The 56045-nt window shown below is 66.8% G+C and carries 62 protein-coding genes (1 of these 62 running past the window's edge); 14 read left to right on the top strand and 48 right to left on the bottom strand.

The window, feature by feature from the left end; all coding sequences use genetic code 11:
- The 4 genes from VGL40_15695 to VGL40_15680 form a co-directional block, all read left to right on the top strand.
- Positions 1-99, top strand: partial view of a BtpA/SgcQ family protein gene (locus tag VGL40_15695; GenBank protein HEY3316707.1) — the 3' portion only. Its footprint begins 708 nt before the window's first position; 99 of the gene's 807 nt are visible here — the last part of the coding sequence; its start codon lies beyond the left edge, outside the window; the stop codon is at positions 97-99.
- 3 nt (positions 100-102) lie between these two features.
- Positions 103-798 carry a ribulose-phosphate 3-epimerase gene (locus VGL40_15690; GenBank protein ID HEY3316706.1) on the top strand — a complete coding sequence of 232 codons (696 nt, stop codon included), beginning with the start codon at positions 103-105 and terminating at the stop codon, positions 796-798.
- A 2-nt stretch (positions 799-800) separates the two neighbouring features.
- The gene (locus VGL40_15685) at positions 801-1067 is read left to right on the top strand and encodes an HPr family phosphocarrier protein (protein HEY3316705.1); all 267 of its coding nucleotides are present in this window, start codon (positions 801-803) and stop codon (positions 1065-1067) included.
- A 71-nt stretch (positions 1068-1138) separates the two neighbouring features.
- The gene (locus VGL40_15680) at positions 1139-3157 is read left to right on the top strand and encodes a PTS sugar transporter subunit IIA (protein ID HEY3316704.1); all 2019 of its coding nucleotides are present in this window, start codon (positions 1139-1141) and stop codon (positions 3155-3157) included.
- A 681-nt stretch (positions 3158-3838) separates the two neighbouring features.
- On the opposite strand, the gene VGL40_15675 is transcribed toward VGL40_15680, so the two are convergent.
- Positions 3839-5413, bottom strand: coding sequence for a hypothetical protein (locus VGL40_15675; protein ID HEY3316703.1), 1575 nt, complete (start codon positions 5411-5413; stop codon positions 3839-3841).
- 956 nt (positions 5414-6369) lie between these two features.
- On the opposite strand from VGL40_15675, the gene VGL40_15670 reads away from it, so the two are divergent.
- The 5 genes from VGL40_15670 to VGL40_15650 all read left to right on the top strand — a co-directional run bounded on the left by VGL40_15670 (position 6370) and on the right by VGL40_15650 (position 10399).
- Positions 6370-7359, top strand: a complete 990-nt coding sequence (locus tag VGL40_15670; protein ID HEY3316702.1) for an ABC transporter substrate-binding protein — start codon at positions 6370-6372, stop codon at positions 7357-7359.
- A gap of 90 nt (positions 7360-7449) precedes the next feature.
- Positions 7450-8247 carry an ABC transporter ATP-binding protein gene (locus VGL40_15665; protein HEY3316701.1) on the top strand — a complete coding sequence of 266 codons (798 nt, stop codon included), beginning with the start codon at positions 7450-7452 and terminating at the stop codon, positions 8245-8247.
- Positions 8244-9044, top strand: coding sequence for an ABC transporter permease subunit (locus VGL40_15660; GenBank protein ID HEY3316700.1), 801 nt, complete (start codon positions 8244-8246; stop codon positions 9042-9044). The genes VGL40_15665 and VGL40_15660 overlap by 4 nt, the downstream gene beginning before the upstream one ends.
- Positions 9045-9379: 335 nt before the next feature.
- A complete protein-coding gene (locus VGL40_15655; protein HEY3316699.1) occupies positions 9380-9532 on the top strand; it encodes a hypothetical protein in 153 nt (50 codons plus the stop codon).
- 84 nt (positions 9533-9616) lie between these two features.
- The gene (locus tag VGL40_15650; protein HEY3316698.1) at positions 9617-10399 is read left to right on the top strand and encodes an enoyl-ACP reductase; all 783 of its coding nucleotides are present in this window, start codon (positions 9617-9619) and stop codon (positions 10397-10399) included.
- 2 nt (positions 10400-10401) lie between these two features.
- Here VGL40_15650 and VGL40_15645 read toward each other — a convergent pair whose 3' ends face one another.
- Entirely contained in the window at positions 10402-11397 is a 996-nt protein-coding gene (locus VGL40_15645) for a 4Fe-4S double cluster binding domain-containing protein (protein HEY3316697.1), read from the bottom strand.
- 146 nt (positions 11398-11543) lie between these two features.
- Here VGL40_15645 and VGL40_15640 point away from each other — a divergent pair, with 146 nt between their 5' ends.
- On the top strand, positions 11544-12173 hold the full coding sequence (locus VGL40_15640; GenBank protein ID HEY3316696.1) for an ABATE domain-containing protein: 630 nt from the start codon (positions 11544-11546) through the stop codon (positions 12171-12173).
- Positions 12174-12207: 34 nt separating this feature from the next.
- Here the strand turns inward: VGL40_15640 and VGL40_15635 are convergent, their stop codons facing one another.
- From VGL40_15635 to VGL40_15585, 11 genes are all read right to left on the bottom strand, one after another.
- On the bottom strand, positions 12208-12600 hold the full coding sequence (locus VGL40_15635) for a GNAT family N-acetyltransferase (GenBank protein ID HEY3316695.1): 393 nt from the start codon (positions 12598-12600) through the stop codon (positions 12208-12210).
- On the bottom strand, positions 12597-13457 hold the full coding sequence (locus VGL40_15630; protein HEY3316694.1) for a DUF120 domain-containing protein: 861 nt from the start codon (positions 13455-13457) through the stop codon (positions 12597-12599). Before VGL40_15630 ends, VGL40_15635 begins: the two co-directional genes overlap by 4 nt.
- On the bottom strand, positions 13454-14029 hold the full coding sequence (locus VGL40_15625) for a UbiX family flavin prenyltransferase (protein HEY3316693.1): 576 nt from the start codon (positions 14027-14029) through the stop codon (positions 13454-13456). Before VGL40_15625 ends, VGL40_15630 begins: the two co-directional genes overlap by 4 nt.
- Before the next feature lie 29 nt (positions 14030-14058).
- On the bottom strand, positions 14059-14397 hold the full coding sequence (locus VGL40_15620; protein ID HEY3316692.1) for a 4Fe-4S double cluster binding domain-containing protein: 339 nt from the start codon (positions 14395-14397) through the stop codon (positions 14059-14061).
- A gap of 331 nt (positions 14398-14728) precedes the next feature.
- Entirely contained in the window at positions 14729-15178 is a 450-nt protein-coding gene (locus VGL40_15615) for an FCD domain-containing protein (protein ID HEY3316691.1), read from the bottom strand.
- Positions 15179-15862: 684 nt separating this feature from the next.
- Positions 15863-16837, bottom strand: coding sequence for an ornithine cyclodeaminase (locus VGL40_15610; protein HEY3316690.1), 975 nt, complete (start codon positions 16835-16837; stop codon positions 15863-15865).
- 13 nt (positions 16838-16850) lie between these two features.
- Positions 16851-18158 (bottom strand): 6-phospho-beta-glucosidase, encoded by a 1308-nt coding sequence (locus tag VGL40_15605; GenBank protein HEY3316689.1) that lies wholly within the window; start codon positions 18156-18158, stop codon positions 16851-16853.
- Positions 18159-18651: 493 nt separating this feature from the next.
- Positions 18652-19209 (bottom strand): hypothetical protein, encoded by a 558-nt coding sequence (locus tag VGL40_15600; protein ID HEY3316688.1) that lies wholly within the window; start codon positions 19207-19209, stop codon positions 18652-18654.
- A 15-nt stretch (positions 19210-19224) separates the two neighbouring features.
- Positions 19225-20577 carry an HD domain-containing protein gene (locus VGL40_15595; protein HEY3316687.1) on the bottom strand — a complete coding sequence of 451 codons (1353 nt, stop codon included), beginning with the start codon at positions 20575-20577 and terminating at the stop codon, positions 19225-19227.
- 384 nt (positions 20578-20961) lie between these two features.
- Complete coding sequence (locus VGL40_15590; protein ID HEY3316686.1) at positions 20962-21627, bottom strand: heterodisulfide reductase-related iron-sulfur binding cluster; 666 nt, start codon at positions 21625-21627, stop codon at positions 20962-20964.
- Positions 21536-22573 carry a 4Fe-4S dicluster domain-containing protein gene (locus VGL40_15585; GenBank protein HEY3316685.1) on the bottom strand — a complete coding sequence of 346 codons (1038 nt, stop codon included), beginning with the start codon at positions 22571-22573 and terminating at the stop codon, positions 21536-21538. Before VGL40_15585 ends, VGL40_15590 begins: the two co-directional genes overlap by 92 nt.
- Between VGL40_15585 and VGL40_15580 the strand changes: the two genes are divergently transcribed.
- A complete protein-coding gene (locus VGL40_15580; protein ID HEY3316684.1) occupies positions 22572-22961 on the top strand; it encodes a hypothetical protein in 390 nt (129 codons plus the stop codon). The two genes, VGL40_15585 and VGL40_15580, sit on opposite strands and share 2 nt — an antisense overlap.
- A 206-nt stretch (positions 22962-23167) precedes the next feature.
- On the opposite strand, the gene VGL40_15575 is transcribed toward VGL40_15580, so the two are convergent.
- From VGL40_15575 to VGL40_15445, 27 genes are all read right to left on the bottom strand, one after another.
- The gene (locus tag VGL40_15575; GenBank protein HEY3316683.1) at positions 23168-23317 is read right to left on the bottom strand and encodes a hypothetical protein; all 150 of its coding nucleotides are present in this window, start codon (positions 23315-23317) and stop codon (positions 23168-23170) included.
- The gene (locus VGL40_15570; protein ID HEY3316682.1) at positions 23314-23715 is read right to left on the bottom strand and encodes a helix-turn-helix transcriptional regulator; all 402 of its coding nucleotides are present in this window, start codon (positions 23713-23715) and stop codon (positions 23314-23316) included. Before VGL40_15570 ends, VGL40_15575 begins: the two co-directional genes overlap by 4 nt.
- Positions 23716-23717: 2 nt before the next feature.
- Positions 23718-24491, bottom strand: coding sequence for a prolipoprotein diacylglyceryl transferase (locus tag VGL40_15565; protein HEY3316681.1), 774 nt, complete (start codon positions 24489-24491; stop codon positions 23718-23720).
- Positions 24492-24521: 30 nt separating this feature from the next.
- Positions 24522-25151 carry a DUF302 domain-containing protein gene (locus VGL40_15560; GenBank protein ID HEY3316680.1) on the bottom strand — a complete coding sequence of 210 codons (630 nt, stop codon included), beginning with the start codon at positions 25149-25151 and terminating at the stop codon, positions 24522-24524.
- Between the two features lies 1 nt (position 25152).
- Positions 25153-25386: a hypothetical protein gene (locus VGL40_15555; protein HEY3316679.1), complete on the bottom strand. Its 234-nt coding sequence runs from the start codon at positions 25384-25386 to the stop codon at positions 25153-25155.
- Positions 25387-25416: 30 nt separating this feature from the next.
- Entirely contained in the window at positions 25417-25539 is a 123-nt protein-coding gene (locus tag VGL40_15550; GenBank protein HEY3316678.1) for a hypothetical protein, read from the bottom strand.
- 73 nt (positions 25540-25612) lie between these two features.
- Complete coding sequence (locus tag VGL40_15545; GenBank protein HEY3316677.1) at positions 25613-25834, bottom strand: zinc ribbon domain-containing protein; 222 nt, start codon at positions 25832-25834, stop codon at positions 25613-25615.
- Positions 25835-25920: 86 nt separating this feature from the next.
- Positions 25921-26724 carry a tryptophan synthase subunit alpha gene (gene trpA / locus VGL40_15540; protein ID HEY3316676.1) on the bottom strand — a complete coding sequence of 268 codons (804 nt, stop codon included), beginning with the start codon at positions 26722-26724 and terminating at the stop codon, positions 25921-25923.
- Complete coding sequence (gene trpB / locus VGL40_15535; GenBank protein HEY3316675.1) at positions 26721-27923, bottom strand: tryptophan synthase subunit beta; 1203 nt, start codon at positions 27921-27923, stop codon at positions 26721-26723. The genes trpA and trpB overlap by 4 nt, the downstream gene beginning before the upstream one ends.
- Positions 27920-28588 (bottom strand): phosphoribosylanthranilate isomerase, encoded by a 669-nt coding sequence (locus tag VGL40_15530; protein HEY3316674.1) that lies wholly within the window; start codon positions 28586-28588, stop codon positions 27920-27922. The genes trpB and VGL40_15530 overlap by 4 nt, the downstream gene beginning before the upstream one ends.
- Complete coding sequence (trpC, locus tag VGL40_15525) at positions 28578-29390, bottom strand: indole-3-glycerol phosphate synthase TrpC (protein ID HEY3316673.1); 813 nt, start codon at positions 29388-29390, stop codon at positions 28578-28580. The genes VGL40_15530 and trpC overlap by 11 nt, the downstream gene beginning before the upstream one ends.
- Positions 29390-30430, bottom strand: coding sequence for an anthranilate phosphoribosyltransferase (gene trpD / locus VGL40_15520; protein ID HEY3316672.1), 1041 nt, complete (start codon positions 30428-30430; stop codon positions 29390-29392). Before trpD ends, trpC begins: the two co-directional genes overlap by 1 nt.
- Before the next feature lie 12 nt (positions 30431-30442).
- Positions 30443-31027 carry an aminodeoxychorismate/anthranilate synthase component II gene (locus VGL40_15515; GenBank protein ID HEY3316671.1) on the bottom strand — a complete coding sequence of 195 codons (585 nt, stop codon included), beginning with the start codon at positions 31025-31027 and terminating at the stop codon, positions 30443-30445.
- Complete coding sequence (trpE, locus tag VGL40_15510) at positions 31024-32547, bottom strand: anthranilate synthase component I (GenBank protein ID HEY3316670.1); 1524 nt, start codon at positions 32545-32547, stop codon at positions 31024-31026. The genes VGL40_15515 and trpE overlap by 4 nt, the downstream gene beginning before the upstream one ends.
- A gap of 419 nt (positions 32548-32966) precedes the next feature.
- The gene (locus tag VGL40_15505) at positions 32967-33134 is read right to left on the bottom strand and encodes a CcmD family protein (GenBank protein ID HEY3316669.1); all 168 of its coding nucleotides are present in this window, start codon (positions 33132-33134) and stop codon (positions 32967-32969) included.
- 64 nt (positions 33135-33198) lie between these two features.
- Positions 33199-33915, bottom strand: a complete 717-nt coding sequence (ccsA, locus tag VGL40_15500; GenBank protein HEY3316668.1) for a cytochrome c biogenesis protein CcsA — start codon at positions 33913-33915, stop codon at positions 33199-33201.
- 21 nt (positions 33916-33936) lie between these two features.
- Entirely contained in the window at positions 33937-34614 is a 678-nt protein-coding gene (locus tag VGL40_15495) for a heme exporter protein CcmB (protein ID HEY3316667.1), read from the bottom strand.
- Positions 34611-35357, bottom strand: coding sequence for a heme ABC exporter ATP-binding protein CcmA (gene ccmA / locus VGL40_15490; protein HEY3316666.1), 747 nt, complete (start codon positions 35355-35357; stop codon positions 34611-34613). Before ccmA ends, VGL40_15495 begins: the two co-directional genes overlap by 4 nt.
- Positions 35354-36370: a hypothetical protein gene (locus VGL40_15485; GenBank protein ID HEY3316665.1), complete on the bottom strand. Its 1017-nt coding sequence runs from the start codon at positions 36368-36370 to the stop codon at positions 35354-35356. The genes ccmA and VGL40_15485 overlap by 4 nt, the downstream gene beginning before the upstream one ends.
- A gap of 37 nt (positions 36371-36407) precedes the next feature.
- Positions 36408-36875, bottom strand: a complete 468-nt coding sequence (locus VGL40_15480) for a zinc ribbon domain-containing protein (GenBank protein ID HEY3316664.1) — start codon at positions 36873-36875, stop codon at positions 36408-36410.
- Positions 36872-38962: a cytochrome c-type biogenesis CcmF C-terminal domain-containing protein gene (locus VGL40_15475; GenBank protein HEY3316663.1), complete on the bottom strand. Its 2091-nt coding sequence runs from the start codon at positions 38960-38962 to the stop codon at positions 36872-36874. The genes VGL40_15480 and VGL40_15475 overlap by 4 nt, the downstream gene beginning before the upstream one ends.
- Before the next feature lie 4 nt (positions 38963-38966).
- Positions 38967-39368: a cytochrome c maturation protein CcmE gene (locus VGL40_15470; protein HEY3316662.1), complete on the bottom strand. Its 402-nt coding sequence runs from the start codon at positions 39366-39368 to the stop codon at positions 38967-38969.
- A 474-nt stretch (positions 39369-39842) separates the two neighbouring features.
- Positions 39843-40058, bottom strand: a complete 216-nt coding sequence (locus VGL40_15465; protein ID HEY3316661.1) for a copper ion binding protein — start codon at positions 40056-40058, stop codon at positions 39843-39845.
- Between the two features lie 63 nt (positions 40059-40121).
- Positions 40122-42692 (bottom strand): heavy metal translocating P-type ATPase, encoded by a 2571-nt coding sequence (locus VGL40_15460; GenBank protein HEY3316660.1) that lies wholly within the window; start codon positions 42690-42692, stop codon positions 40122-40124.
- Positions 42693-42770: 78 nt separating this feature from the next.
- On the bottom strand, positions 42771-43034 hold the full coding sequence (locus VGL40_15455; GenBank protein HEY3316659.1) for a metal-sensitive transcriptional regulator: 264 nt from the start codon (positions 43032-43034) through the stop codon (positions 42771-42773).
- Between the two features lie 220 nt (positions 43035-43254).
- Positions 43255-43794 (bottom strand): TlpA disulfide reductase family protein, encoded by a 540-nt coding sequence (locus VGL40_15450; protein HEY3316658.1) that lies wholly within the window; start codon positions 43792-43794, stop codon positions 43255-43257.
- Between the two features lie 57 nt (positions 43795-43851).
- On the bottom strand, positions 43852-44568 hold the full coding sequence (locus VGL40_15445) for a cytochrome c biogenesis protein CcdA (protein HEY3316657.1): 717 nt from the start codon (positions 44566-44568) through the stop codon (positions 43852-43854).
- A gap of 206 nt (positions 44569-44774) precedes the next feature.
- Between VGL40_15445 and VGL40_15440 the strand changes: the two genes are divergently transcribed.
- Positions 44775-46433, top strand: a complete 1659-nt coding sequence (locus VGL40_15440; GenBank protein ID HEY3316656.1) for an ASKHA domain-containing protein — start codon at positions 44775-44777, stop codon at positions 46431-46433.
- A 63-nt stretch (positions 46434-46496) separates the two neighbouring features.
- Here VGL40_15440 and VGL40_15435 read toward each other — a convergent pair whose 3' ends face one another.
- Positions 46497-46952 carry a type II toxin-antitoxin system HicB family antitoxin gene (locus VGL40_15435; protein ID HEY3316655.1) on the bottom strand — a complete coding sequence of 152 codons (456 nt, stop codon included), beginning with the start codon at positions 46950-46952 and terminating at the stop codon, positions 46497-46499.
- Between the two features lie 459 nt (positions 46953-47411).
- Positions 47412-47930, bottom strand: a complete 519-nt coding sequence (locus VGL40_15430; GenBank protein ID HEY3316654.1) for a PepSY domain-containing protein — start codon at positions 47928-47930, stop codon at positions 47412-47414.
- Positions 47931-48114: 184 nt separating this feature from the next.
- Here VGL40_15430 and VGL40_15425 point away from each other — a divergent pair, with 184 nt between their 5' ends.
- Together VGL40_15425 and VGL40_15420 are read left to right on the top strand one after the other, a co-directional pair.
- On the top strand, positions 48115-48846 hold the full coding sequence (locus VGL40_15425) for a response regulator transcription factor (protein HEY3316653.1): 732 nt from the start codon (positions 48115-48117) through the stop codon (positions 48844-48846).
- 5 nt (positions 48847-48851) lie between these two features.
- Complete coding sequence (locus VGL40_15420; GenBank protein ID HEY3316652.1) at positions 48852-50276, top strand: HAMP domain-containing sensor histidine kinase; 1425 nt, start codon at positions 48852-48854, stop codon at positions 50274-50276.
- Here the strand turns inward: VGL40_15420 and VGL40_15415 are convergent.
- The 6 genes from VGL40_15415 to VGL40_15390 all read right to left on the bottom strand — a co-directional run.
- Positions 50224-50823, bottom strand: coding sequence for a phosphatase PAP2 family protein (locus tag VGL40_15415; protein HEY3316651.1), 600 nt, complete (start codon positions 50821-50823; stop codon positions 50224-50226). The genes VGL40_15420 and VGL40_15415 overlap by 53 nt on opposite strands.
- Positions 50824-50992: 169 nt before the next feature.
- Entirely contained in the window at positions 50993-51511 is a 519-nt protein-coding gene (locus tag VGL40_15410) for a GspH/FimT family pseudopilin (GenBank protein HEY3316650.1), read from the bottom strand.
- A gap of 55 nt (positions 51512-51566) precedes the next feature.
- Complete coding sequence (gene pilO / locus VGL40_15405) at positions 51567-52187, bottom strand: type 4a pilus biogenesis protein PilO (GenBank protein HEY3316649.1); 621 nt, start codon at positions 52185-52187, stop codon at positions 51567-51569.
- Between the two features lie 12 nt (positions 52188-52199).
- Complete coding sequence (locus VGL40_15400; GenBank protein ID HEY3316648.1) at positions 52200-52949, bottom strand: hypothetical protein; 750 nt, start codon at positions 52947-52949, stop codon at positions 52200-52202.
- On the bottom strand, positions 52946-55333 hold the full coding sequence (gene pilM / locus VGL40_15395; GenBank protein ID HEY3316647.1) for a pilus assembly protein PilM: 2388 nt from the start codon (positions 55331-55333) through the stop codon (positions 52946-52948). Before pilM ends, VGL40_15400 begins: the two co-directional genes overlap by 4 nt.
- 41 nt (positions 55334-55374) lie before the next feature.
- A partial coding sequence (locus VGL40_15390; GenBank protein ID HEY3316646.1) for a hypothetical protein occupies positions 55375-56045 on the bottom strand: 671 nt, incomplete at its 5' end.

Raw genomic sequence — 56045 nt, 5'->3', positions numbered from 1 at the left:
GGGACCTACTTCAAACATGACGGCGTGACCTGGAACCCGGTCGAGACGGCCAGGGTCAAGAAGTTCATGGGTGCGGTCAGACACGCCCGGGGGGCGTGAGGGGTGGGCGAGCGGAAGGCCCGGGACCCCCGCGGGGCCCGGAACCCCCGCAAGGCCCTCATCTCGGCCTCGCTGGCCGCGGCCGACCAGGCCGCCCTCGGCGCGGCGGCGGAGGAGCTCAGCCGCCACGTCGACCTGATCCACATCGACCTCGAAGACGGCTCCTTCTCCCCCAACCTGACCGTCGGCCCCTTCGTCGTCCGCGACCTGCGGCCCCATAGTCGGCTGCCCTTCGAGGTCCACCTGATGCTGCGGCACCCGGAGGACCATCTCCCCGAGGTGGCCTTGGCCGGGGCCGACATCATCGTCGTCAACGTCGAGGCCTGTCCCTATCCGCTGCGGACGATCCGGCTGATCCGGTCCCTGGGCAAGCGGGCCGGCCTGGCCTTCAACTGGGGCACGCCCCTCGGGGCCCTGCCCTACCTGGCCGGGGAACTGGACTGCCTGCTGCTCTTGACCTCGGAACCGGACCTGGAGGGCCAAAAGTACATCGAGGGCGCCCCGGCCCGGGTGGCCGAGGCCAAGAGGCTGCTCGGGGCGGCCCCGGTGGCCATCATCGTCGACGGCGGAGTGGGCGAGGCCAACGCCGCCGCTCTGGCCGACCAGGGGGCGACTGAGTTCGTCGTCGGCCGCTACCTGTGGCGGGGCGGCGACGTCGCCAACAACGTCAGCAGGTTAAGAACCGTTTTGGAGGACTGATCATGGCGAAGGCGGAAGTGACCATCACCAACAGCGTCGGGCTGCATGCCCGGCCGGCGGCCCAGTTCGTGCAGGCGGCCAACAAGTTCAAGTCCAGGATCAACGTGGCCAAGGATGACCTGAAGGTCAACGCCAAGAGCATCATCGGCGTCCTCAGCCTCGGCGCCGGCAAGGGGGCGAAGATCGTCCTCGAGGCCTCGGGTGAGGATGAGGCGGAGGCCGTGGCCGCCCTCAAGTCCCTGATCGAATCGGGCTTCGGCGAGCATTAGGGCGGCGCGGACGGGAGCGGCAGGCGGAAACGGAAGCGGCAAGCGGAAGCGGAAGAACGGGTCGGAGGAACATGGCCGGTCTTAACGCCAGACAGCTCAAGGAACTGCAATACCTACTGGAGGCGGCCGGACCACAGCCGGCCTCGGAGGCGGCACGGGCCCTCGGGGTCAAGGAACGGACTCTGAGGGCCGATTTGCCGGCCCTGGCATCTTATTGCGCGGAGCGGGGGGCCCTCCTTCCCCGGGGCCGGCGCCAGGGCCTCTCCATCGAAGCCGCCCCGGAGGTTCGCGCGCGTCTGCGGCACGACGTGGCGGCGGCGGCGGTCGAGGGGGAGGGCGCCCTCGACTCCCACGAACGCCGGCGGAGGATGGTCGTCCGCTTCCTGCTCTCGCCCGAGTTGCCGACCCTCGACCAGTGGTGCGAGGAGTTCGGCGTCTCCCGGCCGAGCATCGTCAAGGACATCAAGGCGGTCAAGGAGTGGCTGGCCGAACGGCGCCTGGCCCTGGTCGGCAAGTCGGGGGTCGGCTATTCCCTGGTGGCCCGGGAGTTCGACCTGCGGAACGCCGTCGTCCAGTACCTCGTCCAGGGGAACGAGGTGAAGTTGGCGGACCCGGCCGCCTGGCGGGATGGGCGACCGGTCCTCGGCGACTTCGACTTCGCCCCGGTCCGCCGGTTCCTCGACGAGCTCCAGCGCGACGCGAAGGCCGAACTGATCGAGTCGGACTATGTGGCCCTGGCCCTTTACGTCGCCATCACCGTGGTCCGCCTGCGGGACGGCCGACGGGTCCCGGACGACCTCGGCGACCTCCAGAGCCTCCTTGGGACCAGCGAGCACAAGCTGGTCACCCGCCACGTTCGGTCGGTCGAGAAGGCCTGCGGGGTGAAGCTCTCGCCGGCCGAAGCGACCCACCTCACCCTGAACTTCATCTGCGCCAAGAAGCTCCAACCCAGGCCGGTGACAGACGCCGCCCCGGGCGGGGAGGCCGAGCGTCTGGCCAACGAGGTGGCCCACGACGCGGAGGAGGTCTTCGGCGTCCCGCTGGCCAAGGACGAGGACTTCCTCCGGTTGCTGGCCACCCACATCGGAGTGACCCTGCGCAAGCTCCGCTTCGGGCTGCCGCTCGAACCCGAGGGCCCGACCGAGGAGATCAAGCGCCAGCACCCGCTGGCCTTCGGGGTCGGGCTGATGTTCACCGAGCGGCTGTCGCAGCGGCTCGGCCGCAAGGTGCCGGTCCTTGAAGGCACCTACGTGGCCATGCACGTGGCCGCCGGGTTGGAGAAGGTCAAGTACCGGCTGCAGCGGCGGAAGCGGGTAGCCCTGGTCTGCACGACCGCCCTGTCCGCCTCGACCCTCCTCTTCTGGCAGTTGACCAACCTGCTGCCGCAGGTCGATGTGGTCCAGGTCGGCACATACGAGGACGTCGTCAAGGGCCGGATGACCTCGCAGGTCGACCTGATCGTCTCAACCGTCGCCCTGCCGCCCGTCGACGCGCCGGTGGTGGTCATCTCGCCGCTCTTCACGGCCGACGATCGCCGCCGCATCCTTGCCGCCATTCAGGCCAAACCGGAGCGCGACCTGATCCACCGGACCGCGGTCCAACTCCTGACCCCGGAGACGACCCTCCTCAATCGGACCTACGCCGACTCCCGCCGGCTGCTGGCCGAGGTCGGCCGGTTCCTGGTCCAACGGGGGTACGCCAAGCGGGGTTTCGTCAAGGCCCTCCTGAAGCGAGAGGCCCAGTTCGGCTCGGCCCTGAACATGCCGGTGCCCCTGGCGATGCCGCACGCCGGGCCGACCTACACCCGCAAGACGGCCGTCGCCCTGGTCACCTTGAAGCAGGCGATCCCCTTCAAGCTCGTCGAGGATCCGGCCAGGGAGTTGCGGGTTCGCCTGGTGATCATCCCGCTCCTGGCCCTCGACGACGTGACCGGGATGCGCTTCTACGAACTCCTGGCCGCCATCCGCCGGAAGAAACTCGGCCGGGCGATCGTCGAGGCGGCCAAGCCGGAGGAGGTCATCGGGCTGGTGGCCGGGAGCCTCGGCGGACACGCGGGGAAGGACGGTGCGACCGCGAAGGACGGGCGATGAGGGACAAATGAACGGGCCGACCGGGGGAAGACGGCGGTTTGTCGAAAGGTGGCGGGCGAGCCCTTCGCCCGCCGCTTTTTCATGGTAGGTACCTCGATTCGAAGTACCCTTGGGGTCCCGCGGGCGGCGCGGCTCCCGACTTAGTAAACCTTTGGGTCGACCGGTTGCCGATTCCTCCTGCCGGAGACTTACCTGACGGTTCGGAATTGGGGAATCAAGGTGAAGGCGGGAGGTTAGCGCCCGTTGCTAGGACCTGGTGACAGAAGCCCGAGAAAGGGGGGATTCGTAGGTCGCGCTTGTCGGCCGATTGCCGCAACCCGTAGCCCGTAGGCTGAAGGGAAAAACGTAGGGGGAGTGTGAAGTAATGACTCTGAACCAGTTCTTCAGCGCCCTCGGAGCTCCAATCATCCTCCCGGTCTTCATCTTTATCTTTGCCAGGTAGTCCCCGGGGGGCGAGAGGTGGAGGTGGATCAGACCTCGGAGGGGCGAGGTCCTGCCGAAGGTCAAGGTGCCCTTCGGGGTCGAGCTGGTCTGGGACCCGATGGCCGCCATCGCCGTGGCCGAGGGCACCGGCGGGCAATGGGTCCCGGGAGGTCTTCACCGGTTCTTACGACAGCGACATGAACAGCCCGAGCCGGCGGCTCGGGCTGTTGCCGTACCTGCGCGGCTCCATGTTCACTTCTACCTCACCGCGCTGAGGTCGAGAACCTCGATCTTGAAGGTGCTGTCGGCCGGGTGGTCATTGGTCAGGGCGAGATAGCGGCCATCCGGGGAAGGGATGGTCGAGAGGATGAAGACCTCGCCGCTGCCCGCCGACAGGAGGACCTTCTTGTTGCCATCGCCCGGCGTGACTGCGGAAACCTCGTTGGGGGTGACGTAAACCGCTTTCCCGTTGGACCACTCGTAGAAGATGATGTCCTGGCCCTCGGCGACCTGCGTGGCTTTCATCGTCCTGGCGTCGAGGACCTGGAGGGTGCGATTGTCGTCGGTGATGATCAGGGCCAGCGGGCCGTTCCAGACGTACTCGGGGGACAGCATCGGTTGCGGGACGCTCTTCTGGGGCTTGATCGGGGCGAAGCGGACCGACTTCTCGGCGTACCGGACAATGCCGTTGAGGCCGTAGATGTTGTCCTTGGTGTCCCTGGCCAGCCCCTGCAGAAGGACGTACTCGCCGTCGGCCGACCAGGTCGTCTGGAAGTTCAACGCCGACAGCTCGCCGGAGGGCAGACCGGCCTGCGCCAGGGCCGGCTGCAGCTCGACCCGGGCCTTGGCTTGGCCGTCGTGATCGACGAAGCACAGTTCGGTGGCCACGAACGGCACGTCAGGTCCGCCCTCATAGAGGTCGTACTCGAAGCGACGGCTGGTGGGGTCATAGCCGATCGCCCGGACACCCCCGGGTCCGACGTTGACCGGAGTGGCCTGAACACCCCCACTCGATCCCCAGGTGAAGGCGTAGTCAACCATGGCCGAATCGGGCGGGACGACCACTTTCGACTCGGCCTTGGCCAGGTCGAGCAGGACCCATTGGGAGTAGCTGCTCTCCGTGTAGCCCTCGAGGTAGTGCCTGAGGACGACCTGGTTTCCGTCTTCGGACCAGGTCGGCTGGTTGAACCAGTGGTTGGCCTCGAAGCCCGAGATAACCGTCATCTTGCCGGTCTCCAGGTCGAGGACCCAGAGCTTGCCGAGGGCGTCGGCGCTGTCGTAGAAGGTCAGGGCGCCCACCAGGAAGCGGCCGTTCGGCGACCAAAGGAGGACATCGTTGGCCAGTTCCGGGTGGTCCTTTCCGGACTTGCTCAGGCTCCAGGTCCGCTCGTCGCCGCTCTTCAGGTCTTTGACGACCAACCGGCCGCCCCGGCTGAAGGCGACCTTGGCGCCATCGGGGCCGGCGGCGTAGGTCCCCTCCAGTGAGGAGGCCGAGAGATAGCGCTTACCGGCGACGTCGACCAGCCCTTCGAGCTTGCCGGCGATGTCGACGGCCAGCCCGTTCGGACCGGTCCAGATGAAGTAGAAACCGTTCTGGGCAAAGGGGAAGGGGCCGGCGGTCAGACGCCCGTCGGCGTAAGTGGTGATCTTATCGCCCACGGGCGTACCCGCTCCGGGCGCGGTCGTGGCGGGGTCCCCGGCACTCGGCGAGCCGCCGTTGCCAGGTTGCTTGGCCTTGCGGGAGCACCCGGCAAGGCCGAGGGAGGCGGCGGTGAGGGCGATGGCGACGGCGATGGTTAGGGCAATGGCTGAGGCTTTGACGAGGCGGGACAAGTGGCATCCTCCTTGCTTGGGCATGGGGCCTTGCTTGGGCATGGGGCTTTCCTTCGCTCCTACTGAGACGGACGGGCCGTGGGGTTTGTTCCGCCAAGACAATCATTCGAGACCCTCTGCAGTTCTCCGGGCGTGGGCCCCCCACCTCGTCGCCCGTCCGCCGAAGGCGGCTTGTTCGGCGACTGCCCGCGTCTCCCCTGCCGATTTACAGCCCGCCAGGAAGTGGCAGGAGTAGCAGCCCGTCGGGATGAACCTGGATCCTATGGATGACGCGATACGGGGGCATGACCGTGCCGGGTCCTCTGGGGAAGTTGCCCGGCCTGGATGAGGGGCGACGGGACAAGCTCCGGAAGTTCCTCGAGGATTCCCGATCCGAGCTTAGGGTCCTAGATATCGGCTTCGCCGATAATCGCTTAGCGGTCAAGATAAGGACCGGGAACCTCACCCTTAGCCCGGCCCAAGTGGAAACGTTCCTGGCGACCCTCGCGGCCTACCTCAAATCGGAAGGGGTGACCGGGAGGGAGGTCCCTGGGCTACCTCCTCTGGCGGGACCATTGGCCCGTCACCGTCGGGAATCTGTTGGCTCTCACCAAGATCAATCAGGATTGGCTCGTCGAACACGGCCTCTTGCTCGGATTGCTCCCGGCTTTCCTGAGCGCGCTCGGCCTCACGGCCATAATCCGGCGGGAAAAGGTGGGGCGGTCGACCAGGATCGCGAAGGTCAGACAGTTGGGTTGATTAGATGGTGCCGATGGGTCAACTAGACCCGGGCGCCGCCCTGAGGGCGCCCGGGTCCTTCTGTCTTCCGCTTGGCCCGGTGTGGTCCCCCCCCCCTTCGAACCCGCCGCCCGCCAGGCGAATACTCTGTAAACAAGGGGCTCGGGACCGGTCGGCGGGCCACGCGGGGCCCGCCCCGCCGCGCCCTGAAACCACACATCGTGCGGGGAGGAATCACCATGAAGATGACCAGGGGGCTGGCCGCCGTGGTCGCCGTCGCCCTCGTGGTCGGTCTTGTCTTTGGGGGGGCCGGTTGCGCCAAGAAAGCCACCCCGAGCAAGATCCGGATGGCTGATCAGTTCGGTCTGGGGTACGCGCCGGTCACCATCATGCTGGAGAAGAAGCTCATCGAGAAGCGCCTGCCGGGGGTGACCATCGAACGCCTGCAGTTCGGGTCGGGCGGGGCCGTCCGCGAGGCCATGGTCGCCGGACAGCTGGACGTGGGGTTCGTCGGCATCCCGCCGTTCCTGATCGGCTGGGATAAGGGGGTCGACTGGAAGATCGCCGGCGCCCTTGATCAGATGACCCTGCTGATGATGGCCCCCAAAGACAAGATCACCTCGCTCAAGGACTTCAAGGCCAAGGACAAGATCGCCCTCCCCGGCCCCGGCTCGAACCAGCACATCATCCTGGCGATGGCCGCCGAGAAACAGTTTAACAAGGCCACCTACTTCGACAACAACATCGTCGCCATGCCCCACCCGGCCGCTACGGCCGCCCTGATGGCCGGCAAGGGCGACATCAGCGCCTACTTCGGCGCCCCGCCCTACCAGAACAAGCTCCAGAAGCAGGCCAACCTCGGGGTCGTCCTGGACGCCTTCGACGCCTTCGGCGGGCCGTTCTCCTACATCGTCGCCGTGGCCTCGGGCCCTTTCTACAAGGATAACCCCAAGGCTTACAAGGCCTTCGTCGGGGCCCTTGAGGAAGCCCTGACCCTGATGCGGGAGAACCCCAAGGAGTGCGCGGGCATCCTCGCCGCCGTCGACAAGAAGACCACCGCCGACGAGTACCTGGCCTACCTGACCGCGCCGCGGACGGCCTGGGACATCACCCCCCGCGGCGTGATCCACTACGCCGAGGCCATGCAGCGCTATGGCTACATCAAGAAGGTCCCGGCCAACTGGCAGGAGGTCTGCTTCCCCAACCTGCAAAAGCTGAAGGGCGACTGAGGCGGGCCGGGTCGCCCCGGCCCGGCCTTCGCGCCGCCCCAGCCTTCGCGCCGCCCCAGCTCCAACCCACCCGTGCCCGGGGGGATGAGGATGCCCATCGTCGCCGCCGGTCCCCGCCCAGAGCGCCTGGAGGTGCGGGACGTCAAGATCGTTTACACCGTTGAAGGCCGCGCCCACACGGCCATCGAGAGGGCCTCGTTCAGCCTCAGGGACGGCGAGAAGCTCGTCCTCCTCGGGCCTTCCGGGTGCGGCAAGTCGACCCTCCTGAAGACCGTGGCCGGCTTCATCTCCCCACGGGAGGGCTCGGTCCTGGTGGACGGCCGACCGGTCAAGGGCCCGGGCCCCGATCGGATGGTCGTCTTCCAGGAATTCGATCAGCTCTTCCCATGGAAGACAGTCCAGGAGAACGTGGCTTACGCGGTCAGGGCGGCCAAGGGAGCCCCGGCCGCCGCGGCCGCCGAGCGGGCCCGCCACTACCTCGACCTGGTCGGCCTGCTCCGCTTCGCCGGCTTCTACCCGCACGCCCTGTCGGGCGGGATGAAGCAGCGGGCGGCCATCGCCAGGGCCCTGGCCGTCGAGCCGGAGATCCTCCTCATGGATGAGCCCTTCGGCAGCCTCGACGCCCAGACGCGGACCCTGATGCAGGAGGAGCTCCTGAACATCTGGGCCCGCACCCGCAAGACCATCCTCTTCGTCACCCACAGCATCGACGAGGCGGTCATGCTCGGCGACCGCATCGTCATCCTGACCGAGGGGCCGGGGCGGGTCAAGACGGTCATCGCCCCCGACGAGGAGGCCCGAACCCCGACCTCGGTCCACTTCGCCGCCCTCTGTCGGGAAGTCCGATCGCTGCTCCAAGTGGCGGCCTTCGGGGGGATGCGATCGTGAACAAGCTCCGCCCATCCTTCGGGACCAGGCTGGCCCGGTTCTTCCCGCGCGAACTGCAGATCGCCCTCGGGCTGATGGTCGTCTGGGAGGCGGGTTGCCGGCTGACCAAGGTCACCCCGATCCTGCTGCCCCCGCCGTCGGCTGTCTTCGTGTCTTTTCTTCAGCTGATCAGGACCGGTGAGCTCTTCCCCTACATCTGGACCACCCTCGTCCTCCTGGGGGGCGGGATGCTGGCGGGCCTGCTCATCTCGATCCTCTTCACCACCCTGGCGATCATCTCGCGGACGGCCCGCGACCTCCTCCTGACCCTCACCGCCATGCTCAACCCCTTGCCGGCCATCGCCCTGCTGCCCCTGGCTCTCCTCTGGTTCGGGCTCGGTTGGAGGTCGCTCCTCTTCGTGTTGCTCCACTCGATCGTCTGGTCCCTGTCGCTGAATATGTACACCGGCTTCGCCGCCGTGCCGGAGACGCTCGTTCGTGTTGGGCGCAACCTCGGCCTGAGCGGCTGGAGGCTGGTCCGCGACGTCTACTTCCCGGCCGCCCTGCCTTACATTGTCGCCGGGATCAAGCTGGCCTGGGCCTACTCCTGGCGGACGGTCATCGCCGCCGAGTTGGTCTTCGGGGCCACCGGCGGGCACGGCGGCCTCGGCTGGTTCATCTACAAGCAACGCTATGCGATGGAGACAGCGGCCGTCTTCGTCGGGCTGGTCCTGATCATCGCCATCGGCCTACTGATGGACGCCGGGTTCAAGGCCATCGAGCGGCGGACCATCAGGCGCTGGGGGATGAGCGCGTAAGGCCTTTCCGCCAGGGCTCGAAGGAAAGTGAAAGCCCGGGGAGGAAGTCTTTCCCAGGCTGTTCTCCGGTACTTGGGCTTTCACCGGCCTGAACCGCGGAGCCTGCGGCTGGCGACGGCCTGCGTTCTGGCAATCGCGCCGCTGATCCTGCTCGCCTCGGTGTGGCCCGGATTCGGGCCGATCGTCGCGGGCCAGGCCACTGTGACCGGACGGTTGCGGGCTATGGGTTTATCCGCCGGAGGCATCAACGCCTTACTCGTGACGGCCTGGGTCCAGACCTCATCACCCGGCTTGGCTTCGCCTGGGGAAATGGTCTCCAGGCCGCCTCGTTCGGCTTGCTCCACCTGGGTCTGTTGTTGTTGGCCGCGAGGGCGGCCGTGTCGCCGGGCGGTGCGTTTCTGACGCTGGTCGTCCCCACCGCCTACGGTTGGCTGCTGGGCTACATCAAGGAACGCACCGGCAACGGCTCCCTCCTCCCCCTCTGGTAGAGAGGAGTCGACCCGCCCGGCGTCGAACCATCCTTGGCATCTGGTCTTAATGGTCACGTCTTAACCGAACGGGGGACAAGCCGCATGGCTTTGATGGCCGGCAAGAAGTGTCTGATCATGGGGGTCGCCAACAAGCGCTCGATCGCCTGGGGGATCGCCCAGGCCCTTCAACGCGAGGGGGCCGATCTGGCCTTCACCTATGCCGACGACCGCTTCAAGGAGAACGTGGAGGAGCTGGTCGGGGGACTGCCCGGCGGGGAGCGGGTGCCGATCTATCCGTGTGACGTCCTCAAGGGCGAAGAGGTCAAGACCCTTTTCGAACAGGTCGGCCGGGACTGGGGCCGGCTCGACGTCCTCGTCCACTCGGTGGCCTACGCCAACCGGGAGGACCTCATCGGGACCTTCACCGACATCAGTTGGGATGGCTACGCGCTGGCCCACCACGTCTCGGCCTACTCGCTGATCGAGGCGGCCCGCCACGCGCGGCCGCTGATGGAGGCGGCCGGCGGCGGGTCGATCATGACGATGACCTACCTGGCCGCCGAGAAGGTCGTCGAGCGTTATAACGTCATGGCCACGGCCAAGTCGGCCCTCGAGTGCAACGTGCGCTACCTGGCCGCCGAGCTGGGACCGGCCAACATCAGGGTCAACGCCATTTCCGCCGGTCCCCTCAAGACCCTGGCCGCCAGCGCCGTGAAGGGCCTTAGCCACCTGCGCGACGTGGTCGAGGAGCGGGCCCCGCTCCGCCGGAACATCACCGTCGAGGAGGTCGGCGACGTCGGGCTGTTCCTGGCTTCGCCCCTGTCGCGGTGCGTCACCGGCGAGGTCATCCACGCCGACAACGGCTTCAACGTGCTGGGGGTGTAGGCTCAGCCGGCCCGGCGGGCCTCCATGAGGGCGCTGAGGTTGCGGGTGACGATCGTCTCGTAGCCGTTCAAGCCCAGTTCGGTCAGCTTGGCGACGATGGCCGCCCATTGGGCCGCGCTTGCTGTCGCGACCGCACCCCCGTCCCGGCCCCCGTCCCCGTCCTTTGGCGGGCCGGCCAGGACCCACCCGGTCTCCTCGGCGGTGAAGGCCGGTCCCAGGGGTTCGCACCGCAGGCGGCCGGCGTTCTGGGGACAGGCCTCCTGGCAGGCGAGGCAGCCGACGATGCAGTTGTGGGCGGTCGGGCTCATCCAGTCCGGCCACGACCAATCGCTCTCGTTCCAAAAGGTGACGCAGCGTTCGGTGTGCAGGAGGAAGCGGTCGTCGCCGATGGCCCCCGTCGGGCAGGCCGCGCGGCAGGCCCAGCAACCTTCGCACTCCTCGGCCATTAGCGGGACTTCAGCCGGGTCCCCAGAGGCCCTCCCCCCGGCCGTATCCACCCCCAGGTCGGCGTCGGTCAACAGGCCGACCAGCTGGTGATAGCTGCCGAAGCCGGGAACGTAGGTGATGTTGTTCCGGCCGTAGCGGGCCAGACCCAGCCGGGCGGCGGCGCCCTTGATCGGCGAGCCGACCCTGGTCAGCCGGTAGCCGGCCAGCGGACCGGCCAGCAGTTGCTCCCTCGTCCTCATGGCCGTAGGGTACTCCCGATAGGTCGGGGGCACGATCGCCTCGAAGGGGCCGTCGGCGGTTTGGAAGGTCAGGCGATGAGCCGGCCGCGGGACGCTGACCAGAAGGAGGGTCTTCATCCCCTCCAGCTCGGCCGGACCTAGAAGCGGTAACGTGGCGATGGCACTGTCGAAGAAGACCCGATCGAACTCCTCGCGGCGCCGGCGTTCCTCGATATCGGCGCGGACGACGTCGAGCACCTCAGGCCGGTCGAAGGCCACCCTGTAACCGTGGTCCCGGGCCCAGGCCTCCATCGAATCCCGGAGCTGGCTCATGGTCAGACCTCCCCCGTGGTCCTTGACTGGGTCCCCATAACCGGTTAAGCTTATCTTGACAGTTAGATTGTAGCTCCTTTGGCCTAACCGGTCAATAGCCACTTAACTGGTTATAGCGCTGGCCCCCCACCGGAGGTGGGCTGTAAGTGTCGACCCAGGTGGGCGAAAAAACCTACAAGTTCACCGCTGGGGTCCTCCCCCTGGATTTCGTGAACACCGTCGACTGGCGGCTGGCCGACGAGCCGGTGGAGCTTCTCAGCGACTACGGCGACCTGATCTCGTGGGGCCGTCAGGCCGGGGCCATCGATGCCAGGATGGCCGGGCGGCTGGTCCGGGCGGTCGAGAAGGCCCCGAAGGCGGCCTTGGCCGCCCTCCGCCGGGCCATCGTGCTCCGGGAAGCCCTGTTCCGCATCTTCTCCGCCCGGATCGGCGGCCGCTCAGCGGAGGCCACCGACCTCGAGCTGGTCAACGCGGCCCTCGCCGAAGTCCTGTCCATGGCCAGGCTGCGGGCGGCCGGCGCCGGCTTTGAATGGTCGTGGGCCGAAGACCAGCCGAATCTCAACCGGGTGGTCTGGCCGGTGGTGTATTCGGCGGCCGACCTCCTGACCTCTCGCGACCGGCTGGGCCGTGTCGGTCTGTGCGCCGACCCCCTTTGCGGCTGGGTCTTCCTGGACACCTCCCGCAACGGTCAGCGACGCTGGTGCAGCATGGACGATTGCGGCAACCGGGCGAAGGCCCGTCGTCACTACGATCGGTCGAAGGCCCGCCAGACATGAATAAGCGCCGCCCGGACGGCGGCGCTTCGGCGCTTCATTGCTCAAACTCCTGTCCCAGCAGGACATACTCCTCGTCGAAGCCGCGGCGGCGGGCCTCTTCGCGGACGGTCTCGACCAGCCCCCGGCCGACGCCCCGTCCCCGGGCGCCCCGGGCGACGACGAGTTCATTGATGAGGCAGGTGCCCTTGGCGTGGAACGGCGTCTCGTAGAAGACGGCCGATAGGAACCCGGCCGCTCGGCCATCCAGTTCGGCCAGGTAGTTCGAGTAGACGCCGGGGGCAGCTCGGCAGTCGCTCAGGAACCGGCGCACTCGAGCGGCGGTCTCGGACAGTTCCCGGAGGAGGGCGGCGATGGCCCCGGCGTCCTGTGACTGGCAGGGGCGAACGACCGGCGGCGCCACGGGCTGCGGCGCGGATCGGGGCCTCACGATCCGCGCCCGACCGCCGCCACGATGGCCTCGACCAGCCGCGGCACCGCGCCGATGAGGGCGTCCACGAGGTCGCCGGGGGCCTGATAGGTGCCGCTTGGCCCGACGTGGACCCCGGCGACCACCACCGCCGGCGCGTCAAGAGCCTTGGCCAGCAGCTCTGAGGCCGGCCGGGCGAGGAAATCGTCCTTGTGCCCAAGCCGGGTCAGGACCGAGGAGGTCGCGCTGGGCCGGCTCGGGTCTCTGAGGCTCGGCCTGGGGTAGGCCACGGCGACCGCCCCGACATGGGGAAGCCCGCCATAAAGTTGGACCGTGATCCCGTCGGCGGTCTTTGACCAGGAGGCCGACAGGCGAACCTGGCCCCCGCTCGTCTCGACATCGACGGCGACCGCGCCCGCCTGGACGCCGGCCGGCCCACCGGCCTGGACGCCGGCCTCCCCCGCCGCTCGCCAGCCACCGGCGGTCCGCCCGTCGTCGACCTGGAAGGCCAGCTCATCGCCGTCGGCCAGGCCTAGCCTTTCCCGCAGGCGCACGGGAGCGACGATCTCGGCGGCGCCCGCTGGATAGGCCGCCACCAGCGGGCGGACGATGGCGGCCGGCTCCTCCGGGGCGCGATCCAGCTTCACCGGGAGGACCATGGACAGGCAGAACTGGTCGCTTGGGGGGACGAGGGCCGTCCCCCGCCGCAACAGCGTTTCGGCCAGACCGTCCGGCGAGACGTCGCGTAGATTCAGGGTTCCCGAAAAGGGGTCGAATCCGAAACGGCTCTTGAGCCAATCGCGGAACCACGGCAGGGCGACAAACCCTCCGGCTTCGTGGGCTCCCGAGGCCACCGTGCCGGCGAAACGAGGGGTCATCGGTCGTCCCCTTCCCCGCCCTCGCGCCAGCGACGGAACAGCCCGGCGTCGATGCCGAACTGGTCGAGGGCCTTGCCGACGGTCTGGTCGACCAGGTCGCCGATGGTCTTTGGGGAGTGATAGAAGGCGGGTACCGGCGGCATGATCACCCCGCCCATCTCGGTCACGGCCGTCATCAACCGCAGGTGCCCCAGGTGGAGGGGGGTCTCCCTGACCACCAGGACGAGCTTCCGCCGCTCTTTGAGGCAGACGTCGGCCGCCCTGATGACCAGCGTGTCGTTGTAGGAGTTGGCGATGCCGGAGAGGGTCTTGATGGAGCAGGGGACGACGACCATCCCGGCGGTCACGAAGGAGCCGCTGGAGATGGACGCCCCGAGGTCGTTGAAGGCATGGACGCGATGGGCCGTGGCCTCGACCTCAGCCACCGAGCGGCCTGTCTCGATCTCGATGTTCTTGGCGGCATAGGGGGACATCACGAGGTGGGTCTCCACGCCGAGCTTCTTGGCCACCTCGAGAAGCCGGATGCCGTAGATCGCCCCGGTCGCCCCGGTGATCCCGACGACAAGTCTGATAGTTGGTTCGCCTCCTTGACCCGGCGGGTCTAGCGGGCCGGCGCCGGGTCGGCCGGTTGGCGCCGCCGCCCGTAGGGGCAGGTCAGCACACAGATTCCACATAGATTACCGTTCTCCTTGACCCCCCAACTATCCTTGCGCCGCCCGCGTTCCTCGCCGGGATCGAAGGAGCGGCCGGTGAAGGCACCCGCCGGGCAAGCCTTGATGCAGGCGTCACAGGAGCCGCATCCTTCCGGTCGGGGCTTCCCGGCGGTCAGGGGGGCGTCGGTGAGGACGGTGGCGAAGCGGACCCGCGGGCCATGGTCGGGGGTGATGACCAGAAGCCGACACGGCGTAGGCCCGGCTGAGGATCCCGTTGACCATCTCATAATAGTAATAGCGATATGTCAGGCCGGCCATGCGGTCATTCTGGTCGGCGACCGGCTCGAGCATCGCGTCGACGAGGTCGCCACCCCGAAGCGGTCGACCCCCTCGGTGTCGGCCAGCTCCTTGAGTCGCCGACCCAGCGTCTCTATGGTTGGTGTGGACTGCCACATCAGTCTCCCAAATGGTGTGGTCTGGCAATTAGGGCGATTTCCTCCCTGACTGCACGGGCCTTCCGGGACAAGTTGGCCATCCCCGCAAACCCCTCGGCGGTCGGGCTTTCAAGCCCGCGCCCCTCCCCCCTCGGGCGCGCGGGGGCCGGCGGCCCGACCTATCTTAGATGGCCACCCCTCGCTGCAGGGCCGACAGGGTCGCCTGCATGTGGTTCTGGACATGGGCACGGGCGGCCGCTTCCGCCGCCGCGGGGTCGTGTTTCTGGATGGCCGCGAGAAGCCTCTGGTGCTCTTCCAACGAGTGCTGGGCACGGCCGGGCATGAGCAGGCCGCGCACGTGGACCTGGACCAGTTGGGCCCGGATGGTGGCCAGGGCATCGATGACCTTGGCGTTCCGGCTGGCGGTGATGATGGCCTCGTGGAAACACCGGTTGAAGCTGTTGTACTCATAGTAGTCGGCGTTCTTGACGGCCTTCTCCATCAGCCCGATCAAGCGTCGCAACTCGGCGATATCCTCCTGGGTGGCCTGGGAGGCGGCCTTCGAAGCGGCCAGCCCTTCGAGGACCTCGCGGACCTCGAGGACGTCGGCGACGTCCTGGACCCCCAGCTTCATGACCTGGGCCCCGCGGCGGGGCTCGAGCTGAACGATGCCTTGGGAAGCTAATCGGTGAATGACGGTCCTGAGAGTCGCCCGACTCACTCCGAACTGTTCGCAGATATCTCGCTCGACGAGGCGGCTACCCTGCGCGAATTCGCCCCTCTCAATGGCCGATCTCAACTGGGCGTAGCATTCGGACCATCGAGTTTTGGAAGACGTCTTGTCCAAACTCTAGACCTCCAAGCCGGTAGACTAAATGGTATACCCCGAGGTCCCGCTATTCGGCAGGAATTGACCGAGTCCTTCCGCCGAGTTGCTGGTGGACCATGTTTATCGGTCATCCGGCCGACTGGCGCGTTAGAGCTGAGCGGGACTTGGCAGGCCATTTGTGACCATGGGCGGAGCGTTCGACCGGCTTATCCCTCTCTTTCGCCACTCCACACGTTCTGCTCGTTTGGGATACCGCGTGATTGCACAATTGGGATTCTTCTTCCTGCCGCCCCTGGGTGGATAGGTAAGTAGATCTTTAAGCTCCAGCTAGAGTGCCATGTTGTCGGGCGGGCGGTAAATGACTGAGCCCGGGCGGATGGCCCGGGTTCAGTGGTCATGCGGGTATGCGGGTTTGTCGAACCGGGGCGGGGAAAGCGGGCGGCCGGCGGCGGGGGACCGGTCAGCGGGCGCGACCGGCGGCCAACCGGGTCAGATCGGCAGCGCGATCCCGATCCCGAGGAGTTCCGCCTGGCGGGCGACGATCGCGGCCACCGCCCCGTCCTGCACGGCCACCCCGACCGACTTGAACACAGTCACCTGGCGGTCGTCAAGGCGGCCGCTCACGGTGCCATTGACCAGTTGCCCGATCTCCCCGGCCAGGTGCTCCCGGGTGATCAGGCCTTGCTTGATGGGGATCAGAAGGTCGCCCGCCTCCTCCAGGCAGGCGTCGATAGAGTCGACGAAGACCCGGCTTCGCCGGATGAGTTCCCCCGGCAGCTCACGGGCCTCGGGCCGATAGGCACCGACCGCGTTGACGTGGGTTCCCGCCCTGACCGCAGCGTCCGGGATGACCGGCTGTGACGAGGTGGTCGCCGTGCAGACGACGTCGGCCCCGGCCAGCGCCTCGTGGACGGTGCCGGCTGGCCGGACGGGCCGACGGAGCACGTCGGACAGGTGCGCGCAGAAGGCCTCGAGTCTGGTCCGATCTGGATCGTAGGCCCAGGCTTCGGTGATCGGCCTCACCGCGCAGACCGCCTCCAACTGCGACGCCCCCTGGACGCCGGCCCCGATGATCGCCGCTGTGTGACTGTCGGCCCTGGCCAGCAGGTCGGTGGCCAGGCCCGAGGCCGCTCCCGTCCTGAGCCTGGTCAGGCCGGCGCCCTCGATGACCGCCAGCGGCGTCCCGGTCTCGCCGTCAAAGACCTGAACGAGGGCCTGCAATAGAGGAAGGCCGCGGGCCACGTTCCCCGGGCACAGGGAGACGACCTTGACCGTCGTCGTGTTTTCGCGGGGAAGGTAGACCGGCATCACCAGGACGGTGCCGTGGCGACCGGCGGCGATCGGCGTGCGCAGCGGGGTGATCGAATTGCCGGCCGACAGGGCCGAGAAGCCTGAGCGCACCGCGTCGATGGCTTCGCCCATGGAGATCAGGCCCCGGAGGTCCTTCCCGGACAGGTAGCGCAAAGCCGCTCCCCCCTCATCTGAACTGCGGCAGATGCTCGGCGTTCACGGCGAGGATCTCATCGAGCAGCTTCTCGGCCACCCGCTCGTCGGGCACGAGCGGGTGGGTCGCCAGGGCGGCCAGGGCCGCTGCCCGGTCACCGAAGGCGCCGGCCTGGACGGTCAGCTCCTCATAGGCCTTGACCACCTGGATCAGCCCGCGGATCTTGGGCTCGACCTGGCCGACGGCGATGGGCTTCGGGCCATCCCGGCCGACGACGGAAGGGACCTCGACGACGATGTTGTCCGAAAGACCGGAGATGGTCCCGTCGTTGCGGACATTGACGATGTGAATGTCGCAGCGGTCGGTCTCGATGGCGGTCATCAGGTTCACCGCCACTTCCGAATAGTAGGCCCCGCCCCGCTTGGACAACTCCTCCGGTTTTTCGGCCAAATCGGGGTCCTGGTACTTCTGGAAGAGGGTCTTCTCGACGGCCTGGACGACCTGGGCTCGGGTGCCCTCCCCGCCCTCGGCCGCGGCCTTCTGTTCCTCTTCCAGCATCCGTTGGGTCTCATAGTAGTAACGGAGGTACGGGCAGGGTAACATGCCCAGCGTGCGCAGCCAACGGGGGCTGAAGGCGTAGTCCGGCGGAAGGAGGCCGGCCTCGGCCGCCGACGCCAACTGGGCCAGGGCGAACTCAGTGATGTCGTTGCCGTCGAGGTAGATCCGACGGGCCCAGGTCAGGTGGTTGAGGCCGCAGAAGTCCATCCGGACCCGTTCCGGTTCGACCCCGGCGAACTGGGCCGCCCCCCGGAGCATGCCGATGGGCACGTTGCAGAGCCCCGCCACCTTGACCCCGCCGCCGTGCTTGACGACGGCCTCGGTGATGATCCCCGAGGGATTGGTGAAGTTGACCAGCCAGGCGTCGGGGGCCAGCTCGCGGATATCCCGGCAGACCTCGAGAATGACCGGGATGGTCCTCAGGGCTTTGGCGAAGCCGCCCGGACCGGTCGTCTCCTGGCCGATGACCCCGTACTTGAGGGGAAGGCGCTCGTCGCGGGCCCTGGCCGCCAGACCGCCGACCCGGAACTGGGTGACGACGTAGGCCGCTCCCTCGATGGCCGCCCGGCGCTCGGTCGTGGCCGACACCGCGACGTCCAGCCCGGCCCGGCGCAACATCCGCCGGGTCAGGTCGGCGATGACTCCCACCTTGAACTGGGCCTCGTCATTGGCCACGTCGACCAGGGCCAACTCGGTGACGGGTAGAGCGTCGCGGTTCTTGATCAGGCCTTCGATGAGTTCGGGGGTGTAGCTGGAGCCGCCCCCGATGACGGCGAGTTTCATGGGGTTCACCTCGCGGAATTTGCTTGAGGGCAACGCCCCTCTTTGCAGATGGGCAGCGGCTTCTGCTGCAGGGGGCGGGCACGCTGCAGGATGGAACCAGGTCCGACAGAGGAGCGGCGGTGGCCAAACCTGGCCAATAGTTGGCGAAGTGCCAACGACGAACGAACTGCCTTAGGCGAGCACCTGCGAGCCATAGAGCATCATCTACCTATGATTGCCACCCTGATGGGCAACCCTGCCCGCCTCGAAGAAGAATCGCGGAGTTGGCGGACTGCCGCTGGTCCGTGGCAAGTTACGCAAGACACTCTGAAACACCACAAGAGCGGGCCCCTCAGGGTCCACCTCGTCCGTTCCCGCTCAGAGTTGGGCCTGAACTCTCGCCCCGCACTCGCTTCGTCATTGCTCGGGCACTCACCATTGGGTTCATTCTCAGCCTCGGGGGGGGCTGCAATTCTGGATATGCGCGAGGGTGATTGACGATTGACCCTGGACGTTATGAACTCTCCGCGGCAAAGAACTCGAAGAACTTGAGGAACTCTACTGCATCCCTCACTGCCGGCTCAGGAACATCCCAGTCAAAGCTACGGGCCTCATCAATTATCCCGCTGAGAGTTACGGGCTTGTCCTTGCTACGAAGATCATAAAGGGCCTTTGCGGCAATCGAGAGCTTAAGGTAATCAAGGTGTCCCGCCTTGTCTAGATTACTAAGATTGATGGCCACGTCCCCTGAGATTTCTGGCTCGTGCCGTCTAGTCAGCCTGACGACCACATTACCATCAGACGTAAGCCCGTACTTGAAACTCCTACCCTCAAAACCGCCACTCTCGTCAGTGAAGCCAACGATGGTTTCCTCGACTAGGCCCAATGCAATGCACTGTCCAAGGGCCTTGTCAACCTCCGGAGAGAAAGGGCCATAGTAATGTGAGTAATAGTGCAGGTCCAAGTTCATCAGCAGGCTCAGGAAAAACAACCTCTTCTGAATCAGAGTGCGACCCTGCAGTGCACCCCCAGCGTGATCGAGCATTAGGAGTAGAACTTCTCTAACCTTCACGAACCGTCCTCCCTTTCACGGTAAACTGGGTGGGTTCAGCAGGTTGTCAACTATCTCCCTGATGGCCGTGTTATATGTCTGTAGTCGCTTCCGCTGATCGGCTTCGTCCTTGAAGGTGACGGGCGCGAATACCTCCAAATACTCGTCCTTCTGGGCCGCATCGATTGACCGGTAAAGCGTGGACTCCGTCCTAAATAGGGGCCTACCATCAGACTTGATTACTACGCAGTCGCCGATTGAGGGTTCATCATCCTCTCTGATTGACTGGACTCTATAACTCAAAGCGATTATCGCATAATGGTCAACCGAAAGGTAGGCTGCAACATCCCGTTCCAGTCGATCACGAAGGGAGGCGAACTGCCCGTCCTGGGCGAGAGCAACACGGACTCCCGGGTTCTCTATATCTTTGAGGTTGACATGGAAAACTCGTTTATGGAGACGACGTTCGCGGAGGTCGGTGAAGATTCTCTTGGCTAGCCCATTCTTGGCCTCTGGTCGGCAAATCTCATGAATCAGCTTCTCGTCGTCCCATCTCACCCATTCGTCGGCATGCTCTTTCGAACCATCGTATGTATAAGGGCGTTTCAAGAACTCAAGGTCGTCCTGTTCTATACCCAGCACAAGAGCTCGGGTAATCATCTGATCCGTTATGAGGCGAATCCGGTGGCGGTACACTTGCGTGGTCATGTAGAACTTGGCTAGGAAGAACTGCTCCAGGGAATGAACTCCATCCTCTTGAATGCCAATCGCGTAGTCATTAGCGTCATCAAGGGTCTTGAACGTTGCCAACAGTCGGTCAAGGTCGTAGATTCCATACTTCACACCGCAGTAGTAGCTATCGCGCAGGAGGTAGTCCAACTTGTCGGCGTCGAGCGGGCCAGACACAATGTCCTTGAGTATCTTCGATCCCCACTGCCCACAGAGTAGGCCGCTGATGTAGTCCCGCTCAGTATCGCTGATGAGCCGGTCAAGATCCTCATTGTGCTTGATTAGCGAGATGGTTAGGTGCTCGTGAATCTGCTGCCCCTTGTCCAGCTTGACCTTGTCCTTATCGTAGAATCTTTTCAGCACGCTCTCGGACACGTGCGAGAAAGGGCCGTGTCCAATGTCATGGAGCAAGGCTGCTAGCCGAACAAGCCGCCGGTCCTCTTGGGAACTAAGAAGTCTCGCACCTAGCTTGCCCGAAAGATGAGCCACACCCAGGGTGTGCTCAAACCTGGTGTGAAGGGCCCCAGGGTAGACCAGAGAAGCCATTGCCAGTTGCTTGATTCTCCTGAGTCTCTGAAACACCTTGGAATCGACTATGTTGTTCTCTTCGCGTGATTCGAGGGCAATAAACCCGTGAATCGGGTCGCGTAATTCCCTCAACGACGTACCTTTCGCCTCCTCGAGGTGCCCCAAACAAGTATTCGGTCTTGCTGACGGAGCCTCCTTCCCAGTGGGGGACTGTTGGAAAAAAAGCTTGCCTCGCAGCTACTCTTTCGGCTGCTGCAGCCTGATCCCCCCTGTCCTGATGAGCTTCGCTGCCCGGCCTGCCCTTACCATTAGGTACACGGCCCCGGCTCCGGTCTGTTCGGCGGCCCGCCCGCGTCGACCCATCCACCCGGGTGCGGCCGGCCATGGGATAGTTGCCCGGCGTGAAGAGTCTCAGGGCAGCCGTGTTTCCGACCTTGCGCGTCGCCCGTCACCAGCTTACGAAAACGGGGTGGGCCCTTGGGGTCCACCCCGAATCTCACGCGGCGAATCGCCGTCTCATCTCAGTCGGCCACGTTCTCCCCCTTGAGGAAGCCGACCATCTTCGGGGCCAGGCGCGGACGGCATCATCCCCGGGAAGAGGATCGGCATCAGCAGCGGGATCATCTTCTCCATCGCCCCGAGGGTCGGGTTCCTGATCCCCTTGGGCATGGCCGAAATCCCGTTCATCATCCCCTGCATCGCCCCGGGCATGGCCTTCATGATCTCGGGCATCATGTCCCCCATCATCTCGACGATGCCGTCGGAGGTCATGATCTCGATGGCCTTCTTGAAGACGCCCCACATGTAACGGGCGTCCTCGGTGCTGTCCTTGACCTCGTAGCCGAGGGCCTCAGCGACGAGGGCCGAGAAGTCGACCACGGGAAGGTTCCGGCCGGTGGATTGGCCGCCCACGCGGAGCTGGAACTCGCAGCACGGGCAGGTGGCGCAGATGGCCTCGGCGCCGACGCCGAGGGCCTCGTCCAGCCGGTCGGCGACGATCCTGTCGGAGACGGCGAAGTCGCTGATCCGCGTCAACACGCTGCCGCAGCACTTACCGTTCTCGCGGTTCTCGGGGGTCTCGACGAAGTGATCAGGTCGGCGGTGACTTCGGTGATGTGGCGGACCTTGAACTTGTAGTCGAGGCCGAGTTTCTGGGCGACCTTGGGATAGAAGTGGGTCCAACCGACCCAGCAACCCGGGCAGGAGATGATGACCTCCTCAACCCCGCGCTTCTGCATCTCGGTAGGTTGTGCCTGACGACCCCCTCGAACTGGTCCTGCAGGCCGGCCATGGCCATCGGGATGCCACAGCAGGCTTCGTCTTTCCCGAGGTAGGTGAACTCGACTCCGCCGTCCTTGAGGATGCGGACGGCGTTCTCGGCGATGTCCGATTCGATGAAGGAAGCCGTGCAGCCGGCCCAGTAGGCCACCGGGGCCTTCTCCTTGATATAGGGCCGGACCTCGGCCGGGACCCAGGCATCGCGCTCCGAGCGACGGGCGGCCCAGATGTTCAGATCCAGCTTCAGGCTGGCGCTCATCATCTCGAAGGCGGGGAAGGTGGCGAACTCCATGTCCTGGATGAGGACCGGGCGGAATTCGTCCCACATTTCCTGGACGGGCAGGTGGACCATGCACACCGGGTCGCACTTCTTGCAGGTCGTGCACATCAGGAAATTGTAGACCATCCCCTGGTCCAGTTGGGCCCTGCCGCGAAGGTACTGGCGAAGGAAGGCGAACTTGCCGCGCGGCGAGCCGCTCTCCCAGCCGGTCCCGAAGTGCTGGGTGCAGACGTCGACGCAGTAGCCGCAGCCGGCGCAGGCGAAGGCGGCGCTGGTCAGCCGCTCGGCCAGGCGGCGCTTCATGTGCGGGCGGTCGGAGAGCATCTTCTCGGCCAGGGGGACCAGCGACTGGCCGGCCCGGGCGGCCTTCATCGCCACCCGCAGGAGGGCCGGGTTGCCGCCCCCGGCGAGGAGCTTGCCGGGGTTGAAGACGTTCTTCGGGTCCAGCTCAGCCTTGGCTTGACGGAGCTTGGCCAACCGCTCGGGTCCGAAGGCCTCGGCGGCCTCGTCGGTGAAGTAGAGGCCGACCGAGTAGGCCCGACCGCCGTACTTTTTCGAGATGTCCATCATGATCAGGGACTTGGCGGAGGGCCACGACGATGCCGGCCTTGGCTGGCACGCTGCCGCCGTAGCCGCTGGTGGCGGCGCCTCGTGGAACGACGGGGACCCCCTCGCGGTTCGCCAGTTGGGCCAGGAAGATGAGGTCCTCGAGGCTCTCCGGCTGGACGACGGCGTCGGCCAGGTTGTCGATCATCATCTCGACGACATCGGGAAGGCTGGCCACGTCGCGCGAATAGACGACCCGCTCATTCCGGTCGAAGCGAACTCGGTCGCCGGAAAGAGTCTGGAGTGTGGTTTTCACTCGTTCGTTCACGACGGATCCCCCTTTCGTGGTTCCCAGAAGGGCCGCTCGGACATGGTTCAGAGCGGCTCTGGATACGCATTTCCAGCTTTGTGAACCGAGGCACTAACGGCCCGATTGCATCATAGCTTCTGGTCCCGTTTTCGCAGCTAGGCCAAGGGTTTGCCGGGCGAAGTCGATTCGCCTGGGTTGAACCAGCGAAATCGGCAGCGAAAAAGGGGCCATTCCGCCGAAGGTGGTGGCCCCTCATACTACGCGACGCGTAACGCCGGCGTGGCCGGCCGATGGTCTCTCCCTGACCTCTACCTCAACCCCGAGCGTTTCAACAGGTCGACGAAGTTGAGGATCAGCCGGATCTGCTTGGTCTCGAGGTGGCAGATGGAGCGGAGGATGGCCTGCACGTCCGGGTCCACCATGAGCCGGCGGAGGTCTGGACCCATGGCGTGGATCACTCTTCCACCCCGTCCCTTTCCATGACCAGGTAACAGGGGGAGACCCCAAGCGACCCGGCCAGCTTCTCGACGGTCTTCAGGGAGGGTTGGACGAGGCCGCTCTCGACCTGAGTGATCATGGCCGGGGAGAGTCCGGTCCGGTTGGCCAGTTCCTTCTGGGAGAGGCCCAGTGACTCGCGGGTCAACCGGACCTTCTCGCCGAGGGTGTTGGTGGGGTTGAGGATCAGCGAGATGGGAAGCTGAAGGGCCCGGGCCAGATTGCGCAGGGTGTCGACGGACGGGTCGACCTGGCCGCGCTCGACGTAGCTGAGGTGGCTGGGCGAGATGCCCGCCGCCGGGGCCGGCTCGTTCGTCCCCCCTCGATCGCGCGACGTTCCTGGGACCGGACGTCCGGACATTACTACAGACCCACCCTTCGACGGCGGCCCACCCTTCCCCTACCGGCCAGCCAGACCACCAGAGCCAGGACGGCGAGGCTGAAAGCCTGAGAGGTGGTCATCCAACCGATCAGGACCTCCGAGTCGCGGTAGAACTCGACGATGAACCGGCCGGCGGCGTAGAGACCCAGGAAGGCCAGGAAACGCAGGCCTTCCCGGGGGCCGGCCGGGTGCGGGCGAGCGCGAGGCCGGAAGGCCGGAGCCCCCAGCACGGCCAGGATGGCCAGGTCGATCGCGGCTTCCATGGCCTGGGCCGGGTAGCGCAGGCCGGGGGCCAACTGAGTGGCCAGCCCCCAGGTCTGATCGGTCAGGCGGCCGTAGCAGCAGCCGCGCAGGAGACACCCGACCCGGCCGAGGGCCAGTCCCAAGGCGATGCCGGGGGCCATGATGTCGGCGTAGGCCCAGGCCGATCGCCTGAAGCGGCGGGCGAGAAGCCAGACGCCGGCGGCCCCGCCGAGGAAGGCCCCGTAGATTGACAGGCCCCCCTCGACAAAAATGAAAGCTCTCACCGGGTCTGGTCTGAACGCCGGCCACTCGACGATGACGTAGAGTAGCCGCGCGCCGGCCAGTCCGGCGAGAGCCGTGGAGAAGCAGACGTCAAGGAGCTCAGCGAAACCCAGGCCGCGCCGGCACCCCTCGAGGATGGTCAGGGTGGTCCCGGCCGCCAGACCCAGGATGGCCAGCGTGCCCCAGGCGTAGAAGGTCAGCGGGCCGAGAGTGAAGAGGATCGGACCCATTATCCGCCCCCTTAGGTGGGGTCGAACAAGTCACCTGGCCCCGTCGACGATGCTCCGGACGATCGAGTCGACGTCATCCGGGACGGTCCCCAGGGAGGCCCCCGGGAAGAAGGTCGCCATGGTGCTCGGTCTCAGCGCGTTGAGCACCGTCCGGCCCTGTTCATCCCGGTAAACATTGATCTTGCAGGGCATGAACAGGCTGATCGCCGGGTCGGCCTGGATGACCGAGTTGGCGTACTTGGCGTTGCAGACCTCGATGATCTTCATCGGGCCCTGCTTGAAACCCTTCTCGGCCAGAGTGGCCTGAACATCGTGGACGTGGAGGACCCGGAACCCCTTCTCAGCGGTCCTGGTCTTGACCGCTTCGACCGCTTCATCGAAAGGCTTGTCGCTGGTGACCTGGTAAGTCATCTCGGCCATCGGCGCAACCGCCGACTTGTCACTTTCCATCGCCGCTTCGCCCTCTTCCGATAATCGGATCAGCGCCGCGCGCTCAGCCCGCAGGCGGCCCAGCCGGTCTTCGAGCTCGTCGAGCTCCCGGGCCATCGCCACCTTCAGCGAGTGGGCCGGTAGACGCGATCTCAACTCAGCCAGGTCGTGTTCGGTGCGGCGGATCTCAGCCGCGAGGTCCAAGGCCCGACCCGGTTCGCTTTCCGGCATCTCAGCCGGCCTCCTTGATCCCCTTGAGCTCGATCAGCCTCGAGATGGTCCGCCAGGTGACTGCGGCATCGGGCAGAAGCTCCCCGTCGACCATCAGAAGCGGGAGTGAGGCCAGCCGCTGATGTAACATTTCCATAACCTTCGGATGGCTATCCATGGCCGAGTCGTCGACGTCGATGTAAGTCGTCTTGACCCGTCCGCGGTAACGCTGGTCTAGGAACTGACCATAGGACAACGTGATCTCCTCCTGAGATCGCGTCGGCCCTCAGCCGCCGGTGAAGCACTGATCGCTGGCGCGCGAGCCGAAGACGACCAGTTCGAGCTCGGTCGGCAGGAGCTCCACCGGCTCGGACTTATCCGCCTTCGGGCGGCCCCAGAACTGGAACATGCCAATCTCACCTCCAAAGGGTTATAAGCGGACGGGAGCGATCGCCGGGCCGCCGGCCCGGTAATCAGACCCCTCAGCCAAAACCGCTCGACCCGCAGGACGAGCCGGCGTCGGCGGACGCCGATGAGCCGGAGCCGCTCTTCGCTCCAGCCTTGACCAGGATGTGCCCGGAGTAGTCCTGCCGGAGGCTCTTGTTGACGCACGCCGGGCAGGTTACCTTGTCCTTCTCGCTGATCGGCACGCTCACCGTGAAGCTGTGATTACAGTCCTTGCAGATGAAGTCGTAAGTCGCCAAATCGCGTCCCTCCCACATATACCCCATAGGGTATCTTGAGACGATTGTACCGCCGCTCACCGACGCTGTCAAGATATCTTCGCGCTCTATGCGCGGCGGGTCGCCGCCTTTAAATCGGCGACGACTCTGGAGACCTCCGTTGTCAGTCCGTCGACGGATGAGGCCTGTCCGCACAACCGGACGATGGCCGAACCGACGATGACCCCGTCAGCGACCTCGACGACCTGCCTGACGTGGGCCGGGGTCGAGACCCCGAAGCCGACGCAGACGGGGGTATCGACGTGCTTCTTGACTTCGAGAACCACGTTTCTGAACCGCGGGGATAGGGAGGCTCGGGCGCCGGTGAGGCCGGTCAGCGACACGCAGTAAACGAAGCCGGTCGCCGGCTTGGCTAGGCGCTCGATGCGGTCGGGCGGCGAGGTGGGCGCCACGAACTGGATCAGGTCGAGCCCGGCGGCCTGGGCGGCCGGCAGGAGCGTGTCGGCCTCCTCCATCGGCACGTCGGGGACGATCAGTCCATCGGCGCCCGCCGACCGGGCCCGGGCGCAGAACTCCGCCGCACCCGGGCGCAGAACCAGGTTGCAGTAGGTCATGATCAGCAGCGGCACCCGCACGCCGTCCGCCCGAAGCCGTTCGACCATCGTCAGCACGTTATCGGTGTTGGCTCCGGCCGCCAGAGCCCGCTGCAGACCGGATTGGATGGTCGGACCGTCGGCCAGCGGGTCGGAGAAAGGCAGCCCCAGCTCGATTAGGTCGGCGCCGGCCCGCTCCATCCCCTTGACCAGAGCCTCCGTGGCGGGCAGGCTCGGGTCGCCGGCGGCGACGTAGGTGACGAGGGCCTTCTCGCCCTTCGCCCTGAGGGCGGCAAAACGCTCGGCGATCCGGCTCACATCCCCACCCCCAAGAGCTTGCCCACCTCGGCCATGTCCTTGTCGCCGCGGCCGGAGATGTTGATGACCAGGATGGCCTCCCTGGCCATGGTCGCCGCCACTTTGACCCCTTCGAACACGGCGTGGCCGGCCTCCAGGGCCGGGATGATCCCCTCCGTCCTGGCCAAGAGGCGCATCCCCTCGAGAGCCTCCCGATCAGTCACCGCCGTGTACTCAGCGATCCCCTGATCCCGGAAATAGGCATGCTCCGGTCCGACCCCCGGATAGTCAAGGCCGGCCGAGATCGAATGAGCCTCGGTCACCTGGCCGAAGTGGTCCTGCAGGAGGTACGACCGGGCGCCGTGGAAGACGCCGACCTCCCCGCCCCCCGTCATGGTCGCCCCGTGCTTGCCGGTTTCCAGCCCCTGACCTCCGGCCTCGACCCCGATCAGCCGGACGCCCGGGTGGGCCGACAGGGGATGGAACATGCCCATCGCGTTGGAACCTCCGCCGACGCAGGCCACGACGGCGTCCGGCAGGCGGCCTTCGGCTTCCCTCATCTGCTCGATGGTCTCCTCGCCGATGACCGACTGGAAATCGCGGACCATCATCGGGTAGGGGTGCGGACCGACGACCGAACCGATGATGTAGTGGGTGGTCTCGACGTTCGTCACCCAGTCCCTGATCGCTTCGTTGGTGGCGTCCTTCAGGGTCCGGGAGCCCGAGGCCGTGGGGATGACCCGGGCCCCGAGGAGCCTCATCCGAAAGACGTTCAGTTCCTGCCTGGCCACGTCCACCTGGCCCATGTGGACCTCGCATTGCAGGCCGAAGAGGGCGCAGACGGTGGCGGTCGCCACGCCGTGCTGGCCGGCCCCGGTCTCGGCGATGATCCGCCGCTTGCCCATCCTCCTGGCGAGCAACGCCTGACCCATGGCGTTGTTGATCTTGTGGGCCCCCGTGTGGTTGAGGTCCTCCCGCTTGAGATAGATCTTGGCCCCCCCGACCTGGGCGGTCAGCCGGGCGGCGAAATACAGCGGGACGGGCCGGCCGATGTAGTGCCGGCGATAGTACCTCAGTTCGTCCAGGAACTCGGGGTCGTCCCGGTAGGTCCGGTAGGCCCGCTCCAAATCGAGGCAGGCGGCCATCACCGTCTCCGGCACGTACCGCCCGCCGAAGGGTCCGAAGTGGCCCCCCTCGTCCGGCTGCGACAGCTTCCTCATCTCCGTCCCCCCTTGACCATCTCGATGAACTTCCTGATCTTGACGATGTCCTTGCTTCCGCCGGTCTCCACGCCGCTGGAGACATCGACCCCGCCCGGCCGCCCTTCGGCGATGGCCGCCCCGACGTTTTCGGGGTCCAACCCCCCGGCCAGGATTAGCTTGGGATGTCCGGGGGTCAGCGGCTCATCCGGCTCGGACAGGTCGACGCCGGCGGCCCTCAGGCTCGCCTCGGCCCGGCGAAAGAGCGACAGGTCGAGGCGACGCCCGGTGCCCCCCGGTTCCCCCGGGACGAACGGATCGAGGAGCAGCCCGGCGGCCGCCCGGTAGAGAGGCAACCTTCGCAGGTCGGCCCGGTCCTTGACCCGGAAGGCCTTGATCACTGGAAGGCTCAGTTGCTCCAAGATCTCGGGTGGTTCGGCCCCGTGCAATTGGACGTGGGTCAGCCCGACCCTGGCCGCCATCGCCCAGACCTCGGCCGCCGAAGCGTCCACGAAGACCCCCACCTTGCCGACCGCCTCGGGCAGGCCCGCGATCATCCTTTGGGCATTATCCGGTGAGACCTGCCGCCGGCCGGCCGCGAAGACGAAGCCCACCGCGTCGGCGCCGGCCCCGACCGCGGCCAGGACGGCTTCTTCGGTGCGCAGGCCGCAGACCTTAACCCACATCGGTTCGTCCTCCGCGCAGCCAACGGAGGGTGGCCCCAGGGTCCGCCCCGGCCATCAGCGCTTCGCCCACGAGGACCGCCTTGACCCCGGCGGCGGCTACCCGCCTGACGTCGTCAGGGGTCCGAATCCCCGACTCGCTGACCACCGTCTTCGTCGACGGCACCCCCGGGGCCAGCCGGAGGGTCACCTCCAGGTCGGTCACGAAGGTGGCCAGGTCACGGTTGTTGATCCCGACCAGGGCCGCCCCGGTGCCCAGGGCCAACTCGAGTTCCTCGGCGGTATGGGCCTCCACCAGCACGTCAAGGCCGACCGACCGGGCCAGGTCGACCAGGCGGGCCAGGTCGTCGGGGCTCCGCTCCCCGGCAGAGGGGCCCGAGAAGGCGGCGACGATCAGGAGGAGGCCGTCGGCGCCCGCCGCCCGAGCTTCATAGACCTGGACCTCGTCGATGATGAAGTCCTTGCGGAGGAGCGGCAGGCCGGTGGCGGCCCGGACGGCCGAAAGGTAGCCCAGCTCGCCCCGGAAATAACGGCGGTCGGTGAGCACCGAGATGCAGGCCGCCCCGGCGGCTTCGTAGGCCCGGGCGATGGCCGCCGGTTCGAAGTCGGGGCGGATCAACCCTCTGGATGGGCTGGCCCGCTTGATCTCCCCGATGACCTGGACCCCCTCGGAGGCCGCGAGGGCTTTGAGGAACCCCCGGGGCGCCGGCCCGTCGAGCGCCGCCGCGCGCCATTCCGCGATGGGCCGGATGGTGCGGGAAGCCGCCACCTCGACCGTCTTCGTCGCCAGAATCTCATCCAGGATCAACTCAGCTCACCCGCCGCCAGCTCGTTGCTGAGCCGTCTCAACCCGTTCAGAGCGGCTTGGGCCGAGCCGCTGTCGATGGATTCCTCGGCCAAGGCGACCCCGTCCTTGAGGCCCTGCGCCTTGCCCGCGGCCACCAGGGCGGCCGCGGCGTTGAACAGGACAACGTCCCTCCGGGGGCCCCGCCCCCCGGCCAGGACCTCCTGGGTGATCCGGGCGTTCTCATCCCGGTCCCCTCCCCGGATCGATTCCAGAGGGGCCAGGGGCAGCCCCACGTCCCCCGGGGCGACCTGATAGGTCCGGACCACACCGTCCACCATCTCGCCGACCACCGTCGGGCCGGAGATGGAGATCTCGTCCAGGCCGTCGAGGCCGTGGACGGCGAGGGCGTGGCGGCAACCGAGGTTGCCCAAGACCCGGGCCAGCGGCTCGACCATGTCGGGATCGAACACCCCCGCCACCTGAGCCTGGACTCCGGCCGGGTTGGTCAGCGGGCCGAGCAGGTTGAAGATCGTCCGCAGCCCCATCTCCCGACGGACCGGGGCGACGTACTTCATGCTGGTGTGCAGGGCCGGGGCAAACATGAACCCGATGCCGACCTCGTCGATGCACCGGCCGACGCCGGCCGGCGTCAGGGAGAGGTTGACCCCCAGGGCCTCGAGGACGTCGGCTGAACCGGTGAGACTCGAGGCGGCCCGGTTGCCGTGCTTGGCCACCGGCACCCCCGCCCCGGCCACCACGAAGGCCGCCGTCGTGCTGATGTTGAAGGTGTTCGCCCCGTCTCCGCCGGTGCCGCAGGTATCCACGGCCATCGGCCGGGTGTGGACGATGCTCGTGGCCTTGGCTCTCATCACTCGGGCGCAGGCGGTGATCTCCTCCACCGTCTCGCCCTTCATCCGCAGCGCCATCAGGAAGGCGGCCACCTGGACCGGCGTCGCCTGCCCGCTCATCATCAGGTTCATCGCCGCCTCGGCCTGCGGCTCACCCAGGTCGTGACCTTCGGCCACCTCGATGATCAGGGATCTCATGAGCGTCTCCATCGGCCCATCCTCCTAGCTCGGCCCGCCGGGGCTCGGCGTGGCCAGGAAATTCCGAAGCAACTGCTTGCCGCCCTCGGTCAGAATGGACTCGGGGTGGAACTGGACTCCGAACACCGGGTAGCGGCGATGTCTCACTCCCATCAGCAATCCATCCTCGGTCTCGGCGGTGGGCTCGAGTTCGGCCGGTAGGCCCTCCCGGCGGACGATCAGGGAGTGATAGCGGGTGGCCGTCAGCGGGTTGGGCAACCCGGCGAAGAGGCCGTTTCCGTTGTGCCTGATGCGGCTGACCTTGCCGTGCATCAGGTAAGGCGCCCGGCAGACCGTGCCCCCATACGCCTGGCCGATAGCCTGGTGCCCAAGGCAGACCCCAAGGATCGGCGTGCTCGGCCCCATCTCTCGGATGGCCGCCAGGGAGACCCCGGCCTCCGCCGGGGTGCCCGGTCCCGGGCTGATGACGATCCGCTCCGGGGCCATCGCCCGGATGGCCTCCACCGTCGTCCGGTCGTTGCGGACCACCTTCAGCTCGGCCCCCAGTTCGCCGAGGTATTGGACCAGGTTGAAGGTGAAGGAGTCGTAGTTGTCGATGACCAGGATCATGCCAACCCCTCCCCGACCATCTCCAACGACTGGAGCAGGGCCCGGGCCTTGTTCAGCGACTCCTGGTACTCCAGGGTCGGGTCGCTGTCGGCGACGATGCCGGCCCCCGCTTGGATATGGACCTGATCACCTTGCATGACGATGGTTCGAATGGCGATGCAGGTGTCCATCGCCCCATCCCAGGAGAAGTAGCCGATGGCTCCCCCATAGACACCGCGCTTGGTGGGCTCGAGGGTGTCGATGATCTGCATGGCCCGGACCTTTGGCGCCCCGGACAGGGTCCCCGCCGGGAAGCAGGCCGTCAACGCGGCAAAGGCGTCGGCATCGGGCCGCAAGCGCCCCTCGAGGTCGCTGACGATGTGCATCACGTGGCTATACCGCTCGACCCTCATCATCTCCTTGACGGTGACCGTTCCGAACTCGCACACCCGCCCCAGATCGTTCCGCCCCAGGTCAACCAGCATGACGTGCTCGGCCCGCTCCTTCTCGTCGGCCAGCAGGTCGGCCTCGAGGGACAGGTCCTCGGCCTCGGTCGCGCCGCGTGGCCGGGTCCCGGCAATCGGCCGGAGGTTGACCGTTCCGTTCTCCACCCGAACCAGCATCTCGGGGGATGCCCCAATGATCTTCAGGTCGCCGATGGTGATGTAGAACATGTAAGGCGAGGGATTGACCGTCCGCAGCAGCCGGTAGATGTCCAACGGCTGGGCGTCCACCCGGGCCGTCAGGCGCTGGGAGAGGACGACCTGAAAGATGTCGCCGGCCAGAATGTGCTCCTTCGCCCGCCGCACCGACGCTTCGAATTCCGGCCGGGTCAGGTTGGCCTCCACCGAAAGCGGCCTTCTCCGCCCCAGTGACACCCCGGTGCCGGTCGGCACGGGCCGCCTCAGCCGATCAACGGCCCATTCGAGCAGGGCCGACGCCTGTTCGTAGGCGGTCGCCGGGTGGTCGCCGGGGATCGAGTTGACGATCAGGACCAGCTTGTGCTTCCGATGATTGAAGGCGACGACCAGCTCGGTGACCATGAAGAACGATTCCGGCAGGCCGAGGTCATCGGCGGGGACTCCAGGCAACTCTTCATAGTAGCGGACCGCATCGTAGCCCAGATAGCCCACGGGGCCGCCGGAAAAACGGGGGAGCTCGGCCGGTCGGAAGGCCTTGAACCGGCCGACCAGTTGTCTGAGGTGGCTCAGGGGGTCACCGGTAAGGACCCCTGGCCCTTTTCTCCGGTCAACGCCCGGTCGGTCGAGCCGGCATTGCCTGGCGGCCTCGCCCTCGGCGATCCAGCTGATCCCGCCGCGGTTGGCCAGCGTGAGCAGGGGACGGCAGCCCAGGAATGAGTAAGCGGCCACCTTCTCGCCGCCTTCGACCGACTCGAGCAGGAAGGCGCCTTTTTCCCCCTGACACAGCTTGAGGTAGACCGAAATCGGGGTCTCCAGGTCGGCCAGGACCTCCCGGTAGACCGGGATCAGGGAGTATTCCTTGGTCAAGGCCAGATAGCTCTCCAGGCCCGGCTGGCACATTCCGGATCACTCCTTCCATGGACTCGGACCGGAAAATGATCGGGCCTTCGCCCCTATGCCAGGACGAAGGCCCGAAAAACGAACAGCCCACGTCCCTAGTGAGGACGTAGGCTTAATCAGCCAGCGCGGTGCCACCCCAATTCGACGGCCGAAGCCGCCGCTCTTGAGCGCGGGTACAGACATACCCTCTTTCCGATAACGGCGGAAGACACCGGCCGCCTACTGGCCCCGGATCACGAGGCGTTCAGCGTGTAGCTCACGGGACCATTCCCCAGCCATCCCCGCGCCGGACCTTCCACCACGCGGCTCCGAAGAGCCCCCGCCGGCTCGCTGTGAGCGCTTCCTGCTGGGTACTTTCCCCGCTCATCGCCTGGACTAATAGTAGTTGGAGCTTACTCTAGCATAATCCATGGCAACTGTCAACCGGCCTTCCCCATCCGTTTCTCGACGGCCCGCTTGATCAGGTCCAGGTCCTGGGCCAGCTTGCGTTGGCGGCCGCCGAGGCTGACCGTGTAGGCGAAGACGGCCACCCAGATGATGGTATAGGCGGCGAACAGATAAGGCAGGGCTTTGGAGGCTTCAGGCATCTCGATCGCTCCTTTGAGCCCTCGCGGGCTTGGCTTCGTTCCGAACCGGCGGACGGCCGACCGGCTACTGTAAGCGCTCCTTGAGCTGAGCCACCTCGTCCTGCATGACCTCGACCCGCAGGCGGTTGACCAGGAGGTAGAGGAAGAGGAAGCTGAAGGCGACGAAGCTGACGATCATCGTCCGCAGCATCGAAGGCTCCATGGCCGCCCCCTGCCAACTGATGACGATCGGGTGGATGGTCCGCCACCAACGGATGGAGAAGAAGACGATGGGGACGTCGACGAACCCGATGATCCCGAAGACGGCGGCGAAGCGGGCCCTCTTCTCGGGCTCGTCGGCCGCCATCCGGACCAGCAGGTAGGCCAGGTAGATGAACCAGAGGATGAGGGTCGTGGTCAGCCGCGGGTCCCAGGTCCACCACTGGTTCCAGGAAACCTTGCCCCAGATGGGCCCAGTGATCAGGACCAGGGTCGTGAAGAGCACGCCGATCTCGGCCGCCGAGAGAGCCAGGGCGTCCCAGCGCCGCTCGCCCTTGGCCAGGTAGGCCAGGCTGGCCCCGAAGACCACGGTGAAGGCCAGCAGGGCGTTCCAGGCCGAGGCGACGTGGAAGTAGAAGATGCGCTGGATCAGTCCGAGGGTGGCGTCGTTCGGCACGTACATGAAGATCATGTACTGGGCCACGGCGATGAGGATGAAGGTGATAATGGCCAGTGAGCCGAGCCCCCCGCGGCCGGTGGCCAACCGCGGAGCCGGCCTAGCGGCCGGTTTCTCCTGAGGCATCGTGGTGGACTCCCCCTTGCGCTAAACCTCTAACAGGTACTCGAAGAGCAGGAACGGAACGGCGACGAAGACCAGGTCATAGACGCCGAGGACCTTGAACCAGGTGATGAAGTCGGCCGTCGGGGCGCCGGAGAAGATCCCCCGGGTGGCCTCCACGGCGGCGATGACCACCGGAATGACCACCGGGAAGAGGATCACCGGCAAGAGGATCTCGCTGGCCTTGGTATTGGCGGTCAGGGCGGCGAGGAAAGTCCCGATGGCCAGGAAGCCGAAGGTCGCCAGGACGATGACCGCCGCGGCCAAGAGCCACGACCCGGTCGGCGCGTAATTGAACATGACGATGAAGAGGGGCAGCGAGACGACCTCAACCACGAACATGAAGATCAGGCCGGCGACGAGCTTGCCGAAGTAGATGGCGCTGCGGTCGAGCGGCGCCAGCAGCAGGCCGTGAAGGGCGTCGTTGTTCTTCTCAATGGCGAAGGACCGGTTCAAGCCGAGGATGCCGGCGAAGAAGAACGCCACCCAGATCAGGCCGGCGAAGATGATCCGGACCTCTTCGCGGGTCGGGTCGAAGGCGAAGGCGAAGATGGCGATGACCAGCAGGGCGAAGATCAGCATCGCGCTGATCATTTCCTTCGTCCGAAACTCGGCCTTCAGGTCCTTCCAGGCGATGAGCCAGACCTTGCCGAGGAAGCTCATGAGCGGTCACCCCCGGCCCCGGCGGCCAGGCGGTAGCGTCGGTTGAGTTCGTCGAGGCTGAGGTCGGAGGCCGCCTCGTCGAGGGCGATTCGCCCGTCGACCAGGACCACCACCCGGTCGGCCATGGCCAACCCCTGGTCGAACTGGTGGGTGATCATGACGATGGTTCGTTCGTCGTGGCGGAGGCCGGCGAGGACCGACGACAGGGTCTCCGAGGCCTGCGGGTCGAGGCCGGTGTACGGCTCGTCCAGGAAGAGGAAGGTCGGCCGGTGGATGATCGCCCGGGCGATGGCCAATCGCTGGATCATCCCCCGCGAGAACGTCCGGACCGGCTCGTTGAAGAAGAGCTCCAAGCCGACCTCGGCGAGGACCTCGTCGATGCGGCGGTCGAGTCCGGGGACATCGTAAAGCCGCCCGTAGAAGAAGAGGTTCTCCCGGGCGGTCAGGGTGTCGTAGAGGTAGCTGTGGTGGGAAATGACGCCGAAACGGCGGCGCAGTTCGGCCGGGGCCTCGGCGAGGTCCTGGCCGTCGACCATCACCCGACCCGACGTCGGCCGCAGCAGCCCGGTCAGGATGCGGAGCAAGGTCGTCTTGCCGGCCCCGTTCGGCCCGAGGATGGTCAGGAAGCGGCCGCGTTCGACGGTCAGGTCGATGTCCTTCAGGATGAGCTTCGGCCCGATGCGCTTATCGACCCCCGCGGCGACGATGGCCGCGGCCGCCGATGGCCGTCCTGGCTGGTTCATTCCTGGCTCGACCCGCGCAGGGTCAACATCACCTGGACCAGTTCATCCTTGGCCCGGGAGCGTTCGGTCTGGTAAGCCTCATCGGCCAGTTCGCCCGACTGGTGGCGGCGGTCGAGGGAGGCGATGTGGTGGACGAGCTCGGCCTTGCGGCCGGCCAACCCGGCGGCCTCCGCCGGCTGGGCGGCTCCACCGGCCGTCCGGGCGACGGCCGCGCTCCGCCCCGACCGGCCGCGGGTGTAGGCATAGGCGCCATAACCGACGACGACGAGGCCGAGGAGAAAGAGGGCGACCGGCAGGGGTCCACCGGTCAGGCGGCCGAGAAGGTTCCCCGGAGCCGGCGAGGCCGTGGCGCTGGAGCCATCCGTGCCCGTCGCCCCGGTCGCACCCGTGCCCGTGGTGGCCGAACCGCCCGGCCCGAGGGTCCAGCCGACCTGGACGGTCGTCCCGGCGGGGATGTTCCCGCGATGGTACTCCTTGAAAGTGGCCCCGTTCAGACTGACGGTGTCCCCGGCGGTCAGGCCCTCGCCGTTGATGGCCATCTGGTCGACCTGGACGACGATGGATAGGTTGCCCGTTTGGTAGTTGACCTTCCGGGCGACCGTCCCTTGATGGCCGGAGATCGGCAGGTGGTATGAGAAGGCGACGTCCAGGCCGGCCCCGGCGGCCAGGCCGTCGCGGGCGACGAAGCCGTCCTTGCCCTTGTCGACCTGAGTCTCGGTGAGGCCCTGCACGAAGGTCAGGCCGGTGTAGCCATCCGGGAGCGAGAAGGTCAGGCGGTCGGCCTTGGTGGCCGTGCCGTTGGTCACCCGGGCGGCGTAGGTAATGATCATCCCCTGGTCATCGACGCGCATCACGAGGTGCTCGGTCTCGACCCCGAGGACCCCGGCGGGAAGAGCCAGGGCCGGAGTGGCCGACAGGCCGGCCAAGAGGAGCAGGCCGACAACGGTCGCGGCGGCCGTCAGGCACCGGACCACTCGCCGGCGGACGAAAGATTGACGTTGAACGTTGTTCATTGGCTCACATCCTCGGACTAGGGGTGGGGTTCGTAAGTCACCGGGCAGGCGAGCCACACTGGTGACAGAATCTCTGGTCGGCGCGAAGCAGGCGGGCGCCGCAGTTGGGGCAGAAGGTCGCGGCGGGCTGGGCCCCTGCGGGCTGGGCCCCTGCGGCCTCGGCCCGAATCGCCGCCTCGGCTTCGGCTTCCGCCTCGATAGCCGCCTCGAGGTCGGCCTCAGCCCCGTCACCGGGGGTCGTTCTCGGGTCGAATCCATCTCGAGCCAGGCCCAAGTCGGCTCGGGCCGCCTGGTAGTCCTCACGGCTCATCTTCCCCGACCGGAAGTCGTACTCGAGGTCGCGGAGCTGAGCGAAATCGGGCGCGGGGACGGGCGCGGCCGCCCGGGAGCGGCCCCGGCCGGACCCCACCTCGCCCGAGAGGTCCTCGCCCGCGACGAGGAGGGGCAGCCCAATCAGCACCCCCGAGGCGATGACCAGGAACAGGAGGCCAAGGATGGCGATCACCGGCCGTCACCTCCGAACGGGGCCGTGGCTGCGGCGGCGCCGGCCCCGGTCCGGGCCCGACCCACCGCCCGCCGCCTCAGGGCTTCGTACTCGGCCACCTCGACCCCGCGGGCCTGCGGCCAGAGGGCGAAGACCGCCCCGAAGATGAGCAGGTAGCCACCGACCCAGATCCAAGCGACCAGCGGGTTGACCATCACCTTGAGCGAAGCGGCGCCGGTGTTCTCGTCCCAGCCGGCCAGGATAACGTAGACGTCGCGGCCCAGGCCGCCCAGGATGGCCACGTCGGTTCCGGGCTCTTCGCGGTTGGGATAGAAGAGCTTCATCGGCTCGAGGTTGCCCAGTTGACGGCCGCCCTTGGCGACGGTGGTGTCGGCGTAGACCTGCACGACGCCGGGGTGATTGGGTGCTTCCCTCATCTGCAGCTGCTTGAAGGTGACCGTATACCCGGCGACGGTGAGGCTCTGTCCGGGCGTCAGGGTCTGGGTCGCCTCGGCCTTGTAGATGCTGGAGGCGCTGGACCCGGTGATCCCGATGATGATCGCCGCCACGGCCAGGTGGACCAGGTAACCGCCATGGCGGCGGCGGTTGCGGGTGGTCAGGCGAATGAAGGCCGCCAGCGGGTTTTCCCCGTGCGACCTGACTCTGACGGCCGTCCCCTTGACGAACTCGAGGACCACGGTGACGGCCACGAACAGGCCGCCGGCGAAGGCCAGGATCGCCCCGACCGGCCGCAGCCGCAGGATCAGCGCCACCCCGATGAAGGCGAGGGCGGCGACGAGCGGGACGAGGAAGTTGTCCCGGAAGCTCTTCAGCGAGGCCCGGCGCCAGGCGAGCAGCGGGCAGAGCCCGGCCAGGACGACGATGGCCAGCCCCAGCGGCGGGCTGAGGCGGTTGTAGAAGTCGGGACCGACGGCCACTTCCCGGCCGAAGAGGTTGCGGGTGATGACGGGAAAGATCGTCCCCCAGAAGACGACGAAGGCGGTGCCGGCCAGGAGCACGTTGTTGGCCAGGAAGCTTGTCTCCTTGGAGATGTAGGCCTCGACCGGCCGGTCGTCGACCATCTCCCGCCGCCTGGCGGCGACGAGGGCGACGGAGAAGACCACCGTCAGGAGGAGGAAGCCCAGGAAGTAGTAGCCCATCTGACGGTCGCCGAAGGCGTGGACCGACGACAGGACGTCGCTCCGGGTGAGGTAGGTGCCGAAGATGGTCAGGAGGAAGGTCACCGTGACCAGGGACAGGTTCCAGAACTTGAAGAGCCCCTTCCGCTCTTGCATCATCACCGAGTGGATCAGGGCGGTGCCGGTCAGCCAGGGGATCAGCGAGGCGTTCTCGACCGGATCCCAGGCCCAGTAGCCGCCCCAGCCCAGCTCGACGTAGGCCCATTGCATCCCGGTGAGGATCCCGATGGACAGGAAGAGCCAGGCCGACAGGGTCCACTTGCGAGTCAGCTTGACCCAGGCGGCTCTGGCCGCGGCGGCCCCCGGCCGGGACCCGAGGGTCAGGGCGGCGACGGCGAAGGCGAAGGGCACGGCGAAACCGACGTATCCAAGATAGGTGGCCACTGGGTGGATGACCATGCCGGGGTTCTCGAGGAGTGGATTGAGCCCGGCCCCGTCGGTTGGGACGGTGGCCCCCTTGGCGAAGGGCTTGGCCACGGCGATGAGGAGGATGAAGAAGAAGACCGAGATCGACTGGAGGATGGCCGCCACCCTGGGCGCGAGCAGGGCGCGCGAAGGCTCCTTGGCTGAACGCGCCGACCCGACCACGGCCGCATAGATGCTCAGCAGCCACAACCAGAGCAGGAGCGACCCGGCCTGACCGGCCCAAAAGGCGGAGATCCGGTAGAACCAGGGCAGGGTGAGGCTGGAGTAGTCGGCCACATAGGCCACCGAAAAGTCGCCCTTGACCAACAAGTATAGGAGGGATAAAGAGGCCGTCGAGGTCGCCAGGACGGTGGCCAGGACACCGCCACGACCGCTCCCGACCACCCGGGGGTTGTCGGCGGCCGCGCCGATGGCCAGGGCGATGACCGAGTAGACGGCGACGATCAAGCCGATGATGATGGCCGCGCTGCCCAGTTCAGCCATTGCATCAGCCTCCCGTAGCCGGCTTGGATTCGTACTTGGACGGGCACTTGACGAGGATGTTCTTGACCTCGAAGGCGCCCTTCTGGTCGAGCTTCCCCTCGACGACGATGTCTCGGCCGTCGTCCATGCCGTCAGGCTTGACCCCGTGATAGGTGGCGGTCATCCGGTTCTGGCCGTCGGACAGGTCGAAGGTCAAAAGGATCTGGCTGGAGTCCCATTTCACCGACGACCCGTCCAATTTGCCCGTGACCCGGACGGGCCGGTCGACCATCGCGGCGCCCTTGGCGCGGAGCTCGCTGACCGTTACGTAGTAAGTGGCAGAGCGGGAGATCCCGGTAAAGACGAGATACCCCAGGGCGACAAAGACGACGGCCACACCGATGGCAATTCGAGCGCGTTTGGTCATCACAAAGACCCCTTAAGTGCCGGATTTCACAATAAAGCAGCTAATCCGGCGGCTAGGCTAATAATATAGTCTTTGTCTTTTGTCGCACAACCACTGTTGGCGCCAGCTTAGGCCACCTTTGTACGTTGAAACTATCTTATCCTTGCTAAGACGCCGATTTTCGCTTCCCTTATCTTACCCGGCCCGAAACCCAGCGATTCCAGAAGTAGCCAACGATGCCCTCAAGCGGGCCTTCGGGGCCCGCAGAGCGGCGTCAAACGTGAATCTCCGGCCCGAAGCCGACCGCCACGCGCTCACGATGGTGGCTCGCAACCGGCTTCTCCAGGACGGATAGCGAGGGGGTTAAGATTTCTTAAGCCGGTGAACAACTGCGACGGTGGCGTCAGAAGGGCGACCGGCCTTCGCCGACCGCCCTTCGCTGTTCGATCTCAGTCAGCTTCGCCTAGCTTCGCCGTCTCGCCGCTTGACCCGGGCTCAGCCGGCGACTTCGTAGCCGGCGCCGGTCACGGCCCGGCGGAAGTCGTCCACGCCGACCTTGTCGGTGTCGTAGTCGATGGCAACGTTGCCGGTCCCCAAGTCGACCTCGACGCTCTGGACGCCGGAGAGGCCGGAGAGGGCCTTGTGGACGGCCATCTTGCAGTGGTTACAGCTCATCCCGGTGACCTTGATGACTTTCTTGGTTTCAGCCATTGGGACTCACCTCCGAGGAATGTTCGAACCAGAACCGGGCCGCTGGCCTGGAGTCGTGGACGCTCAGACCGAGGACGGCCGGAAGGAACGCAATCGCAGAGAGTTGGTGACCACGGAGACCGAACTGAAGGCCATCGCCGCCGCGGCGATCATCGGGTTGAGCATCCACCCGAAGAACGGGTAGAGGACGCCGGCGGCGATGGGGATGCCGATGACGTTGTAGAAGAAGGCCCAGAAGAGGTTGCCGCGGATGGTCGCCATCGTCCGCTTGGAGAGCTGGATGGCGGTGACCACGCCCCGCAGGTCGCCGGTGATAAGGGTGATGTCCGAGGCCTCCATGGCCACGTCGGTTCCGGTCCCGATGGCCATCCCGATGTCGGCCTGGGCCAGCGCCGGGGCGTCATTGATACCATCCCCGACCATGGCCACAATCTTCCCCTCGTCCTGCAGCTTCTTGACCTCGCCGGCCTTGTCCTCGGGGAGGACCTCGGCCAGGACCCGATCGATGCCGACCTGGGAGGCGATGGCCTCGGCCGTCCGGCGGTTATCGCCGGTGATCATGATCACCTGCAGGCCGAGCTTGTGCAGTTCGGCCACAGCCTTGGCCGAGTTGGCCTTGAGGGTGTCGGCCACGGCGATGACCGCCGCCGGCCGCCCGTCGACGGCCATGAACATCGGCGTCTTCCCCTGCCCCGCCAGCCTCCCGGCGTGCTGCTCGAAGACCGCCGGGTCGAGCCCGGCTTCCTTCATCAGCTTATCATTGCCAAGGAGAAGGGCCCGGCCCTCGATGGTCACCTTGATGCCGCGTCCGGGGACGGCGTCGAAGCCCTCGGCGGCGGGGAGCCCGCCGGTCCCGGCCTCGCTCTCGGCCGCCCGAACGATGGCTTCACCGAGGGGGTGCTCGGAACCCTTCTCGGCGGCGCCGGCCAGCCGCAGGACGGCCGGGCGGTCCAACTCGCCAAGGATGACGACGTCGGTCACCGCCGGCTGGCCCTCGGTCAGCGTGCCCGTCTTGTCGAAGATGATGGCGTTGAGCTTGTGGGCCGTCTCGAGGCTCTCGCCGCCCTTGATCAGGACGCCGTTCTCGGCCCCCTTGCCCGTTCCGACCATGATCGCCGTCGGCGTGGCCAGGCCCATGGCGCAGGGGCAGGCGATGACCAGGACGGCCACCGCGTTCATCAGGGCATAGAGGAAGGCCGGCCTGGGGCCAAAGATGATCCAGACGACGAAAGTGGCCACGGCGATGACGATGACGATGGGGACGAAGTAGGCCGAGATGATGTCGGCCAGGCGCTGGATGGGCGCCTTCGAACCCTGGGCGTCCTCGACCATCTTGATGATCTGCGAGAGGAAGGTCTCCCGGCCGACCTTGGTGGCCTCGAACTTGAAGGCCCCGGTCTTGTTGACGGTCGCCCCGATGACCTCATCGCCGACGCTCTTCTCCACCGGCAGGCTCTCCCCGGTGAGCATCGACTCGTCGACGGATGAGTGGCCCTCGCGGACGACGCCGTCAACCGGGACCTTCTCCCCCGGCCTGACGACGACCAGGTCGCCCGGGACGACGTCGTCGACCGGGATGTCCATCTCTTCCCCGTTCCGCACGACCCTGGCCGTCTTCGGCCGCAGGCCCATCAGCTTCTTGATGGCCTCGGAGGTCTGGCCCTTGGCCACGGCCTCGAGGTACTTGCCGAGGAGGATCAGGGTGATAATCACCGCGCTGGTGTCGTAGTAGACCGTCGGCTCGAAGCCCGAGCTGGCGAAGAATCCGGGGAAAACGGTCATCGCCAGGCTGTAGAGGTAGGCCGCGCTGGTCCCCAGGGCGACGAGGGTGTTCATGTCGGCGCTGCCGTGCCGGACGGCCAGGAAACCCGACCGGTAGAAGCGCCACCCCGCCCAGAACTGGACCGGCGTGGCCAGGACGAGCTGGAACCAGAAGTTGTGGAAGAACATCGGGACCCCGGGAATCATCATCGTCATCGCCGCGAAGACCAGCGGGAAACTGAGTCCGGCGGAGATGATCAAGCGCAGCCGCAGGGCTTTGATCTCCCGCTGCCGGGCCAGCCGCTCGCGGTCCTGGCCGACCTCCTCGGCCAGCGGTTCAAGGGCCTCGTAGCCGGCGGCGGCGACGGCCTTGCGGAGGTCCGGGACACTGACGAAGGCCGGGTTGTACTCGATGGTCGCCCGGTTGGTGGCCAGGTTGACCGCGGCCGCAGCGACACCGTTGGTCCCGGTGAGGGCCCGCTCGACCCGGGCGACGCAGGAGGCGCAGGTCATCCCCTGAATGGGCAGGACGACCTTGCGGGTGCCGGCCTGAGCGGCTCCGCCCGGCCCGGCCCCAGCCCCGGCCCCGGCGCTCGGCCGGGATTCGGCCTCTTCGACGAAGGCCTTGTAGCCGATGCCCTCGACGGCCCTGACCAGCCGGTCGGGCTCGACGATGGCCGGGTCAAAGACGACGGTGGCCTTCTCGGTGGCGAAGTTGACGGCGGCTGAGCCGACCCCGCCGACCTTCTTCAATTCCTTCTCAATCCGGGTGGCGCAGGTGGCACAGGTCATCCCGCCCAGGTCGAGGGTGACCTGGGTGGACTTGCCGGCCGGCTCGGGCGCGCCGGTTGTCTTTGAAGTAGGTAGACTCATCGCGCGGACCTCCCATGATCACGGACGAGAGCTGGGACCAGGGCTGGGGCCAGGGCCGCCGCGGGGGGCGGGCCCCAGCTACTTGGCGAACTTGGAGAGGACGTCGACGAGTTCCTCGATGGACTCGTCGCCCTTGCCTTCCTTGATGGCCGCGGTCACGCACCCGCGGACATGGCCCTGCAGGATCTGCAACCCCACCTTGTTGAGCGCGGCCCGAATGGCCGTCACCTGGATCAGGATGTCGACGCAATAGCGGTCTTCGTCGACCATCTTCTGGACCCCGCGGACCTGTCCTTCGATCTTCTTCAGGCGTTCGAGCAGATCTGGTTTGTTTCTCTCCACGTCTGAACCCCCCGGTCCTGGACTGATGAAAACGGATTCATGCATCGTCGTTCGCATGGCATATCCCCCGTATGGGTATGAGTCAGCGGCTCTTGTCCACATTGTATAACGCAAGGTCTTCAGGGTCAATTGTTATGATACCCCCGGTCAACCACCGAAAATAGGGCTGGATGATCGAGACCCGTGGGTGGTCCGGCCCGCCGGCGGGGGCCGGCCGATTTCATCTGGTCAGGGCCTCCAGCCGCGCCTTCAATTCGGGCCCGGGAATCGCTCCGTCGCTCATTGAACTCAACCGGTGCCGGCCGTCGAGGAAGAAGTTGGCCGGGATGTAGTAGACGTTATAGGTCTCCCCGGCGGCCCCACTCGCGTCGAGGTAGACCGGAAAGGTGTACTTGTTCTCGGCCATGAAGGCCTTGACCACCTCGGCCGGCTCACCCAAGTCGACCGGCACGACCGTCCAGGGCACCCCGGTCTTTTCCCGCTCGGCCCAAAGGCTCTGGATGGTCTTGAACTCGGCTTGACAGGCCGGGCAGGTGGTCTGCCAAAAGGTCAAGAGCAGCGGGCCCTGCACCGATGACAGCCTGACCTGGTGGCCGGCAAGGTCGCGGACGGCGATCCCCGGGGCCGGTCGGCCCACGGCCGGTTGGCCGGCACTCTGTCCGTTCCGCCAGGCGATCACTGAAACGATGGCCAACAGGGCCACGAGCCCGAGGGCGATGATCAGGCCGGCGTTGCCGCGGCGCGGGGTTTGCTGTGACATGCTGGTTCCACCTCCCTAGTCTGCACCTTTCGGCGGCTCTTTGTGCGGTCCGGCCGGTCAGCGGCTCAACCAAGCTTCGAACCTGACCAGGTAGTTGAAGTACAGGGCCAGACCCATCAGGACGAGCAACGCGCCGCTCGCGCGGCTGATCCATTCGAGGACGCGGCCGCGCCGTCTGAGCCAGCCCATGAGGGGGTCGAGGAAGACGGCGGCGGCCAGGAACGGTAGGGCCAGGCCGGCCGAGTAAGCCAGGAGGAGGGCCAATGACCGGGACAGACTGGCGGCGCCGGCGGCCATCACCAGGATCGACGCCAGGACCGGCCCGACACACGGGGTCCAGCCGAATGAAAAGGCCATTCCGACGAGGGCCGACCGGCCCACTCCGGCCCCCCTCCGAACCAACCCCGGGCCGAGGTCGGGCCGAGCTTCGCGCTCGAGGAAGCCCACCTGGATGAGCCCGGTGAGCTGCAATCCCAAGACGACCACGACGATGCCGCCGAGGCGGCGGAGGAGCCCCCGGTACCTCAAGGCCGCGGTCAACGTCCCGAGGCCGGCCGCCCCAAGGCCGAGGACCAGGAAGACGAGGGTGAAGCCGAGAACGAAAGCGACGGCGTTGAGGATCTGCCGTCGACCGAGGCCATCCCCCTCGCGGCCGGCTGAACCGGCCAGGTACGTCAGGTAGGTCGGGACGAGCGGCACGACACAGGGCGAGAAGAACGAGGCCAGGCCGGCGACGAAGGCGACCCCGAGGCCGACCGCTTGAGCCGACTCCATACCCTGCCCCCCATCCCCCGGCCGTTCGGACCGGCGATTCGTTCCAAGTATACCCCCAAGGGTATATCGTTGGCAATTAGGAAACCGGCAACTTTCTTTGAAGGTCGGGAAGGCCGGCCCGTGGGTCAGAAGGTGAAGCCTTGTAAACGGTGAAAGAGTGTCGTATCAGCCGGCGAACATGGGCGGGGGGTGACTGATTGTCCGGCGTGGCGGTGACCTTTCTTCCGGGGGCGGTCTCGATGACCGTTCCGAACGGAATCGACCTTCTGGAGGCGGCCGCGTCGGTCGGCCTCGATCTGAGCGGCGACTGCGGTGGACAAGGCACCTGCGAGAAGTGCCGAGTCAGAGTGGTCGAGGGCGAGGTGTCGGCCCCGAGCGAAGCGGAGATCGCCGCCTTGGGTCCGGACCTCGCCGCCGGCTGGCGCCTGGCCTGCCAGACTCGGGTCCTTGGAGCGACGAAGGTCGAGATCGGCCAGCCCATCTCGGAGACCTGGCGTAAGGGCGCCCTGGCCAGGTTGTCGGCGGGGGCTCGCCTCCTGGACAGCGGGATCGACCGATCGGGCCTCGACCCGTCCGGGCAAGCCTTCTCCGTGGCCGTGGACATCGGGACGACGACGGTCGTGGCCACCCTCCTCGACCTTGGGACCGGGCGGCCCTTGGCCACTTCGACCGCCACCAACGCCCAGAACGTCTACGGGGCCGACGTCATCTCGCGGATCACCCACGCCATTGGCGGCGAGCGGGGCACGGCCGAGCTCCAGGAGAAGGTCATCGGCGTGATCAACGGGCTCCTGGGCGACCTCGGCCGGCGGGCCGGAGTCCCCACGGCGAAGATCAGGTCGGCGGCCGTGGTCGGCAACGCCACGATGATCCACCTGTTCCTCGGGGTCAGACCGGACGGGCTGTCGCGGGCGCCTTACGAGGCGGCCTTCACGGCCGGCCGCACGGTCGATGCCGGGAGCCTCGGCCTCGATTTGGCCCCATCCACCGAGGTCCACGTCCTCCCGGGGATCGCCAGCTTCCTCGGGGCCGACACGGTCGGCGTGGTCCTGGCCACCCGCCTGGCCGAGTTGCCCGGCTGGAGTCTGGCCCTCGACATCGGGACCAACGGCGAGCTCGTCCTGGCCGGGGATGGCCGCCTGTGGGCCTGTTCCACGGCGGCGGGACCGGCCTTCGAGGGGGCCCAGATCGGCGACGGGATGAGGGCCGCGGCCGGGGCCATCGAGCGGGTGAGCCTGGGGCCCGGGGATAGGAACGACAAGGATCTGCACCTTCAGGTCATCGGCGGCGGCCCGCCCGCGGGCATCTGCGGCTCGGGGCTGATCGACGCCGTGGCCGTGCTGCTGGCGGCGGGCGCCCTGGACGCTTCGGGGCGCCTCAGCGGCCCGTCACAACCGGCCGATGTGCCCCCGGCAATCGGGGAGCGCGTCGTCGCGGATCCTGATGGCCCTGCCTTCATCCTGGCGGAGTCGGGGGCCGATGGTCGACGCGTCCGTCTGACCCAGACCGACATCCGCCAGTTGCAGCTCGGCAAGGCGGCCATCCGGGCCGGCGTTCAGCTCCTTCTCAAGGAGGTCGGCCTGGAGGAAGCCCGCCTGGACCGCATCTTACTGGCCGGCGCTTTCGGCAACTACATCGACCCGACCAGCGCCAGGAGGATCGGGCTCTTGCCCAACATCCCCTTGGAAAGGATCACCCCGGTCGGCAACGCCGCCGGGGTCGGGGCCGAGTTGGCCGCCCTCAGCCGGACCAGGCGGCGGGAAGCCGAGGAACTCGCTCGGCGGATCGAGCATGTCCCCCTGGCCGAACGGCCCGAGTTCCAAAGCGAGTTCATCAAGGCCACCCGCTTCGACTACGGAGTCTAGAGACCTCGCGTGCGTCCGCAGACAAAACGCGGCTTGCCAAGACGCGAGAAAGCCAGACCGGGGTCATGCCGGCCCTGATTGGCTTCGCGTACCGGCGGGAGCCGAAAGCGTGGTGGGCACCTCTCCAGCCTTCAGGGCCAACGCCGCCACGATAAACAAGTTGAGACTGGTGTCGTTGAGCTTCGCCAGTTGGGTTAACCGGCGGTGGAGATAGCGGGGCATGCGGACGGTGACCCTGCCGCTATAGTCCTCATCATCGCTGGGTAGGGGGATGTCCTGGCCCATTTCTCGGGCGGCCTGAATCCAGTCGTCGATCGCGTCGCCTAGGAGAGCTGCCAGCTGGTCGAAGGTGTCCGCCCCCGCGGCACACCCGGGTAGGTCCGGGACCTCAGCCTCCCACTCCGGCTTCCCCTGGTCGTTGACCACCTGGCGGACGATGAAAGGGTAGCGGATCGTCCGGGCTTCTTCGCTTCGCATGCCTTCACCTGGTGAAACCCATCTTTCGTCCTCTTCAAGCATGACCGATTTCGCTCTGCATGACACTAGATATGACGTCATTCATCTCTTAATGGCCGACTTGCCTTCGACCGGTAAACCGTGAATCCTGCCAATCCGCCCCTCTTCCGGCTGCAAAACCTAAGGCCGGCCTCGCGACTACGCGAAGCCGGCCTTCTTGTCGGGAAACCCCGCGACAGTCTGGTCTTGCCGGACTCGGCCACAAGGGCCCCGGCGAGCAACTCGAACATTCGGCCTTGAGTCCGACCAGGCTACACCCGTACCTTCCGGCTTCCGACCGGCCCGCAAGATCATCCCTCCGTCCCGCCTCCGGCCCTGAAAAAGGAGTTTCGCCCCGGCCGGGGAAATCCTGTCGGGGGCCAACCGGCCTGCCACGACGGCCGGCCGGAAGGACAAGAAAGAAACCCTGAGAGAATGTCTCTCTCTCAGGGTTTCCAAGTTGCTTAGGTTCAGTGGCCCCGCCTAGTTCTGGGACTCCTCCTGGACCTGGTCGTTGTCCGGTGCGCCGGAATCCTTTTCGTTATCATTGCCCTGGGCCTTGTCGCCATCATCTTGCTGGCTATCCTGGGCTACGACGGTGCCGTTGCCGGCGTCGACCTTGACGTCTTGGTCACCGTTGGCAGTCTTAATCTCCACGCTGTAGACCAGGTTGCCATTCTCGTTGTCCAACTCAACCTTGAGGACGGTCCCCGGGACGGCCTGCAGGGCCGCCGCCTTGGCTTGGTCCGGGGTGATCTTGGCCATCGCCTGGAGGCTGGCGGCCTCGGCGGTTTCCTCAGCCGACCCGTTCTCCGCGTTGTTCTCGACCGTGCCGGACTCCTTCGCGCCATCCTTCTCGGCCGTGGCGTCTCCGTTCGCTCCGGTCGTCTGGGCCGGAGCGGGGCTGGCCTTGGCCGTCGCGGGACGGGTCAGCCCGAGGCCGATGACCCCGCCGATCACCAGCGCGCCGGAGATGACATAGACCAGAACTCTTTTGTTCATCGTCTTCCCTCCTTGGAATGATCGTGCTGGGGCTTGTCGCTCAAGGCCCCGTCAGGGAACAATATATCAATCGGCGATGAGAACGGCCTTAAGCGGTGATTAGAAGATGATTAGGATTCGCTCTAATCGCCTCTTAATCTTTCGAGTGTAGAATGCGGATGGATTGGCGATCGAGGTGTTGAACATGCCTGACGAAGGCGCACCCAAGCCGCGAATCCTCGTCGTTGAAGACGAGGCCAGCCTGGCGAGGGCCCTCCAACTGGAGCTCGAGCACGAGGGTTACCGAGTGGAAGTGGCCGGCAACGGCTACGAGGCCGTGGCCAGGGCGTCCGAGGGGGATTGGAGCCTCATCCTCCTCGACCTCATGCTGCCTGGACTGGACGGCCTCGCCGTCTGTCGCCAGGTGCGACAACGTTCGGCCGTGCCGATCATCATGTTGACCGCCCGCGAAAGCACGGGCGACAAGGTAGCCGGCCTGGACGCCGGAGCCGACGATTACGTCGCCAAGCCCTTCGCCATCGAAGAGCTGTTGGCCCGGGTACGGGCCCGCCTGCGGCAATCGGCCCCCCTCCATCGGGACGGTGAGCGGCTGGTCGTCGGCGACCTCGCCATCTCCCGCGGCTCGCGGATGGTCGAACGGGCCGGCCGGTCGATCGCCCTCACCCGCCGAGAATTCGATCTCCTCGCCTATCTGGCGGAAAACGCCGGCCTGGTCCTCACCCGCGAAGCCATCCTCAACCACGTCTGGGGCTTTGACTATTACGGCGAGACCAACGTGGTCGAGGTCTATATCCGTTACCTGAGGGCGAAGATCGATGAACCCTTCCCGACCAAGCTGGTCCAAACCGTCCGGGGCGTGGGCTACACCCTCCGCGAGGCCGGCACGACGCGGGACTTGACGCGACGGGAGGCCTGACCTGAGTGCGTTCGTTCTCGTGGCGCCTGACCCTCTGGTACACCGCTCTCTTATTGGCCGTCCTGCTCATCTTCGGGCTGGTGGCCTTCTTCGGCGTCCGCCACGTCCTCTTTACGGCGGCGGGCCGCGAAGCCGAAACGGCGCTGGCCAACGTCCAGAAGCTGACCGACGGCGGCGGTGACGAGCAGGGCGACTACAACCACATGGACCTCGAGGATCCGGCCATCACCGCCATCCTGGGGAGTGGCCCGGATTGGGTTCAGGTTACGACCCCCGACGGCCGGGTCCTCAACCGCTCGCGGGGACTCGAAGGTCTCCCCCAGGTCCCGGCCTACGTCGGTCCGCCGAAGCAGATCAGGCTCGGGACCATCGACGCCATCGTAGCCGGGGCGAAGCTCGCGGCCAACGTTCAACTCCAGGTGGTCCGCTCGCTGGGGCGAGAGGAGGACTTCCTGGCCACCCTGGAACGGGTCTTCGCCCTGGTGGCCCTGGCCAGCCTGGCCCCCGCCGTGATCGGCGGCCGGATGATCGCCCGGCAGGCCCTGCGCCCGGTGGAGACCCTGACCCGGACGACGCGGGAGATCACCGCCAGTGACTTGAGCCGACGGATTCCCCTGGCCGGGCCTCGCGACGAGATCCACATCCTCGGCGAGACGGTGAATGGCATGCTGGAGCGGCTTGAAGACGGCTATCGCCGGGAGCGGGAGTTCGTGGCCGCGGCCTCGCACGACCTGCGCACGCCGCTGGCGGTGGTCCGCAGTTACAGTGATCTCCTGGGGCGATGGGGCGGCGGCGACCGCGAGGTGGTGTCCGAATCGTCCCGGGCCATCGGCCGGGCCGCCGTGACCATGGAGCGGCTGGTCAACGACCTATTGTTGCTGGCCCGGCTGGACGCCAGGCTCAAGCTCGACGCCTCCCTGCTGCGTCTGGACGAGATCGCCTCGGAGACGGTCAAGGAGGCGCGCGCCGTGGCGCCCGATGCCACGGTCGAGGAGGGGCCGCTCGAGCCGGTGACGGTGTCGGCCGACGTGACCCATCTCCGTCGGGCGGTCTGGGCCCTGGTCGACAACGCCCTCAAGTACGGGGGCGGCCGGGTGACCATCTCGGCCGGCCTGAACGGCTCGGCGGAACGGGAGGGGGCCGAGGGTTACCTGAGCGTGGCCGACAACGGGCCGGGCGTAGCCGAAGAAGAACTGCCCCGCATCTTCGAGCGGTTCTATCGTTCGGACCAAGCCCGGAACCTGGGCGGTGGATTTGGCCTCGGCCTGCCGACGGCCCGGGCCATCGTCGAGGCCCACGGCGGACGGCTCGAGGTCGCCAGCAAACCCGGCCGGGGCAGCCAGTTCACGATCAGGCTGCCGGCGATCACGGTTCCGGTCACTCCGACTTCCGGAGCCACAGCCTCTCCAAACGACCGTACCACAGGATGACCCGATCGATCAGCGGCATCAGGGGTTTGGCCGCATAGACGGTGACCGCCCCGGTAAGGACACCGATGATGAATGAGCCGAGGACGTCGCCAGGCCAGTGGACCCCGGCGATGACCCGCGACAGCCCGGCCAAGACGGCCACGGTGGCGAAGACGACCCGCCAAAGCCGGGTGCCCGAGGCCCACATTCCGGCGGCCATGGCCGAGCTGCCCGTGGCATGGTCGCTCGGAAAGGACGAGTCGGGGGCGTGATGGATGAGCGGGCGAACCCGCTCGGTCGGAAGGGCGGCGAAAGGCCGCGGCCTGAAGACCATCTGTCCGATCAGGACCGCGATGAGAACGCCAATCACCCCGGCCAGCCCGGCGACGACGGCCGCCCGGCGGCGCCCAGCGGCGCCCGGCCCGGGGATGACGAAAGCCACCGCCAAGAGCAGAAGTAAGAGAAAGGGCACGTAGGTCGTGAACCAGGCGACCGCCCGGTCGAAGGCTTGGTTCCGCCCGACCAGTCCGTTGAGGGCGGAGAAGATGGTCAAGTCGACGTGGCCCATGGTCGCTCCTTCGTGGCGGAGATCCGCCGCCGGGGATGGTGTCTCGCCTTCCCGCCGATCCCATCTTAACCCAGCCTAGCATTCCCGTCAGGCCAAGATATCGTAACCCAACGACTGAGGCCGGCCCGTCACCCTGCGTGACTGAGCCGGCCTCAATGGTCTGTCCGTTTCACTTTCTTATCCTCGCCCGTCCCGTCACCGCGACGACCTCGATCTTCAGCTGCTCGCCGGTGGGGTTGGCCAGGGTCACCGTGCCGGCGTTGGTCGCCCCGCCGAGGGCGTCGAACTCGACCGTGGCCCCGCCGGCGCCGAAGTTGGCCGACTCGAGCCTCGATGCCTGTTCCAGGTCGACCCGCTTGCCTGAGGCGACCATCAGGTGGGTGACCGGGTTCTCCTCATAGAACTCGTAGTACCCGGGCTGCCCGGCGACCACGGTGAAGCGAACCTGGACCTTGAGGGCCTTCTGGATCGCCGTCTGCTGGGCCGTCCGAAGGTCGGAAATGACCGTTCGCGCGCCGTTGTTGAGGTTGCCCCAGGACATCGCCTTCCTGACCGAGGGCACGGCCATGGTGACCAGAGCGGCCAGCATCAGGACCACGGCCAGGAGTTCGAAGAACGAGAATCCCTCGTCGTTCCGGTAGAGATCCCGGAGAAGGCCCCGGCGACGGCTATGGTGAAACCGGGACATGCCCCTCACCTACCGTTTCAGCGGCCAGATTACGCGGCGCGAGCCGCCCGCGCGCCTAGGGGGTAAACGGGTTCGTCCGCCCGACCGGCCACTTGAGGACGAGAGAGCCCGGTTTCGTCCCCACGGCCCGGCTCGGCTGGGAGTAGATGAAGGCGACGAAATCGCTGGAGACCACACCGGGTTCCTGGCCCACGGGGGCCGCCCGGAAGCCCTCGACCCGGATCAGCCGCGGGTATGACTCGACCCGGTTGAGGAAGTTGACGATGTTGGGGTACTTGCCGGTCAGCTCGAACTGGATGGGATACTGGGCAAAGTCGCGGACCTGGGCGGCGGTGGCGAACTTGAGGGCGTTGACGGCGACCTTGGTGGTGCGGGCCGAGGCGTCGATGTAGAACAGGAACTCGGCCACCTCACGCTCCCCGGGGACGGTCAGGTCGAGGGTCTTCATCTCCTGCTGGATGGCCTTCATCCGCTGGTCGATCTGGTCCTCGCGGGCCTTGACCGCCCGACCCTCACGAACCTGCGCGGCCGCCTTCAGTTCGGCCGCTTTGGCCGCGGCCAGCTTCTTCTCCTGAGGATCGATGGCCAGGAAGTAGACGGCCAGGACGAAGGCGATCAGCCCGGCCCCGATGATGATCGCCCGCTCGCGCTTGGAGAGACGGCTCAGGAAGGACATCGCCCTCACCCCCTACCGCCTGATGGCGGCGATGATCTCGAAGCGGAAGCCGTCTTTGTCCTCGACGGCGAAGGTCAGCTCCGGGTTGGACAGGTACTTGGCGTTCTGGATGCCGACGATGAACCGGCCGATGGCCTCGAGCGAGCCGGCCGTGCCGACCATCAGGACGCGGTCGGTGGTCGCCGGCACAGTGAAAGCGGTCTGGCCGCTGGAGCCAGCTGAGGGCGTGGTCGAGGGCGTCGTCGAGGGCGTCGTCGAGGGCGTCGTCGAGGGCGCGGTTGTGGTCGTCTGGTTCAGCGGGTTCTCCTCGCTGGGGGACCCTTGGGTTCCCTGAGTCGGCGCCGTTGACTGGCTCGGTTGGGTCTGGGCCTGGCCGGTCTGGGCCGTCTCGGCCTCCATTCCCAGCGAACGGATCTCTTCGAGGACCACCGATGGCGGTATGTAGGTGGTCACCTCGTAGAGCATCCCGGCCCACTTGACCGGGGAGTTGAGGCCCTGGATGAACTGCTTCTTGTCGGTCAGGGAGCGCTCCATCTCCTGGAGCTGCCTGTCCTTGGCCAGGACCCTGGTGTACGTGGCGTACTCGGCCTTGGCCGTGGCCGTCCGGTTGTCGTGATCGGCCGTCTGGGTGAAGAGGGTTGCCCAGTAGCCGATGGGAGCGGCCATCATCGCGACGGCCACCACGACCACCAGCCAGCGGGCCCAATTGACCCGCCGCGACGCCTTCAATCTTGGCGGCAAGAGGTTGATCTTGGTCGTCACTGCGGCGACTCCTCTCGCAAGGCCAGCCCCAAGGCCTGCATGTAGTCGGGACCGAACTGGTCCAGGCGGGCCCGGGCCGGTCCGGCGACGGTCAGGCGGCGGGACGGGTCGGGGACGATGACCTCGATCGCCTGGCCGCCTGGGTTCTTGTCCCGAAGGGCGTCGTTGAGCGAATCGGCTACGGCTTCGGCCAGCCCCGGGAGGACGGCCGCCCCGCCGACGATGAAGAGCTGCTTGATGCCGTACTGGCGGTTCTTGATCAGGTAGAACTCCAGGGAGCGGCGGACCTCGATGCTCAACTCGTCGACGACCGGCGAGACGCAGCGGGCGATCGGCGTAAGTGGCTTGGCCCCGTGCTCGCGGAGGAGGGCTTCGGCGCCGGCCGGGGTCTCCTGGAAGGCCTCCATGATTGATTGGGCGAAGACCTCTCCGCCGGCGGCGATAGTCCGGGTGAGCTGGGCCGAGTGGTTGGCGAAGAGGCTCAGGCCGGCATTGGCCGCACCCATGTTGAGGATGGCCACGGGGTGGCCCTCTTCGGGCAGGTAGCCGTCGGTCTGGAGGGCGCGGTAGACGGCCAACAGGTCGACTTCGAGGGCGACCGGCTTGAGCCTGGCCGCCTCGAAGGTGTCCAGGTAGCCCTGAACGATCCGCTTCTGCGTGGCGACCAGGAGGACCTGCATGGATGGGCCGGTGACGGCCGGGGCCGGCCCGGCGGTCGACCCGGCGGGACCGGTGATGGCGGCAAGCCCCGTCGCGCCTGCGGGCGCGCCCTCGCCGAGGATGGCGAAGTCGACGATGGCCTCGTCGGCCGGGATGGGGATGTGCTGTTCAGATTCCCACTTGAGGGCCTCGCGCAGCTCGTTGGAGGACATCAGGGGGAACTGGGCCTGGCGAAGGATGACCGCCTGCCCGCTGAGGGCGGCGATGACCCGTCGTTGCTTGATCCCGGCCTTGTTGAGTAGGTCGTTGATGGCGTCGGCGACAGCCGTCGGACGGATGACCACGCCGTCCTTGACCGAGCGGTCGGGCGTCGGCGCGGAGGCGAAGTTGACCACGACCGGATAGGGCTTGCCGGGAGCGACCTGGACGACCCGGATGGTCCGCGAGCCGAGGTCCAGACCGACCCAGGTCCGCCGCTGCGGACCCGGCTTGGGGACGCGGGCCGGCTTGGCCTTGGGTTGGGGCTCCGCGGGGGTGGTCGCGGGCTCCGGCTGAATGGTTTCAGGCTGATCGGGCACTGGGAATTGGGCCTCCTCCGGTTCCTCGGCCGCGACGGGCTCGGGTTCGGCGGGCTCGGCGACAATGGGCTCAGCCGTGGCGGCCGCCTCCTCGAGGCTCGAAGCCGGAAGGGGGACGCGGCGGCGCTTCGGCGGCCTGACCGGCTTCGGTTTCGCCACCCGGTGCCGGACGACGGCGGCGGTCGGATACTTCCCGCGGCCGGCGAGGGCCTGACCGACCGCCCACCAGACCACGGCGAGGACGGCCAGCCCGGCCAGCGGGTAGTAGCGGTATTCCGAGGCCTCGGCGCCGAGGCGCATCTCCAGCCCGGTGGTGCCGGCGATGAGGGCGATCCAGATGAGGATGGCCAGGGCCCTCCCGAGAACGGCGCCCCAGTTCGTCCGGTGGGGCGGTAGGGCGACCACTGACACCGCCGGCGTTGGCGCGGGCGTGGCTACCGGCGTGGGAGTCTCATCCGTGGAAGCCCGCCCATCGGACTCTGCGTGGTTGAGGACCTGGTCGACGGCCTGACGGAGGCCATCGGCATCAGTCGTCGTCACCAGCCGCGGTTGGCCCATGGCCACCACGGTCTCTTCGGTCACCACCTGACCCCCCGCGGCGATCAGGTCGGACGCTTCCTGCCTGGTCTCGCGGCGGGCCGAGCTGACCCCCGAGATCAACAGGACGAGCCCGACCACCAGCCCGAGGGCCAGGGCCCAGGCCCCGAAGGCCCATAGGCGTTGGGGTTGCCCATCGGTCCACCAGGTCCATTCGAAGTAGCCGGCGACCCCGAGGCTGAAGCCGAAGAGGGCGACGGTGAAGGCGGTCAGGGTGACGCTCATCCGGGACATCCCCGCACGTCCGGCCTGGCGCGGCGGTAAGGGCCGCCCGGGGACGGCCTCCCTCGCTTCATTCCGCGAAAGCCGCCCAAGGCAGACCCAGACCCCGACGGCCGCGGCCAACACGGCGGCCAGGCCGCCGATCCAGTACCAGCCGGCCGTCTGCGCCGCGACCCGCCACGACGGGATGAAGTCCTGCACGTAACCGAGCCCCAGCCCGACACCCACGTAGGCAACGGTCAGAAGGGTCAGGCCGCCGATGGACGTGGCCCTGACCTCCCGGCGCGCCGCCTGCAGCTTGTCGGCCCGGCTGGAATACGGTTCCATGCTAGGGAAAAGCCCCCTCATCTCCATGGGATTCTTCTAGCTCAGGGCGATATCTCCTGCCAGGACAGGACTTTCGTAATCGTCCCCGGCACGCCGGCGGTTGGGTTGGCGGCCGAGTACGGATCGAGGTAGATCTTGAAGGAGTCCTGGGCCCCGCCCATGGTGTAGCTGGCGGCGATGATCGCTCCCTCGATGCTCGACGGCTGGCTACGCGTGCAGTCGACATTTCCCGGGACGCGGTAGATCCCGATGAACTGCGAGGCGGTGTTGAAGACCAGGCGACTGGCCGGGTCGAGGCCGAAGACGAAGAGCTTGTCGGTCGCCGAATTGGTGTAGTAGTAGCTCTTGTTGTCGATCCAGATGTTGCCGGTGGCGACGATCGTCCCCTTGCCCTTGATCCTCAGGGCGCTGGCCGCGCCCAGGTGGACGTCACCTTCGATGAGGATCAGCCGGTTGGCCGGAAGGGTCATGTCCAGCACGTCCTGGAAGGTCTGCGGCCCGGCGAGGATCCGGGTGGCGTAGGTGCGGTAGAAGTCGAGCGTGAGCAACGGGGGCAGGGTGATGTTCTGGTCGTAGTAGATGGTGCCGGCCACGCTCAGCTTCCGACCCGGGTCGGTGATGGTGTGGCCGGTGGCCAGGTTCAGATCGCCCCTGGCGGTGCCCAGGGCCCCGATGACCAGCCCGTTGTCGATGATCACGTCGCCATCGACGT

The sequence above is a fragment of the Bacillota bacterium genome (assembly GCA_036504675.1).
Lineage (GTDB): Bacteria > Bacillota > Sulfobacillia > JAJYWN01 > JAJZPE01 > DASXUT01.
The sequence above is the reverse complement of the archived record's forward strand: the minus strand, read 5'-3'. Positions and strand labels throughout refer to the sequence as shown.

What these genes read in the sequence shown, in the direction of transcription:
- VGL40_15685 (HEY3316705.1), top strand. Translation starts at nt 801, where the DNA reads ATGGCGAAGGCGGAAGTGACCATCACCAACAGCGTCGGGCTGCATGCC.
- VGL40_15680 (HEY3316704.1), top strand. Translation starts at nt 1,139, where the DNA reads ATGGCCGGTCTTAACGCCAGACAGCTCAAGGAACTGCAATACCTACTG.
- VGL40_15670 (HEY3316702.1), top strand. Translation starts at nt 6,370, where the DNA reads ATGAAGATGACCAGGGGGCTGGCCGCCGTGGTCGCCGTCGCCCTCGTG.
- VGL40_15665 (HEY3316701.1), top strand. Translation starts at nt 7,450, where the DNA reads ATGCCCATCGTCGCCGCCGGTCCCCGCCCAGAGCGCCTGGAGGTGCGG.
- VGL40_15650 (HEY3316698.1), top strand. Translation starts at nt 9,617, where the DNA reads ATGGCTTTGATGGCCGGCAAGAAGTGTCTGATCATGGGGGTCGCCAAC.
- VGL40_15645 (HEY3316697.1), bottom strand. Translation starts at nt 11,397, where the DNA reads ATGAGCCAGCTCCGGGATTCGATGGAGGCCTGGGCCCGGGACCACGGT.
- VGL40_15630 (HEY3316694.1), bottom strand. Translation starts at nt 13,457, where the DNA reads ATGACCCCTCGTTTCGCCGGCACGGTGGCCTCGGGAGCCCACGAAGCC.
- VGL40_15620 (HEY3316692.1), bottom strand. Translation starts at nt 14,397, where the DNA reads ATGAGATGGTCAACGGGATCCTCAGCCGGGCCTACGCCGTGTCGGCTT.
- VGL40_15615 (HEY3316691.1), bottom strand. Translation starts at nt 15,178, where the DNA reads ATGAAGCTGGGGGTCCAGGACGTCGCCGACGTCCTCGAGGTCCGCGAG.
- VGL40_15605 (HEY3316689.1), bottom strand. Translation starts at nt 18,158, where the DNA reads ATGAAACTCGCCGTCATCGGGGGCGGCTCCAGCTACACCCCCGAACTC.
- VGL40_15580 (HEY3316684.1), top strand. Translation starts at nt 22,572, where the DNA reads ATGATCAGGGACTTGGCGGAGGGCCACGACGATGCCGGCCTTGGCTGG.
- VGL40_15585 (HEY3316685.1), bottom strand. Translation starts at nt 22,573, where the DNA reads ATGATGGACATCTCGAAAAAGTACGGCGGTCGGGCCTACTCGGTCGGC.
- VGL40_15570 (HEY3316682.1), bottom strand. Translation starts at nt 23,715, where the DNA reads ATGTCCGGACGTCCGGTCCCAGGAACGTCGCGCGATCGAGGGGGGACG.
- VGL40_15565 (HEY3316681.1), bottom strand. Translation starts at nt 24,491, where the DNA reads ATGGGTCCGATCCTCTTCACTCTCGGCCCGCTGACCTTCTACGCCTGG.
- VGL40_15560 (HEY3316680.1), bottom strand. Translation starts at nt 25,151, where the DNA reads ATGCCGGAAAGCGAACCGGGTCGGGCCTTGGACCTCGCGGCTGAGATC.
- VGL40_15550 (HEY3316678.1), bottom strand. Translation starts at nt 25,539, where the DNA reads ATGTTCCAGTTCTGGGGCCGCCCGAAGGCGGATAAGTCCGAGCCGGTG.
- trpB (HEY3316675.1), bottom strand. Translation starts at nt 27,923, where the DNA reads ATGAGGAAGCTGTCGCAGCCGGACGAGGGGGGCCACTTCGGACCCTTC.
- VGL40_15530 (HEY3316674.1), bottom strand. Translation starts at nt 28,588, where the DNA reads ATGTGGGTTAAGGTCTGCGGCCTGCGCACCGAAGAAGCCGTCCTGGCC.
- trpD (HEY3316672.1), bottom strand. Translation starts at nt 30,430, where the DNA reads ATGGAGACGCTCATGAGATCCCTGATCATCGAGGTGGCCGAAGGTCAC.
- VGL40_15515 (HEY3316671.1), bottom strand. Translation starts at nt 31,027, where the DNA reads ATGATCCTGGTCATCGACAACTACGACTCCTTCACCTTCAACCTGGTC.
- trpE (HEY3316670.1), bottom strand. Translation starts at nt 32,547, where the DNA reads ATGTGCCAGCCGGGCCTGGAGAGCTATCTGGCCTTGACCAAGGAATAC.
- VGL40_15505 (HEY3316669.1), bottom strand. Translation starts at nt 33,134, where the DNA reads ATGCCTGAAGCCTCCAAAGCCCTGCCTTATCTGTTCGCCGCCTATACC.
- ccsA (HEY3316668.1), bottom strand. Translation starts at nt 33,915, where the DNA reads ATGCCTCAGGAGAAACCGGCCGCTAGGCCGGCTCCGCGGTTGGCCACC.
- VGL40_15495 (HEY3316667.1), bottom strand. Translation starts at nt 34,614, where the DNA reads ATGAGCTTCCTCGGCAAGGTCTGGCTCATCGCCTGGAAGGACCTGAAG.
- ccmA (HEY3316666.1), bottom strand. Translation starts at nt 35,357, where the DNA reads ATGAACCAGCCAGGACGGCCATCGGCGGCCGCGGCCATCGTCGCCGCG.
- VGL40_15485 (HEY3316665.1), bottom strand. Translation starts at nt 36,370, where the DNA reads ATGAACAACGTTCAACGTCAATCTTTCGTCCGCCGGCGAGTGGTCCGG.
- VGL40_15475 (HEY3316663.1), bottom strand. Translation starts at nt 38,962, where the DNA reads ATGGCTGAACTGGGCAGCGCGGCCATCATCATCGGCTTGATCGTCGCC.
- VGL40_15470 (HEY3316662.1), bottom strand. Translation starts at nt 39,368, where the DNA reads ATGACCAAACGCGCTCGAATTGCCATCGGTGTGGCCGTCGTCTTTGTC.
- VGL40_15465 (HEY3316661.1), bottom strand. Translation starts at nt 40,058, where the DNA reads ATGGCTGAAACCAAGAAAGTCATCAAGGTCACCGGGATGAGCTGTAAC.
- VGL40_15460 (HEY3316660.1), bottom strand. Translation starts at nt 42,692, where the DNA reads ATGAGTCTACCTACTTCAAAGACAACCGGCGCGCCCGAGCCGGCCGGC.
- VGL40_15450 (HEY3316658.1), bottom strand. Translation starts at nt 43,794, where the DNA reads ATGTCACAGCAAACCCCGCGCCGCGGCAACGCCGGCCTGATCATCGCC.
- VGL40_15445 (HEY3316657.1), bottom strand. Translation starts at nt 44,568, where the DNA reads ATGGAGTCGGCTCAAGCGGTCGGCCTCGGGGTCGCCTTCGTCGCCGGC.
- VGL40_15435 (HEY3316655.1), bottom strand. Translation starts at nt 46,952, where the DNA reads ATGCTTGAAGAGGACGAAAGATGGGTTTCACCAGGTGAAGGCATGCGA.
- VGL40_15430 (HEY3316654.1), bottom strand. Translation starts at nt 47,930, where the DNA reads ATGAACAAAAGAGTTCTGGTCTATGTCATCTCCGGCGCGCTGGTGATC.
- VGL40_15425 (HEY3316653.1), top strand. Translation starts at nt 48,115, where the DNA reads ATGCCTGACGAAGGCGCACCCAAGCCGCGAATCCTCGTCGTTGAAGAC.
- VGL40_15415 (HEY3316651.1), bottom strand. Translation starts at nt 50,823, where the DNA reads ATGGGCCACGTCGACTTGACCATCTTCTCCGCCCTCAACGGACTGGTC.
- VGL40_15410 (HEY3316650.1), bottom strand. Translation starts at nt 51,511, where the DNA reads ATGTCCCGGTTTCACCATAGCCGTCGCCGGGGCCTTCTCCGGGATCTC.
- pilO (HEY3316649.1), bottom strand. Translation starts at nt 52,187, where the DNA reads ATGTCCTTCCTGAGCCGTCTCTCCAAGCGCGAGCGGGCGATCATCATC.
- pilM (HEY3316647.1), bottom strand. Translation starts at nt 55,333, where the DNA reads ATGGAACCGTATTCCAGCCGGGCCGACAAGCTGCAGGCGGCGCGCCGG.